At 40.9% G+C, this 57,671-nt stretch carries 57 protein-coding genes and 1 tRNA gene (2 of these 58 cut by a window edge); 50 read left to right on the top strand and 8 right to left on the bottom strand.

What is annotated here, in order from left to right; translation table 11 throughout:
- From QM810_RS06490 to pflA, 13 genes are all read left to right on the top strand, one after another.
- Window positions 1-383, top strand: partial view of a TatD family hydrolase gene (locus tag QM810_RS06490; protein ID WP_263394078.1) — the end only. 394 nt of this gene lie to the left of the window's left edge; the window shows 383 of its 777 coding nt (coding positions 395-777); the start codon falls outside the window, past its left edge; its stop codon occupies window positions 381-383.
- On the top strand, window positions 380-943 hold the full coding sequence (rnmV, locus tag QM810_RS06495) for a ribonuclease M5 (RefSeq protein WP_414254266.1): 564 nt from the start codon (window positions 380-382) through the stop codon (window positions 941-943). Before QM810_RS06490 ends, rnmV begins: the two co-directional genes overlap by 4 nt.
- Window positions 944-1,076: 133 nt before the next feature.
- Window positions 1,077-2,495 (top strand): SseB family protein, encoded by a 1,419-nt coding sequence (locus QM810_RS06500; protein WP_414254267.1) that lies wholly within the window; start codon window positions 1,077-1,079, stop codon window positions 2,493-2,495.
- Between the two features lie 89 nt (window positions 2,496-2,584).
- Complete coding sequence (locus tag QM810_RS06505) at window positions 2,585-3,301, top strand: dimethyladenosine transferase (RefSeq protein WP_414254268.1); 717 nt, start codon at window positions 2,585-2,587, stop codon at window positions 3,299-3,301.
- 12 nt (window positions 3,302-3,313) lie between these two features.
- Window positions 3,314-4,186 carry a 16S rRNA (adenine(1518)-N(6)/adenine(1519)-N(6))-dimethyltransferase RsmA gene (rsmA, locus tag QM810_RS06510; protein ID WP_414254269.1) on the top strand — a complete coding sequence of 291 codons (873 nt, stop codon included), beginning with the start codon at window positions 3,314-3,316 and terminating at the stop codon, window positions 4,184-4,186.
- A 1-nt stretch (window position 4,187) separates the two neighbouring features.
- Window positions 4,188-5,066 (top strand): ribosome small subunit-dependent GTPase A, encoded by an 879-nt coding sequence (rsgA, locus tag QM810_RS06515; protein WP_414254504.1) that lies wholly within the window; start codon window positions 4,188-4,190, stop codon window positions 5,064-5,066.
- A gap of 10 nt (window positions 5,067-5,076) precedes the next feature.
- Entirely contained in the window at window positions 5,077-5,733 is a 657-nt protein-coding gene (gene rpe / locus QM810_RS06520; protein ID WP_414254270.1) for a ribulose-phosphate 3-epimerase, read from the top strand.
- A complete protein-coding gene (locus QM810_RS06525; protein WP_414254271.1) occupies window positions 5,696-6,358 on the top strand; it encodes a thiamine diphosphokinase in 663 nt (220 codons plus the stop codon). Before rpe ends, QM810_RS06525 begins: the two co-directional genes overlap by 38 nt.
- Before the next feature lies 1 nt (window position 6,359).
- The gene (rmuC, locus tag QM810_RS06530) at window positions 6,360-7,616 is read left to right on the top strand and encodes a DNA recombination protein RmuC (RefSeq protein ID WP_414254272.1); all 1,257 of its coding nucleotides are present in this window, start codon (window positions 6,360-6,362) and stop codon (window positions 7,614-7,616) included.
- Window positions 7,606-8,547 carry a 3'-5' exoribonuclease YhaM family protein gene (locus QM810_RS06535; RefSeq protein WP_414254273.1) on the top strand — a complete coding sequence of 314 codons (942 nt, stop codon included), beginning with the start codon at window positions 7,606-7,608 and terminating at the stop codon, window positions 8,545-8,547. The genes rmuC and QM810_RS06535 overlap by 11 nt, the downstream gene beginning before the upstream one ends.
- Window positions 8,548-8,649: 102 nt before the next feature.
- A complete protein-coding gene (gene purR, locus QM810_RS06540) occupies window positions 8,650-9,474 on the top strand; it encodes a pur operon repressor (RefSeq protein WP_414254274.1) in 825 nt (274 codons plus the stop codon).
- Between the two features lie 72 nt (window positions 9,475-9,546).
- Window positions 9,547-10,800 (top strand): diaminopimelate decarboxylase, encoded by a 1,254-nt coding sequence (locus tag QM810_RS06545; protein WP_414254275.1) that lies wholly within the window; start codon window positions 9,547-9,549, stop codon window positions 10,798-10,800.
- 132 nt (window positions 10,801-10,932) lie between these two features.
- Window positions 10,933-11,727, top strand: coding sequence for a pyruvate formate-lyase-activating protein (gene pflA, locus QM810_RS06550; protein WP_303407238.1), 795 nt, complete (start codon window positions 10,933-10,935; stop codon window positions 11,725-11,727).
- 80 nt (window positions 11,728-11,807) lie between these two features.
- Here the strand turns inward: pflA and yidC are convergent, their stop codons facing one another.
- Window positions 11,808-12,731 (bottom strand): membrane protein insertase YidC, encoded by a 924-nt coding sequence (gene yidC, locus QM810_RS06555; protein WP_414254276.1) that lies wholly within the window; start codon window positions 12,729-12,731, stop codon window positions 11,808-11,810.
- A gap of 77 nt (window positions 12,732-12,808) precedes the next feature.
- Window positions 12,809-13,087: an acylphosphatase gene (locus QM810_RS06560; protein WP_001174501.1), complete on the bottom strand. Its 279-nt coding sequence runs from the start codon at window positions 13,085-13,087 to the stop codon at window positions 12,809-12,811.
- Between the two features lie 33 nt (window positions 13,088-13,120).
- Here QM810_RS06560 and QM810_RS06565 point away from each other — a divergent pair, with 33 nt between their 5' ends.
- From QM810_RS06565 to QM810_RS06615, 11 genes are all read left to right on the top strand, one after another.
- Window positions 13,121-13,861, top strand: coding sequence for a TrmH family RNA methyltransferase (locus QM810_RS06565; RefSeq protein WP_414254277.1), 741 nt, complete (start codon window positions 13,121-13,123; stop codon window positions 13,859-13,861).
- 53 nt (window positions 13,862-13,914) lie between these two features.
- Complete coding sequence (locus QM810_RS06570; protein ID WP_414254278.1) at window positions 13,915-14,598, top strand: Bax inhibitor-1 family protein; 684 nt, start codon at window positions 13,915-13,917, stop codon at window positions 14,596-14,598.
- A gap of 88 nt (window positions 14,599-14,686) precedes the next feature.
- Window positions 14,687-15,679, top strand: coding sequence for an aspartate--ammonia ligase (gene asnA, locus QM810_RS06575; protein ID WP_178895484.1), 993 nt, complete (start codon window positions 14,687-14,689; stop codon window positions 15,677-15,679).
- 59 nt (window positions 15,680-15,738) lie between these two features.
- On the top strand, window positions 15,739-16,278 hold the full coding sequence (gene rsmD / locus QM810_RS06580; RefSeq protein WP_178895483.1) for a 16S rRNA (guanine(966)-N(2))-methyltransferase RsmD: 540 nt from the start codon (window positions 15,739-15,741) through the stop codon (window positions 16,276-16,278).
- Window positions 16,268-16,756 (top strand): pantetheine-phosphate adenylyltransferase, encoded by a 489-nt coding sequence (gene coaD, locus QM810_RS06585; protein WP_414254279.1) that lies wholly within the window; start codon window positions 16,268-16,270, stop codon window positions 16,754-16,756. The genes rsmD and coaD overlap by 11 nt, the downstream gene beginning before the upstream one ends.
- Window positions 16,740-17,777 carry a SepM family pheromone-processing serine protease gene (locus tag QM810_RS06590; RefSeq protein ID WP_414254280.1) on the top strand — a complete coding sequence of 346 codons (1,038 nt, stop codon included), beginning with the start codon at window positions 16,740-16,742 and terminating at the stop codon, window positions 17,775-17,777. Before coaD ends, QM810_RS06590 begins: the two co-directional genes overlap by 17 nt.
- Window positions 17,778-17,834: 57 nt before the next feature.
- On the top strand, window positions 17,835-18,065 hold the full coding sequence (locus QM810_RS06595; RefSeq protein ID WP_282185014.1) for a DUF1146 family protein: 231 nt from the start codon (window positions 17,835-17,837) through the stop codon (window positions 18,063-18,065).
- A gap of 24 nt (window positions 18,066-18,089) precedes the next feature.
- Entirely contained in the window at window positions 18,090-19,376 is a 1,287-nt protein-coding gene (murA, locus tag QM810_RS06600; RefSeq protein WP_414254281.1) for a UDP-N-acetylglucosamine 1-carboxyvinyltransferase, read from the top strand.
- Window positions 19,363-19,557, top strand: a complete 195-nt coding sequence (locus QM810_RS06605) for a DNA-directed RNA polymerase subunit beta (protein ID WP_178895477.1) — start codon at window positions 19,363-19,365, stop codon at window positions 19,555-19,557. The genes murA and QM810_RS06605 overlap by 14 nt, the downstream gene beginning before the upstream one ends.
- A 46-nt stretch (window positions 19,558-19,603) precedes the next feature.
- Window positions 19,604-20,431, top strand: coding sequence for a DNA/RNA non-specific endonuclease (locus QM810_RS06610; RefSeq protein ID WP_414254282.1), 828 nt, complete (start codon window positions 19,604-19,606; stop codon window positions 20,429-20,431).
- 118 nt (window positions 20,432-20,549) lie between these two features.
- On the top strand, window positions 20,550-21,881 hold the full coding sequence (locus tag QM810_RS06615) for a hemolysin family protein (protein WP_414254283.1): 1,332 nt from the start codon (window positions 20,550-20,552) through the stop codon (window positions 21,879-21,881).
- Between the two features lie 126 nt (window positions 21,882-22,007).
- Here QM810_RS06615 and QM810_RS06620 read toward each other — a convergent pair whose 3' ends face one another.
- Entirely contained in the window at window positions 22,008-22,172 is a 165-nt protein-coding gene (locus QM810_RS06620) for a hypothetical protein (protein ID WP_414254284.1), read from the bottom strand.
- Window positions 22,173-22,187: 15 nt separating this feature from the next.
- Window positions 22,188-22,258, bottom strand: a tRNA-Cys gene (locus tag QM810_RS06625).
- Window positions 22,259-22,437: 179 nt separating this feature from the next.
- Between QM810_RS06625 and QM810_RS06630 the strand changes: the two genes are divergently transcribed.
- The 6 genes from QM810_RS06630 (at window position 22,438) to QM810_RS06655 (ending at window position 29,273) form a co-directional block, all read left to right on the top strand.
- Window positions 22,438-24,417 (top strand): peptide ABC transporter substrate-binding protein, encoded by a 1,980-nt coding sequence (locus tag QM810_RS06630; RefSeq protein ID WP_006150231.1) that lies wholly within the window; start codon window positions 22,438-22,440, stop codon window positions 24,415-24,417.
- Window positions 24,418-24,482: 65 nt separating this feature from the next.
- The gene (locus QM810_RS06635; RefSeq protein ID WP_414254285.1) at window positions 24,483-25,979 is read left to right on the top strand and encodes an ABC transporter permease; all 1,497 of its coding nucleotides are present in this window, start codon (window positions 24,483-24,485) and stop codon (window positions 25,977-25,979) included.
- Entirely contained in the window at window positions 25,979-26,905 is a 927-nt protein-coding gene (gene oppC / locus QM810_RS06640; protein ID WP_006150281.1) for an oligopeptide ABC transporter permease OppC, read from the top strand. The genes QM810_RS06635 and oppC overlap by 1 nt, the downstream gene beginning before the upstream one ends.
- 8 nt (window positions 26,906-26,913) lie before the next feature.
- A complete protein-coding gene (locus QM810_RS06645) occupies window positions 26,914-27,981 on the top strand; it encodes an ABC transporter ATP-binding protein (protein WP_006150205.1) in 1,068 nt (355 codons plus the stop codon).
- 10 nt (window positions 27,982-27,991) lie between these two features.
- Window positions 27,992-28,918 carry an ATP-binding cassette domain-containing protein gene (locus QM810_RS06650; protein ID WP_414254286.1) on the top strand — a complete coding sequence of 309 codons (927 nt, stop codon included), beginning with the start codon at window positions 27,992-27,994 and terminating at the stop codon, window positions 28,916-28,918.
- A gap of 154 nt (window positions 28,919-29,072) precedes the next feature.
- Window positions 29,073-29,273, top strand: a complete 201-nt coding sequence (locus tag QM810_RS06655) for a mechanosensitive ion channel protein MscL (RefSeq protein ID WP_263394060.1) — start codon at window positions 29,073-29,075, stop codon at window positions 29,271-29,273.
- A gap of 242 nt (window positions 29,274-29,515) precedes the next feature.
- On the opposite strand, the gene QM810_RS06660 is transcribed toward QM810_RS06655, so the two are convergent.
- Window positions 29,516-34,732, bottom strand: a complete 5,217-nt coding sequence (locus QM810_RS06660; protein ID WP_414254287.1) for an SIALI-17 repeat-containing surface protein — start codon at window positions 34,730-34,732, stop codon at window positions 29,516-29,518.
- 314 nt (window positions 34,733-35,046) lie between these two features.
- Here QM810_RS06660 and QM810_RS06665 point away from each other — a divergent pair, with 314 nt between their 5' ends.
- The 12 genes from QM810_RS06665 (at window position 35,047) to QM810_RS06720 (ending at window position 42,711) form a co-directional block, all read left to right on the top strand.
- Entirely contained in the window at window positions 35,047-35,292 is a 246-nt protein-coding gene (locus QM810_RS06665) for a YneF family protein (RefSeq protein WP_004251708.1), read from the top strand.
- A 207-nt stretch (window positions 35,293-35,499) separates the two neighbouring features.
- Window positions 35,500-36,294, top strand: a complete 795-nt coding sequence (gene racE / locus QM810_RS06670; RefSeq protein WP_414254288.1) for a glutamate racemase — start codon at window positions 35,500-35,502, stop codon at window positions 36,292-36,294.
- On the top strand, window positions 36,291-37,262 hold the full coding sequence (locus tag QM810_RS06675) for a nucleoside-triphosphate diphosphatase (RefSeq protein ID WP_414254289.1): 972 nt from the start codon (window positions 36,291-36,293) through the stop codon (window positions 37,260-37,262). The genes racE and QM810_RS06675 overlap by 4 nt, the downstream gene beginning before the upstream one ends.
- Complete coding sequence (locus QM810_RS06680) at window positions 37,238-37,759, top strand: metallophosphoesterase (protein WP_214262429.1); 522 nt, start codon at window positions 37,238-37,240, stop codon at window positions 37,757-37,759. The genes QM810_RS06675 and QM810_RS06680 overlap by 25 nt, the downstream gene beginning before the upstream one ends.
- Window positions 37,756-38,217, top strand: coding sequence for a cyclic-di-AMP-binding protein CbpB (cbpB, locus tag QM810_RS06685; protein ID WP_263394056.1), 462 nt, complete (start codon window positions 37,756-37,758; stop codon window positions 38,215-38,217). The genes QM810_RS06680 and cbpB overlap by 4 nt, the downstream gene beginning before the upstream one ends.
- Window positions 38,214-38,948 carry a site-specific tyrosine recombinase XerD gene (gene xerD / locus QM810_RS06690; RefSeq protein ID WP_414254290.1) on the top strand — a complete coding sequence of 245 codons (735 nt, stop codon included), beginning with the start codon at window positions 38,214-38,216 and terminating at the stop codon, window positions 38,946-38,948. Before cbpB ends, xerD begins: the two co-directional genes overlap by 4 nt.
- Window positions 38,948-39,682 (top strand): segregation/condensation protein A, encoded by a 735-nt coding sequence (locus QM810_RS06695; protein ID WP_414254291.1) that lies wholly within the window; start codon window positions 38,948-38,950, stop codon window positions 39,680-39,682. The genes xerD and QM810_RS06695 overlap by 1 nt, the downstream gene beginning before the upstream one ends.
- A 12-nt stretch (window positions 39,683-39,694) precedes the next feature.
- Window positions 39,695-40,264, top strand: coding sequence for an SMC-Scp complex subunit ScpB (gene scpB / locus QM810_RS06700; protein ID WP_414254292.1), 570 nt, complete (start codon window positions 39,695-39,697; stop codon window positions 40,262-40,264).
- Complete coding sequence (locus QM810_RS06705; protein WP_414254293.1) at window positions 40,251-40,976, top strand: pseudouridine synthase; 726 nt, start codon at window positions 40,251-40,253, stop codon at window positions 40,974-40,976. The genes scpB and QM810_RS06705 overlap by 14 nt, the downstream gene beginning before the upstream one ends.
- Window positions 40,976-41,212, top strand: coding sequence for a membrane protein insertion efficiency factor YidD (gene yidD, locus QM810_RS06710; RefSeq protein WP_414254294.1), 237 nt, complete (start codon window positions 40,976-40,978; stop codon window positions 41,210-41,212). Before QM810_RS06705 ends, yidD begins: the two co-directional genes overlap by 1 nt.
- A gap of 114 nt (window positions 41,213-41,326) precedes the next feature.
- Window positions 41,327-42,391, top strand: coding sequence for a glutamyl aminopeptidase (pepA, locus tag QM810_RS06715; RefSeq protein ID WP_414254295.1), 1,065 nt, complete (start codon window positions 41,327-41,329; stop codon window positions 42,389-42,391).
- Between the two features lie 23 nt (window positions 42,392-42,414).
- On the top strand, window positions 42,415-42,711 hold the full coding sequence (locus QM810_RS06720; RefSeq protein WP_414254296.1) for a bacteriocin immunity protein: 297 nt from the start codon (window positions 42,415-42,417) through the stop codon (window positions 42,709-42,711).
- 28 nt (window positions 42,712-42,739) lie between these two features.
- Here QM810_RS06720 and QM810_RS06725 read toward each other — a convergent pair whose 3' ends face one another.
- Window positions 42,740-44,371: a Na/Pi cotransporter family protein gene (locus QM810_RS06725; RefSeq protein ID WP_414254297.1), complete on the bottom strand. Its 1,632-nt coding sequence runs from the start codon at window positions 44,369-44,371 to the stop codon at window positions 42,740-42,742.
- A gap of 302 nt (window positions 44,372-44,673) precedes the next feature.
- Here QM810_RS06725 and QM810_RS06730 point away from each other — a divergent pair, with 302 nt between their 5' ends.
- The 7 genes from QM810_RS06730 (at window position 44,674) to QM810_RS06760 (ending at window position 56,022) form a co-directional block, all read left to right on the top strand.
- The gene (locus QM810_RS06730) at window positions 44,674-49,506 is read left to right on the top strand and encodes an endo-beta-N-acetylglucosaminidase (RefSeq protein ID WP_414254298.1); all 4,833 of its coding nucleotides are present in this window, start codon (window positions 44,674-44,676) and stop codon (window positions 49,504-49,506) included.
- 234 nt (window positions 49,507-49,740) lie between these two features.
- Window positions 49,741-50,940, top strand: coding sequence for a phosphoglycerate kinase (locus QM810_RS06735; protein WP_414254299.1), 1,200 nt, complete (start codon window positions 49,741-49,743; stop codon window positions 50,938-50,940).
- Between the two features lie 135 nt (window positions 50,941-51,075).
- Entirely contained in the window at window positions 51,076-52,026 is a 951-nt protein-coding gene (gene folP / locus QM810_RS06740) for a dihydropteroate synthase (RefSeq protein WP_414254300.1), read from the top strand.
- Window position 52,027: 1 nt separating this feature from the next.
- On the top strand, window positions 52,028-53,326 hold the full coding sequence (locus QM810_RS06745; protein ID WP_414254301.1) for a bifunctional folylpolyglutamate synthase/dihydrofolate synthase: 1,299 nt from the start codon (window positions 52,028-52,030) through the stop codon (window positions 53,324-53,326).
- Window positions 53,327-53,329: 3 nt separating this feature from the next.
- Window positions 53,330-53,884 (top strand): GTP cyclohydrolase I FolE, encoded by a 555-nt coding sequence (folE, locus tag QM810_RS06750; protein ID WP_070677029.1) that lies wholly within the window; start codon window positions 53,330-53,332, stop codon window positions 53,882-53,884.
- A gap of 40 nt (window positions 53,885-53,924) precedes the next feature.
- The gene (gene folK / locus QM810_RS06755; RefSeq protein WP_414254302.1) at window positions 53,925-54,755 is read left to right on the top strand and encodes a 2-amino-4-hydroxy-6-hydroxymethyldihydropteridine diphosphokinase; all 831 of its coding nucleotides are present in this window, start codon (window positions 53,925-53,927) and stop codon (window positions 54,753-54,755) included.
- Window positions 54,739-56,022 carry a DUF308 domain-containing protein gene (locus tag QM810_RS06760; protein WP_414254303.1) on the top strand — a complete coding sequence of 428 codons (1,284 nt, stop codon included), beginning with the start codon at window positions 54,739-54,741 and terminating at the stop codon, window positions 56,020-56,022. Before folK ends, QM810_RS06760 begins: the two co-directional genes overlap by 17 nt.
- A 34-nt stretch (window positions 56,023-56,056) precedes the next feature.
- Here the strand turns inward: QM810_RS06760 and QM810_RS06765 are convergent, their stop codons facing one another.
- Window positions 56,057-56,374 (bottom strand): DUF960 domain-containing protein, encoded by a 318-nt coding sequence (locus QM810_RS06765; RefSeq protein ID WP_004251754.1) that lies wholly within the window; start codon window positions 56,372-56,374, stop codon window positions 56,057-56,059.
- A gap of 204 nt (window positions 56,375-56,578) precedes the next feature.
- Here QM810_RS06765 and ccpA point away from each other — a divergent pair, with 204 nt between their 5' ends.
- Window positions 56,579-57,586 carry a catabolite control protein A gene (gene ccpA / locus QM810_RS06770; protein ID WP_178895456.1) on the top strand — a complete coding sequence of 336 codons (1,008 nt, stop codon included), beginning with the start codon at window positions 56,579-56,581 and terminating at the stop codon, window positions 57,584-57,586.
- Between the two features lie 40 nt (window positions 57,587-57,626).
- Here the strand turns inward: ccpA and QM810_RS06775 are convergent, their stop codons facing one another.
- Window positions 57,627-57,671 carry the 3' portion of an asparaginase gene (locus QM810_RS06775; protein WP_414254304.1) on the bottom strand. The gene runs 918 nt beyond the window's last position, so only the last 45 of its 963 coding nucleotides appear in the window; the start codon falls outside the window, past its right edge; it ends in the stop codon at window positions 57,627-57,629.

Consider the following 57,671-nt stretch of genomic DNA (forward strand, 5'->3'; position numbering starts at 1 on the left):
CGCTAGAAGATACTTATGAGATTATCAAGAGCCAAGGAGTCGGTCCCCGTGGCGGCATCATGCACTCTTTCTCAGGTTCTCTGGAGTGGGCTGAAAAGTTTGTGGAGCTAGGTATGACTATTTCCTTTTCTGGGGTGGTGACTTTCAAAAAGGCAACAGACATTCAGGAAGCAGCTAGAGAGTTACCTTTGGACAAGATTTTGGTAGAAACGGATGCCCCTTACCTGGCTCCTGTTCCTAAACGTGGCCGTGAAAACAAGACAGCTTACACGTGCTATGTAGTGGACTTTATTGCAGGCTTACGTGGTCTGACGACAGAAGAAATAGCTGCTGCGACAAGTGCAAATGCAGAACGAATCTTTGGATTGGAACGTAAATCATGAAAGAGAAAATTTCCCAAGTCATCGTAGTTGAAGGACGCGATGATACGGCCAATCTCAAACGTTATTTTGATGTGGAGACCTATGAGACTCGTGGCTCGGCTATCAATGAGCAGGATCTTGAAAGAATCCAACGTCTACATGAGCGTCATGGAGTGATTGTCTTTACTGATCCTGACTTTAATGGGGAGCGGATTCGTCGTATGATTATGACGGCCATTCCGACAGTTCAACATGCCTTTCTCAAACGTGATGAGGCAGTTCCTAAGTCTAAGACCAAGGGACATTCTCTAGGAATTGAGCATGCTAGCTACGAAGACTTAAAAACAGCACTAGAACAAGTCACAGAGCTGTTTGAAGTAGAAAGTGACTTTGATATTAGCCGTAGTGACTTGATTCGATTGGGATTCTTGGCTGGGGCGGATAGCAGAAAACGCAGAGAATATCTAGGAGAAAGCCTTCGTATTGGTTATTCCAATGGGAAACAACTCCTTAAACGTTTAGAGTTATTTGGGATAAGTCTAGCTGAAGTTGAAGATGTTATGAAATCGTATGAGAATTGAGAAACTCCTCCAAAATGTAGAGGGAATGTGATACAATAGAAGTAATCATATACGGTTTAATCAGGCTTGCTTGCAAGCATTAGAAAAGTGACTCCATAGGATTTTTGCTGAGTGGAGATAATGAGGAAAAGTTATGGGAATCTTTGATTTTTTAAAAAAGACAGAAGCAACTGAAACAACTGAATCCAATAAGGAAACAGTAGAAACAAAAGACAATGCTTGTGTGGGAGTTCTAGATTTTTTTCCTATGAAGGAAACGAATCAATTATTGATTGTTGGGAGTCTAGAAGGTAGTATCAAGGTTGGAGATCAGTTACAATTTTGCAATCCCGACCAAGGAATGGGAAGTCTTGGTACTGTAGAGGTTAAAAAACTCAGCTGTCAAAACAAAGATGCAGATAGTCTAACTGATGAAGTTCTTGCCCATCTAGTGGTTGATAGGATTCCTTCTTTGGATAAACTGAAAAAAGGAAGTGTTCTCTTTAGTTCAGGTATTGAGGAAGAGCAAAAATTATCTAGCTATTCAGATGCTCTTTACCGTGCATTTGTAGCCATCCAAGAGGGCCAGTTAACCAATGAGGATTATTTGGCAGCTAGTCTTGATGATAGCGTAGAAATTTTACGTCTCTTTTTATGGAAATGCCGTCAAAATCAGGAAACTGAAAGTGAAGAAAGCTATCAAATCAACACTCGTAAGTTGGAACGTCTCGCGGAAATCGTCAAGGACAAGTTGTTAGCGGCAGATTCTGTTTATGCAGTTTATTCGGAAAAAACAGGTGAACCCTATCTTTTCTCAACGACCTATGACAGGGGAGAAGAGGGCTATTTGTGCACAGATCCCATGATCATGCTTTTGACGCCATCTTGGTATCGCCAATTTAAAGAAACCATTGATAGTCGACCAAACTCAGTCGTAAAACTGATTGAAAATACGGAAGATAAAAAAGGGATTGAGAATTTCCTTGGGACAGCCTTTTACTTAAATGGTGCCTTGGGAGCAATCTTTAATTCCAAGGAAGTTAGCATCAGTGCCTCGGCCTTGGTTCAAAAACCAGATTTTTCTAATTTGCCAGAAATACAAGTTCCTGTGATGAACCCTGACCTAGTAAGATGGATGTTGCTGATGGGACAATTGGATAGCCCGACGACAGAAGATGAAGAAGTAATTTACAAACTCTATTATAAGTTCTTCTCTGAAGCTATGCTGAAAGCAAAATTCCTAATTCCTTTAGATGCTGCTTCGGAATTTAAGGACGATAGTCAGGAAGGAAGCTCCTTTGTCTTGGAAAAAGATTCTAGTTTCAACATTCCAGTCAAAGAAGGAAAAGATGGCAGAAATTCTGTGCCGGTATTTACCGATTGGAAACGTCTGCGAATGGTCTTTGACGAAAAATGGAATGGCATGATTGAAGAAGCGGGAGGCATGATTGAAGTTTTTGACTATGCCATTAATCCAACGGAGTATTATGAAGCGGGTGCTTATGTTAGCCTAACAGCTTTTAAAGAAATGCAAAAGTTTAGTGAGGAACTAGAAGGCAGAGCTAAAGATTAGAGAGTTTCTTTACATTGGGAAACTATACAGTTTTATCTACATCCTACTTGAACCACTAACCTTTTTCAAAAATGGTGAAAGGAAACCATATGGCAAATAGAAGTTATATTTACTTGAAAAACGGAGATGAAGCTCGTATCTTAACAGAAGGCATCTACACGATACCTTATTTTTGGCAATTGTTTTGGGATGAAGAAGATTTAAGAGCTCCTATTGCTCTCTGGAAAACAGCAGAAAAACTCGAAGAAGATGAAGAGCAAGCAGAAAAGTTTTATCAAGAGCAGAATGTAGATATCTTGCTTTCTATTGAAAAATTCCAGCAACATGCCCTCCAAAATCGCTCTTTTTTAGAAGAAAATGCCCCGCAAGCCTTGCAACTATATGATGCCTTTGTTCGCTATATTCTTGCAAACGTAAAAGATGGTGATGTGTTAGGATTTGATCTTTTGGATGTAGTTTTTATGGACCAAGTCTCTGTAGTCGCTGATAAACTGTTAAAAAATATCCGAGCTATTCGAGAAAATCAACCAAAAGACTTGGACTTTTCTCTAACGGATAAGAACCTAATTGGTCTTGCTATGGGCTTTCCTGACTATTATGCTTCAGAATTATTGCCAGAAGGCAATATTCTAGATTCGGTTGCCTATCAGGATGAACTAAATAAAATGAACCCTCAAGATGATAAGCAAGGGGGCGATATGACTGGAGCCGATACAAAAGCGAACAATTGGAGGAATGGTATAGTATATTTGCTTATACTTGCACTAGTAATTAGGTTGATTTTTTATATGATGGTTAAGAGATAGAAAAGAGAATAAATGAGAATTGCAGATTATAGCGTGACCAAGGCAGTGCTGGAGCGTCACGGTTTTACCTTTAAAAAATCTTTCGGGCAAAATTTCTTGACGGATACCAATATCCTTCAAAAAATCGTGGATACAGCTGAAATTGATGATCAGGTTAATGTTATCGAAATCGGGCCAGGGATTGGTGCCTTGACAGAATTTTTGGCTGAGCGTGCAGCTCAAGTCATGGCATTTGAGATCGACCACCGCTTGGTACCAATCCTAGCGGATACCCTGCGTGATTTTGACAATGTGACCGTAGTCAACGAAGACATACTAAAAGTTGATTTGGCACATCACATCCAGAATTTTAAAAATCCAGACTTACCAATCAAGGTAGTAGCCAACTTGCCTTACTATATCACGACGCCTATTCTCATGCACTTGATTGAAAGTGGCATTCCTTTTAGTGAGTTTGTGGTTATGATGCAAAAAGAAGTGGCAGATCGTATCTCTGCTAAGCCAAATACCAAGGCTTACGGCAGCTTGTCGATTGCAGTTCAGTATTACATGACCGCCAAGGTTGCCTTTATCGTACCTCGTACGGTCTTTGTGCCAGCACCAAATGTGGATTCAGCTATCCTGAAAATGGTACGTCGCCCAGAACCGGCTGTAGCAGTGGAAGACGAGAAATTCTTCTTTAAGGTTTCCAAGGCTAGTTTCACCCATCGTCGCAAAACTTTGTGGAACAACTTAACAGGATACTTTGGCAAAACTGATGAAATCAAGGATAAATTGACTAAGGCTTTGGACCAGGCAGGACTATCCCCAAGTGTACGCGGTGAAGCTCTTGGCTTAGAAGAATTTGCTAGTCTAGCAGATGCGCTTAAAGGACAAGGACTCTAAGATGCAAGGACAAATCATTAAAGCTTTGGCCGGCTTCTACTATGTAGAAAGTGATGGTCAGGTTTATCAAACACGCGCTCGTGGGAATTTCCGTAAAAAAGGTCACACACCCTATGTTGGAGATTGGGTAGACTTTTCTGCGGAGGAAAACTCCGAAGGTTATATTCTCAAGATTCACGAACGAAAAAATAGTCTGGTTCGCCCACCCATTGTCAATATTGACCAAGCTGTGGTTATCATGTCGGTCAAAGAGCCTGACTTTAATAGCAACTTATTGGATCGGTTCTTGGTTCTTTTGGAGCACAAGGGCATTCATCCTATCGTCTATATTTCTAAAATGGACTTACTAGAGGATAGGAGAGAACTGGATTTCTACGAGAAAACCTATCGTGCTATTGGTTACGATTTTGTGACGAGTAAAGAAGAACTTTTACCCTTGTTGACAGGCAAGATTACGGTCTTTATGGGGCAGACGGGTGTTGGAAAGTCAACTTTGCTCAATAAAATCGCACCTGATCTCAATTTAGAAACGGGAGAAATCTCAGACAGTCTGGGTCGTGGTCGTCACACCACTCGAGCGGTTAGTTTTTACAATCTCAATGGTGGGAAAATCGCGGACACACCAGGTTTTTCATCGCTGAATTACGAAGTAACAACAGCAGAAGACCTTAATCTAGCCTTTCCAGAAATTGCTAGTGTCAGTCGAGACTGCAAGTTCCGTACTTGTACGCATACCCACGAACCTTCTTGCGCGGTTAAACCTGCAGTAGAAGAAGGCATCATTGCCACCTTCCGTTTTGATAACTACCTACAATTCCTCAGTGAGATTGAAAATCGTAGAGAAACCTATAAAAAAGTCAGCAAAAAAATTCCAAAATAAGGAGAAACCTATGTCTCAATACAAGATTGCTCCGTCAATTCTGGCAGCAGATTATGCCAACTTTGAACGTGAAATTAAACGCCTAGAAGCAACTGGGGCAGAATACGCCCATATCGATATCATGGATGGTCACTTTGTACCTCAGATCAGCTTTGGTGCAGGTGTAGTCGAAAGTCTTCGTCCTCATAGCAAGATGGTCTTTGATTGCCATTTGATGGTATCAAATCCCGAACATCATTTAGAAGACTTTGCGCGTGCAGGTGCAGACATCATCAGCATCCACGTTGAAGCAACTCCTCATATCCATGGGGCACTTCAAAAGATTCGTTCTCTTGGAGTCAAACCTTCAGTCGTCATTAACCCTGGAACACCTGTTGAAGCCATTAAGCACGTGCTTCACCTAGTTGACCAAGTCTTAGTCATGACGGTTAACCCAGGTTTCGGCGGACAAGCATTTCTGCCTGAAACTATGGATAAGATTCGTGAGTTAGTGGCACTTCGTGAGGAGAAGGGCTTGAACTTTGAAATCGAAGTTGATGGTGGGATTGATGATAAAACCATTGCTCAAGCCAAAGAGGCTGGTGCAACAGTTTTTGTAGCAGGATCCTATGTTTTTAGGGGAGATGTCAATGAACGAGTGCAAGCTCTCAGAAATCAACTGGACTAAAGTTGCTGTTTTTGCAGGCGGGGACCGCGGTCACTACCGGACAAATTTTGACTGCTTTGTCGGTGTGGATCGAGGCTCACTTTGGGTACTGGGGGAAAAACTTCCTCTTGCTTTAGCCGTTGGGGATTTTGATTCTGTGACTGTAGAAGAACGCCAAGTGATTCAAAAACGTGCCCAGCACTTTGTCCAAGCCCAACCAGAAAAAGATGATACGGATCTGGAATTAGCACTCTTAACGATTTTTGAAAAGAATCCTCAAGCTCAGATCACTATTTTCGGTGCCCTAGGTGGTCGCATTGACCATATGTTGGCTAATGTGTTTCTACCTAGCAATCCTAAATTGGCGCCCTATATGCGCCAGATATCGATTGAGGATGGGCAAAACTTGATTCGTTACTGTCCAGAAGGGACCAGTCAACTTGAACCACGGTCGGACTACGATTATCTAGCCTTTATGCCGGTTCGGGATAGTCAGCTGACCATTATCGGAGCCAAGTACGAATTGACAGAGGAGAACTTTTTCTTTAAGAAAGTCTATGCTTCTAACGAATATATAGATAGGGAAGTTTCGGTAACATGCCCGGATGGCTATGTGGTCGTACTGCATAGTAAGGACAGGAGATAGGATGGAGATTGTATTACTACTGTTATTAATTGCTAACCTGGCTGGCCTCTTTCTCATTTGGCAAAGGCAGGACAAGCAGGAGCAATATTTGACCAAGAGTTTAGAAGACCAGGCAGATAATCTCTCAGACCAGTTAGACTATCGATTTGAACAAGCACGACAAGCTAGTCAGTTGGACCAAAAAAATCTAGAAGTGGCTGTTAGCGACCGTTTGCAGGAGGTGCGGATTGAATTGCACCAAGGTCTGACTCAGGTTCGGCAGGAGATGAATGAGAACCTCCTCCAAACCAGAGATAAGACTGACCAACGCCTCCAAGCCTTGCAGGAATCAAATGACCAACGCTTAGAACAAATGCGCCAAACGGTCGAGGAAAAGTTAGAAAAGACTTTGCAAACACGCTTGCAGGCCTCTTTTGAGACAGTTTCCAAGCAACTGGAGTCTGTCAATCGCGGCCTAGGTGAAATGCAGACGGTGGCGCGAGATGTCGGTGCGCTTAATAAGGTCTTATCTGGAACCAAGACCCGAGGAATTCTGGGTGAATTACAACTGGGACAGATTATTGAAGATATCATGACACCTGCCCAGTATGAACGAGAATTTGCAACGGTTGAAAATTCGAGTGAGCGAGTCGAGTATGCCATCAAGTTGCCTGGGCAAGGCGACCAAGAATATGTTTATCTACCGATTGACTCTAAGTTTCCACTGGCAGCTTATTACCGCCTTGAAGAAGCCTATGAAGCAGGTGATAAGGATGAAATCGAAAATTGTCGCAAATCTCTCCAAACAAGCGTTAAGCGTTTTGCCAAGGATATTAAGAACAAATACATAGCACCGCCAAGAACGACCAATTTTGGAGTATTGTTTGTCCCGACAGAAGGTCTCTATTCAGAGATTGTTCGCAATCCGATTTTCTTTGATGATTTGAGACGGGAGGAGCAGATTATCGTTGCAGGGCCAAGTACCTTATCAGCCCTTCTTAACTCTCTATCAGTTGGCTTCAAAACTCTCAATATCCAAAAGAGTGCCGACCATATCAGCAAGACTCTTGCCAGTGTCAAGACCGAGTTTGGCAAGTTTGGGGGGATTTTGGTCAAGGCACAAAAACATCTCCAACATGCCTCTGGCAATATTGATGATTTATTAAACCGTCGTACTACAGCTATCGAGCGAACGCTCCGTCACATTGAGTTATCAGAAGGTGAGCCTGCGCTTGATCTACTCCAGTTCCAAGAAGATGAGGAAGAATATGAAGATTAGTCACATGAAGAAAGATGAGCTTTTTGAGGGCTTTTACCTAATCAAGTCAGCTGACCTAAGACAGACACGTGCTGGGAAGAATTACCTGGCTTTCACTTTCCAAGATGACAGTGGGGAAATCGAAGGAAAACTCTGGGATGCCCAACCTCATAATGTTGAGGCCTTTACGGCAGGGAAGGTTGTTCACATGCAAGGTCGCCGTGAAGTGTACAACAATACGCCTCAGGTAAATCAAATCACTCTACGCTTACCTCAGCCTGGCGAACCGAATGACCCAGCAGTTTTTAAGGTAAAATCACCAGTTGATGTTAAGGAAATCCGTGAGTATATGGCGCAGATGATTTTCAAAATCGAAAATCCTATCTGGCAACGAATCGTTCGGGCCCTCTATACCAAATATGATAAAGAATTTTATTCTTATCCAGCTGCAAAAACCAACCACCATGCCTTTGAAACAGGGCTTGCTTATCATACAGCGACTATGGTGCGTTTAGCAGAGGCAATTGCAGATGTCTACCCACAGCTTAATAAGAGCTTGCTCTACGCGGGAATAATGCTTCATGACCTGGCTAAGGTTATCGAGTTGACAGGTCCCGACCAGACAGAGTACACAGTCAGAGGCAATCTTATCGGCCATATTGCCTTGATTGATAGCGAGATTACTAAAGCGGTTATGGAACTTGACATTGATGACACTCGAGAAGAAGTGGTGCTTCTGCGCCATGTGATTCTCAGCCACCATGGATTACTCGAGTATGGTAGTCCTGTTCGTCCTCGTGTGATGGAAGCTGAAATTATTCATATGATTGATAATTTAGATGCGAGTATGATGATGATGTCAACAGCTCTCGCTCTTGTTGATGAGGGTGAAATGACCAATAAAGTCTTTGCAATGGACAATCGTTCCTTCTACAAGCCAAAATTAGACTAGAAACTAAAAAAATGAGCTTTGTTTAGACAATAAAGTTCGTTTTTTTTGCTTTAGTGTGATATAATGAGAAAAAGACTAATTAAAAAGAATGGTGAATAACTAATGAAATTAAGAAGAAGTGATCGGATGGTTGTTATTTCCAATTATTTGATTAACAATCCATACAAATTAACCAGTCTCAATACCTTTGCGGAAAAGTATGAATCTGCCAAATCTTCTATTTCAGAAGATATTGTCATTATTAAGCGCGCCTTTGAAGAAATTGAAATCGGGCATATTCAAACGGTGACAGGTGCTGGTGGTGGAGTTATTTTCACACCATCTATCTCTACCCTTGAGTCCAAAACAATCATCCAAGAGCTTCGCGATAAACTTTCAGAAAGCGACCGCATTCTTCCAGGAGGCTACATTTATTTGTCTGATCTCCTTAGCACTCCAGCTATTTTGAAAAATATCGGCCGCATTATTGCCAAGAGCTTTATGAACCAAAAGATTGATGCTGTTATGACGGTAGCGACCAAAGGGGTTCCGCTTGCAAATGCAGTAGCCAATGTTCTCAACGTACCTTTTGTTATTGTCCGTCGTGACTTGAAAATCACTGAGGGTTCAACTGTTAGTGTCAACTACGTCTCAGGCTCTAGTGACCGTATTGAAAAAATGTTCCTTTCAAAACGTAGTCTTAAGGCAGGAAGTCGTGTCTTGATTGTTGATGACTTCTTGAAAGGCGGAGGGACTATTAATGGTATGATTAGCCTTTTAACAGAGTTTGATTCTGAGTTGGCTGGTGTAGCTGTCTTTGCTGATAATGCGCAGGAAGATCGTGAACAGCAGTTTGACTACAAATCACTCTTAAAAGTTACCAATATTGATGTGAAGAACCAACAAATTGAAGTTGAAGTCGGGAACATTTTCGAAACAGAAAAATAAGAGAGAATAAGATGCTTAAAGGTTGGAACTTTCGTCCCAGCCTTTCTTTGATAATGAATATGAAGGAGCCCTATGAAGACACCATTTATTAAACGTGAAGCCTTAGAAAAGATTGTTGAAGAGTTTCCAACTCCATTCCATCTCTACGATGAAAAAGGTATTCGCGAGAAAGCACGCGCAGTTAATGAAGCTTTCTCTTGGAATAAAGGCTTTAAAGAATACTTCGCAGTTAAGGCAACCCCAACTCCAGCTATCTTGAAGATTTTGCAAGAAGAAGGATGTGGAGTGGATTGTTCTAGTTATGTAGAACTCTTAATGAGCCATAAATTAGGTTTTTCTGGTCCAGACATGATGTTCTCATCTAACAATACTCCAGATAGAGAGTATGCTTATGCCCGTGAATTAGGTGCGACGATTAATTTAGATGCTTTTGAAGATATCGAACATTTAGAGCGTGCAGCAGGCATTCCTGAGATTATCTCTTGCCGTTACAATCCTGGTGGCGTATTTGAACTGGGTACGGACATTATGGATAATCCTGGCGAAGCTAAGTTCGGGATGACTAAGGAGCAGCTTTTTGAAGCCTTTGCTATCCTGAAAGAAAAGGGAGCTAAAACCTTTGGGATTCATTCCTTCCTAGCTTCCAATACAGTGACCCACCTCTATTATCCAGAATTAGCGCGTCAGCTCTTTGAATTAGCAGTAGAAATTAAGGAAAAGTTGGGTATTTCGCTGGACTTTATCAACCTTTCTGGTGGTATCGGGGTCAACTATCGTCCAGATCAAGAGCCTAATGACATTGCTTTGATCGGCGAGGGAGTTCGTCAGGTTTATGAAGAAGTTCTTACACCAGCAGGTCTTGGTCAAGTTAAAATTTTTACAGAACTAGGACGCTTTATGTTGGCACCCCATGGAATTCTAGTTACAAAAGTAACTCATAAAAAGAAAACCTACCGTACTTATCTAGGAGTAGATGCGTCAGCTGTCAATCTTATGAGACCTGCTATGTATGGAGCCTATCACCACATCACCAATATGATGCATCCTGATGGTCAGACTGAAGTGGTTGATGTTGTTGGTTCTCTTTGTGAAAACAACGACAAGTTTGCAGTAAATCGTGAGTTGCCTCAAACAGAAATTGGTGATTTGTTAGTGATTCATGATACAGGTGCGCATGGATTCTCTATGGGTTATCAGTACAATGCGAAACTTCGTTCGGCAGAGATTCTCTATACAGAGGATGGTGGTGCTCGATTAATCCGCAGAGCAGAGCGCCCTGAGGACTATTTTGCGACTCTCTATGGGTTTGACTTTGACAAGGATTAGAAGATTTTTTGAAAATTATGAAAGTTGAAAGTGAAAAACAGATTGTTTTCTAAAAAATAGACAAAATCTATTGTTTTTCCTTTCAAGCGTGATATAATAAAATTATAAAACGGTTTCAAGGAAGGTGACGTGATGTCAGAAGAAACAATAGACTACGGAAAAGTGACAGGAATGGTACATTCGACAGAGAGTTTTGGGGCGGTAGATGGTCCCGGAATTCGTTTCATTGTCTTTTTGCAGGGCTGTCAGATGCGTTGCCAGTATTGTCATAACCCGGACACATGGGCGATGGAAACCAATAAATCTCGTGTACGAACAGTAGACGATGTTCTAGAAGAAGCGCTTCGTTTTCGTGGTTTCTGGGGAGATAAGGGTGGAATTACGGTCAGTGGAGGGGAAGCTCTCTTACAGATTGATTTCCTAATTGCTCTCTTTACAAAAGCAAAAGAAAAAGGAATCCACTGTACCTTGGATACTTGTGCCCTTCCATTCCGTAATAAACCGCGTTATCTAGAGAAATTCAATAAACTAATGGCCGTGACAGACTTGGTTCTTCTTGATATTAAGGAAATCAACGAAGCACAGCACAGGATTGTAACCAGTCAAACCAATAAAAATATCTTGGCATGTGCTCAGTACTTGTCAGATATTGGGAAACCTGTTTGGATTCGTCACGTTCTTGTGCCTGGATTGACAGACCGTGATGAAGATTTGATTGAACTTGGGAAGTTCGTAAAAACTCTTAAAAACGTTGATAAGTTTGAAATCCTACCCTACCACACTATGGGAGAATTCAAATGGCGTGAACTTGGGATTCCGTATTCACTTGAAGGGGTTAAACCTCCAACAGCAGATCGTGTCAAGAACGCTAAGGAATTGATGGATACAGAAAGCTACCAAGATTACATGAAACGTGTTCATGGATAATATAAAAAATGAGGTCGAGTTTTCTCGGCCTCTTTTCGATTATAGAAAAGACTCAGCAATTTAGCCGAGCCTTTTATTTTTTATCTAGAATGTTGTTTTCCAGAATTGCGTTTTTTGTTCTTCTTAGCAGAAGTTGAGATAACTGCAGCTGATTCAGGGGTTACATCTTTACGAGCACCTGAAGTTTTACTTGCTTTTGGTGGGTTCTTGGCATATTCTTCACGTACTTTTTTACGAAGTTTTGGACGAATGATGTAGTTGACGATGAATTGTTGAAGAATCATCATGAAACCACCGACAACCCAGTAAAGCGTAACGCTGGCTGGTGAGAAAATTGAGAACATGACAATCATCATTGGACTCATGTAAATCATCTTCTTGAGTTGTTCTCTTTGAGTCTCGTCTTCAACTCCGTGTAGTGAAAGGAGTGATTGGACGTAGTAGAGAACACCTGCACAGGCGATAAGAATCCAACTTGGAGAACCAAGTGCGATGCCTAAGAAGCTAGCTTCAGAAACACCTTCTGTATGTTGAGCTGCAAAGTAGATGGCTGAGAAGAAAGGCATTTGAATGAGGATAGGGAAACATCCTACACCACCAAACATACTAATACCATGCTCTTTTTGAGCAGCAAAGAGAGCTTGTTGGGCTTCTAGTTTTTCTTCTTGAGTCGTTGCTTCTTTGAGACGAGTCTGATGTGGCTCAAGGACATGCTTGAGGGCGTTCATCTTCTCAGAGTGAAGAGTCGCTTTCCATGATTGGTAGATACCAAGTGGCAAAATAATCAAGCGGACGATAATGGTTACGATAATAATAGCGACCCCGAAGCCTAGCCCTTTATCAGTAGCAAAGTACTTGATAGCTTCAGCCATAGGTGCTCCAATTGTATTCCAAATAAATCCTGTTGGTTGTCCAGTCGTTTTATCAACCTGGACACAGCCTGTCAAGACTAATAGCATAGCCACTCCCATGACTGAGAGGGCGATTCGTTTAATTGATTTCACTGTTTTTATTCCTTCTTAAAAAATTATACCTTTCTATTCTACTGCTTTTTTTGAAAATATACAATAGTTCTAGAGACCTAATTTGCGACTTTGAAATCTGAATAGGATGGAAAGTTGCTTAATTGGACGTCGAGATAGGTTACTTTTGAGAAGGGAGTAGGCCCTTTTCGGATCTCTTGGATGAACTTAGCCATGATAGCTGAAGACTCTGCTTGGGCAAGAATTTCAACTGTTCCGTCATCGTTGTTCCAGACCCGACCGGTGATTCCACCTAGCTCGAGGGCAAGGGTATAGACGCCCCAGCGGAAACCAACGCCTTGGACGCGTCCCTGTGCGATCATTTTGACCTTTTGCATACTAAACCTCCTTGATTGTGTTATAATATTTCTATGACTATTATAACCTCTAAAGCAAATTCTGTGGTAAAAAATGCCAAGAAATTGCATCAAAAAAAATATCGAAAATCTTCTTATTTAATTGAAGGATGGCATTTGTTCGAAGAAGCTATTCAGGCTGGTGCAAAGATAGAGAAAATATTTGCTCTAGTAGAGTATGGAGATAAACTAGTAGATTATCCTCAGACTGTCTTTGTGACAGAGGAAATTTTATTCGATTTAGCAGATTCCCAGACGCCTCAGGGGATTGTTGCCATTGTTCAAAAGGAAGAGGAGCAGTTGCCGGATTTGAATTCAGGTAAATATCTTTTCTTAGAAGATGTGCAGGACCCCGGAAATGTAGGGACCATGATACGGACGGCAGATGCTGCAGGTTTTTCTGGAGTCATCGTTTCAAGCAAGTCGGCTGATATCTACAGCCTCAAAACACTTCGTTCTATGCAGGGTAGCCATTTTCATTTGCCGATTTATCGTATGCCTGTTGAAACATTTGTTGAAGAGGCTAAAAAGAATCACTTGCCCATTCTAGCCACCACCTTGTCTCAAAATTCTAAAGATTATCGTGAACTGGATCGGTTAGAGGATTTTGCTTTGGTTATGGGAAATGAAGGGCAAGGCATTAGTCCATTCATGACAGATCAGGCAGACCAACTGGTTCACATCAGCATGAAAGGGCAGGCAGAGAGTCTCAACGTCGCCATCGCGGCAGGGATACTCATGTTTTATTTGAGTTAAAATAGTTTATTTTTGTTATAATCAGTAAAAAGATTTCATAAGGAGAAAAAGATATGAATCAAACAATTATTCAAGAACATTCTGGTTTGAATCAATTTTATGCAAAAGTTTATGCTTTTGTAGGAATTGGGATTGCCTTATCTGCAGTTGTTTCAGCCTTGATGTTAACAACCTTCCAAGATCTTCTCGTACAGTTAATGTTAAATGCACGCATATGGCTAATCGTGACAGGAGTAGTTGAAGTTGCTCTTGTAATTGCAGCCAGCAATATGGCTTATAAAAATAGCCCAGCAGCTCTTCCGATGTTTCTCATCTATTCAGTAGTGAACGGTTTTTCGCTGAGTTTCATCGTATCGCTCTATCTTCCAGGAACAGTTTTGACTGCCTTTATTTCCAGTGCAGCCCTCTTCTTTGTCATGGCTATCATAGGAGTCGTCATCAAAAAGGATTTGAGTGGTATCGGACGTGCATTGATTGCAGCTTTATTTGGTCTAATACTGGCTATGGTTGTCAATATCTTCTTAAATAGTGGCCTAATGGACTACATTATTAGTATTGTTATGGTGCTTGTTTTTGCAGGTTTGATTGCTTGGGATAATCAAAAAATTCGTTATGTTTACGAAGAGTCAGATGGTCAAGTCGCTACAGGCTGGGCAATTTCTTTAGCACTTAGCCTCTACCTTGACTTTATCAACCTCTTCCTTAGCTTCCTACGTATCTTTGGACGTGACGATTAATGCTTTTAGAGCTCAAATGAGCTCTTTTTTCTTTTATTTTTACTGATAAAAAGGTATAATCTTTATTATTATTCTAAAGGAGGAATGTATGAAGAAAAGTTTTATCCATCAGCAAGAAGAGATTTCATTTGTGAAAAATACCTTTACCCAGTATTTAAAAGATAAGTTAGAAGTAGTAGAAGTACAAGGCCCAATCTTAAGTAAGGTTGGAGACGGGATGCAGGATAACCTTTCAGGGATTGAACATCCAGTATCTGTTAAGGTTCTGCAAATTCCAGACGAAACCTACGAGGTGGTACATTCACTTGCTAAGTGGAAACGCCATACTTTGGCCCGTTTTGGTTTCGGTGAAGGAGAAGGTCTCTTCGTTCATATGAAGGCTCTTCGTCCGGACGAAGATTCACTAGATGCGACTCATTCGGTTTATGTGGACCAGTGGGACTGGGAAAAGGTTATTCCTAATGGAAAACGCAATCTAGCCTATCTTAAAGAAACAGTTGAAAAGATTTATAAGGCTATTCGTTTGACTGAGCTAGCAGTTGAAGCACGATACGATATTGAGTCAATTTTGCCTAAGCAAATTACCTTTATCCATACAGAAGAGCTTGTTGAACGCTATCCAGACTTGACACCGAAAGAACGTGAAAATGCTATCTGTAAGGAATTCGGTGCTGTCTTCCTAATTGGTATCGGTGGTGTATTATCGGATGGGAAACCTCATGATGGCCGTGCACCAGACTATGATGACTGGACAACTGAATCTGAAAATGGTTATCATGGCTTGAATGGAGATATCCTTGTCTGGAATGATAACTTGGGTGCAGCCTTTGAATTATCTTCAATGGGAATTCGTGTCGATGAAGATACCCTCCGTCGACAAGTAGCTATTACAGGAGATGAAGATCGTCTTTCTTTGGAATGGCACAAAGCTCTCTTAAACGGTCTCTTCCCATTGACAATTGGTGGAGGAATTGGTCAATCACGTATGGCTATGTTCTTACTTCGTAAGAAACATATCGGTGAAGTTCAAACAAGTGTTTGGCCACAAGAAGTCAGAGATACTTACGACAATATTCTTTAATCAATCGAACCGAGAGGTTCGATTTTCTTATTTCATCAGAATTTGGTATAATATACCTTATGAAAATCGTATCAGGAATCTACGGAGGACGTCCCTTAAAGACGTTGGAGGGCAAAACAACGAGACCAACATCTGACAAGGTCCGAGGAGCTATTTTCAATATGATTGGTCCCTACTTTGAAGGAGGACGTGTACTAGATCTCTATGCTGGTAGTGGTGGTCTATCCATCGAAGCAGTTTCTAGGGGTATGTCAAGTGCTGTTCTGGTCGAGAGGGACAGACGGGCCCAGAACATTGTGGCAGAAAATATCCGGATGACCAAGGAAACCTCAAAGTTTCAATTGTTGAAAATGGAGTCTAGCCGTGCATTGGAACAGATTGATGGTGTCTTTGATCTTATTTTCTTGGACCCTCCCTATGCAAAAGAACAAATCGTGTCGGATATTGAAAAAATGGCGGAGAGAAATCTTTTTTCAGAAGATGTCATGGTGGTCTGCGAGACCGATAAATCAGTAGAACTTCCAGAAGAAATCGCCTGTTTGGGCATCTGGAAGGAAAAAATATATGGGATTAGTAAGGTGACGGTTTATGTCAGATAAGATTGGGTTATTTACAGGTTCATTTGATCCAATGACGAATGGGCATATGGATCTCATTGAGCGTGCAAGTAAGCTCTTTGATCGCTTGTATGTTGGAATTTTTTATAATCCACACAAAAATGGCTTCTTACCGATAGAGAGTCGGTTAAAAACTGTTGAAAAAGCAGTGGCACATCTAGAGAATGTCCAAGTCATCGCCTCTCATGATGAATTAGTAGTTGATGTTGCTAGAAGTATAGGTGCAGAGGTCTTGGTGCGCGGATTACGGAATGCTACGGATCTTCAGTATGAAGCTAGTTTTGATTTTTACAACCATCAATTAGCAGGAGAAATGGAGACAGTCTATCTCCACAGTCGCCCAGAACATATCTATATTAGTTCTTCAGCTGTGAGAGAATTGTTGAAATTTGGTCAAGATATCAGTGAGTATGTCCCAAATGCTGTCTTAGAGGAGTTAAAACATGAAGAAAAAAACTAGATGGCCCATATATTTAATCATTGGGCTTGTTATTACTTTTATAGCTTTTACGGTACCCCTGCCTTATTACATTGAGGTTCCAGGGACTTCAGAAGATATTCGAAAAGTCTTACAAGTCAATAACCAAGCTGACCAAGAGGAAGGTTCCTATCAATTTGTGACAGTTGGGGTTAAACATGCTAGACTGGTGGACTTGGTTTATGCTTGGCTGACGCCTTTTACGGATATTCGAAGTGCTAAAGAGATGACAGGTGGTTCTTCAGATGCAGAATTTATGCGAATCAACCAGTTTTACATGGAAACTTCGCAAAACATGGCCAAATATCAAGGTCTGAAATCTGCTGGTAAGGAAATAGAGCTCAAATACCTGGGGGTCTATGTTTTGACTGTGACGGATAACTCGACTTTCAAGGGGATTCTCAATATCGCTGACACCGTGACGGCTGTAAACGATAAGACTTTTGAAAGCTCCAAGGAGATGGTCGACTACGTTAACTCTCAAACTCTTGGAGACAAGGTTAAGGTTACCTACCAGGAAGACGGAAAAGTCAAAACTGCTGAAGGAAAAATCATTACTCTGGAAAATGGGAAAAACGGTATTGGAATCGGTTTGATTGACCGCACAGAAGTGTCAAGTGATGTGCCAATCAAGTTTTCAACTGCTGGCATTGGTGGTCCGAGTGCTGGAATGATGTTTAGTTTATCCATCTATACGCAAATTGCAGACCCTACTCTTCGAAATGGACGTATCATTGCTGGTACAGGAAGTATCGACAGAGATGGAAATGTTGGTGATATTGGTGGAATTGACAAAAAAGTTGTTGCTGCTGCCAAAAAAGGAGCTACTGTTTTCTTTGCTCCTAACAATCCAGTAACTGAAGAAGCTAAAAAGGCCAATCCTAATGCTAAAAGTAATTATGACACGGCTGTAGAAGCTGCTGAAATGATTAAAACAGACATGAAGATTGTTCCTGTAAAAACACTTCAGGATGCAATTGACTACTTGAAAAACAACCCATAAAATATAGTGCAAGTCCATAGACTAGCGTAGAAAAAGAGAAGATGGTATAATAGGCAGATGATTCAATTGTTTTTTACCCTCAGTAGTCATATGTTTTTTGTCTACCTAGTTTTTCAACTGTTGAAAGATTTGGTCAAATGGGATCAAATTTTGAAGGTAACTAAGGACAATGCGAGGAAGGTACGACTTTTAGTAGTATTGTGTAGTATCGGTTTAGGGTATCTGATTAGTTCTTTTTTCCTAAATCTCTATCAATTATGGCAAGAAGCCATACGGACATTATTTTAAACTCGAAAGTAAAGGAAAATATTTATGGAAAAAATTGTAGTTCGAGGTGGCGATAATCGCCTAGTCGGAAGTGTCACCATTGAGGGTGCGAAAAATGCAGTTTTGCCACTACTTGCGGCGACGATTTTAGCAAGCGAAGGAAAAACAGTTTTAAAAAATGTTCCTATCTTGTCAGATGTCTTTACCATGAATCAGGTAGTTCGTGGATTAAATGCGAAAGTTAATTTTGATCAAGATGCACACATTGTTGAAGTGGATGCGACAGATGATATCACAGAAGAAGCTCCGTATAAGTATGTCAGCAAGATGCGTGCTTCTATTGTAGTCTTGGGTCCAATCCTGGCTAGGGTTGGTCACGCTAAAGTTTCGATGCCAGGTGGATGTACGATTGGTAGTCGTCCGATTGACCTTCACCTTAAAGGTTTGGAAGCAATGGGGGCTAAGATCACCCAGACAGCTGGTTATATCGAAGCTAAGGCAGAACGCTTGCATGGAGCCCATATCTATATGGACTTTCCTAGTGTTGGGGCAACTCAAAACTTGATGATGGCTGCAACGCTAGCTGATGGCGTAACTGTTATCGAAAATGCCGCGCGTGAACCTGAAATTGTAGATTTAGCTGTTCTTTTAAACAAAATGGGGGCTAAGGTCAAAGGCGCGGGAACAGAGAGCATTACCATCACTGGTGTTGAAAACTTGCATGGTGCAACCCATAACGTTGTTCAAGACCGTATTGAAGCAGGGACATTCATGGTTGCTGCTGCAATGACAGGTGGAGATGTCCTGATTCAAGATGCTATCTGGGAACACAACCGTCCCTTGTTAGCTAAATTACAGGAAATGGGTGTTGAAGTCATCGATGAGGATGAAGGTATTCGCATCCGTTCTCAACGAGACAAACTAAAAGCAGTTCATGTCAAGACCTTACCACATCCAGGGTTTCCTACGGACATGCAGGCGCAGTTTACTGCTCTTATGACGGTTGCTCAAGGAGAATCGACTATGATTGAGACAGTCTTTGAGAATCGCTTCCAACATCTAGAAGAAATGCGTCGCATGGGCTTGCATTCTGAGATCATCCGTGACACTGCTCGTATCGTTGGCGGGCAACCTCTCCAAGGGGCAGAAGTGCTGTCTACGGACCTTCGTGCCAGTGCAGCCTTGATCCTGACAGGTTTAATAGCTGAAGGTGAGACTGTTGTTGGGAAACTTGTCCATTTGGATAGAGGTTATTATCGTTTCCATGAAAAATTAGCTCAGTTAGGGGCTAATATTGAACGGGTAAGTGTGGAAGCTGATGAAGATGAATAAAGAAGTATCTTATGTGCTACGTCGATTTCTATTGGTCATTATTGTTTTGCTTCTAGGGATTTTGGCGCTTGGAATTGGCTTGATGATTGGCTATGGTATCGTAGGAAAAGGTCAAGATCCGTGGGCAATTTTGACACCCGATAAATGGCATGAACTGATTGCAAAATTTACAGGGAAATAGGCTGGGGAACCGGCCTTTTTCTAAGGATAAAAAATAAGGAGGAAACATGAATAAAAAAACCAGACAGGCCCTCATAGGTCTCCTGATTTTTCTACTTTTGTCGGCAGGAAGTTACTACATAAGAGAAATGCAGGCTTCCAATAATACACCACAAACACAGGTACAGCAAAAGTCAGAGTCACCTGATACTCCTAGTCAAGAATTGGCTGAGAGTGTATTGACTGATTCGGTCAAAAAACAAATAAAGGGATCCCTTGAGTGGAATGGAGCAGGTGCCTTTATTGTAAATGGGAACAAAACCAATCTAGATGCTAAGGTATCAAGTAAACCCTATGCTGATAATAAAACTAAAACTGTAGGTGGTGAGACCGTTCCTACCGTAGCCAATGCGCTCATGTCAAAGGCAACTCGACAGTACAAAGACCGTGAAGAGACGGGGAATGGTTCAACTTCTTGGACACCAGCAGGATGGCATCAAGTTAAGAATCTAAAAGGAACCTACAATCACGCAGTAGATAGAGGGCATTTATTAGGCTATGCCTTGATTGGTGGTTTGGATGGTTTTGATGCATCTACTAGCAATCCAAAAAATATTGCTGTACAAACAGCCTGGGCCAACCAAGCACAAGCTGAAGATTCGACTGGACAAAACTACTATGAAGGTTTAGTGCGAAAAGCGCTAGATAAGAATAAACGAGTGCGTTACCGTGTTACGCTACTGTATGCGACAGAAGAGGACCTAGTACCTTCTGCCTCTCAAATTGAAGCAAAATCCTCTGACGGAGAATTGGAGTTTAATGTAGTAATTCCTAATGTTCAAAAGGGAATTCGGTTAGATTACCGAACAGGGGAAGTTACGGTTACAAAAGACTAATAAATAGATAATTCCTTATCGTTTCGATAGGGGATTTACTATAGAAATCGAAAATTAATGTGTAGAAGTTAAAAAATGTGGTATAATAGTCTCAATTATACTTTTTAGGAGAAGGAAAATGGAAGACCCGAGCAGTCAGGATTTGTTACTGCAGTTTGTATTATTAGTTGTTTTGACCTTTTTAAATGCTTTTTTCTCTGCTACAGAGATGGCTATGGTTTCTCTTAGTCGCTCACGTGTTGAACAAAAGGCTGAAGAGGGAGATAAACGTTATATCCGTTTGCTAAAGGTACTTGAAAACCCCAGTCACTTTTTATCAACCATTCAAGTTGGTATTACTTTAATTACGATCTTATCAGGGGCTAGGTTAGCAGATTCTCTTGGCGAATTGATTGCCTCTTGGATGGGAAATAGCGAGACTGCGTATGCAGTAGCTTCTTTCTTATCACTTGCTTTTTTGACCTATATTTCAATCGTTTTTGGTGAACTTTATCCTAAACGCATTGCTCTAAATCTTAAGGATGCCTTGGCAATCCGAACAGTACCATTTATTATTGCTCTCGGTAAGATTGTGAGTCCCTTTGTTTGGATGCTATCAGCATCAACCAATCTATTGAGTCGTTTGACACCAATGACATTTGACGATGCAGATGAAAAAATGACTCGGGATGAGATTGAGTATATGCTCACCAATAGTGAAGAAACCTTGGATGCTGATGAAATTGAAATGTTACAGGGTATTTTCTCTCTAGACGAACTTATGGCACGTGAAGTCATGGTTCCTCGAACAGATGCCTTCATGGTAGATATTCAAGATGATACTCAGACGATCATCGAAAGCATCTTAAAACAAAATTTTTCTCGAATCCCTGTCTATGATGATGACAAGGACAATGTCATTGGTTTGATACACACCAAGAGTCTGCTAAAAGCAGGATTTACTGATGGTTTTGACAACATCGTGTTGAGAAAGATATTACAGGAACCCCTCTTTGTACCTGAAACTATTTTTGTTGATGATTTGTTGAAAGAACTGAGAAATACACAAAGACAGATGGCTATTCTTCTTGATGAATATGGAGGAATGGCTGGTTTGGTAACACTTGAGGATCTCCTTGAAGAGATTGTTGGTGAGATCGATGATGAGACTGACCGTGCGGAAGTCTATGTTCATACTATCGGCGAGGACACTCATATTGTCCAAGGGACAATGAATTTGAATGATTTCAATGACTATTTTGATGTCGAACTTGAAAGTGACGATGTAGATACCATTGCTGGTTATTATTTGACAGGTGTGGGAACTATTCCAACATCAGAAAAACTTAGTTATGAGTTAGATAGTGGTAACAAGCATATCACCTTGACAAATGACAAGGTAAAAAATGGTCGTGTAACCAAGCTTAAGGTTCAAATTCAAGAACTTGAATCTGAAGAAGAAACTGAATAAAACAAAAGCTTTATCAGAGAAAACTGATAAAGCTTTTTTAAGCGTTAAAAAGAAAAGACTCCTTTAGGAGTCTTTGTTTAAATAGAGGTGGAGTATTCTTATTTGCTTGATTTTTGTCTGTTTTGTTTATTTCAATATTATACCACTAGCGGCAACTAGTCTTTTTTGTTTGCTCAAAAAACACCCCCCGCCCCAAACTTGCCCCAAAAGATTTTTAAAGTTATCCTTTTTTATCCTAAAGAAAAACCAAAAAAGTCCGTAAATACGGACTTTTTTCGGATAAATTGCCATAAACAAGCATAAAAAAGGCGGTAGACGGATTTGAACCGACGATCAAGCTTTTGCAGAGCCGTGCCTTACCACTTGGCTATACCGCCTTAACTTTTATTATTATACCTTGAAAATTGTTTCTCGTCAATAGTTTTCTTTTCTGAAAACATAAGATTCAAATGTTTAAAAAAACATGCGACAAAATATTCTGAAAATTCGTTTACTTTTTAAAAAAACTGTGGTATAATCTTCAATATCCACAATTTAAAACGAGGAGTTTAAAAATATGAAAAAAAGTCGGATTCTTGCGGTAGCGGGTGTTGCGCTACTTGCTACAGGTGTTCTTGCAGCTTGCGGTTCTTCAAAATCATCAAATGCTGAAGCACCAAAGGCTTATGGCTATACTTATACTGCTGACCCAGAAACATTGGACTACCTAATTTCTGGTAAACAAAGTACAAAAGTTGCTACTTCAAATGGTATCGATGGTCTCTTTACAAATGACCAATATGGAAATCTAACTCCTGCAGTCGCTGAAGACTGGTCAGTATCTCAAGATGGATTGACATATACATACAAGATTCGTAAAGGTGTAAAATGGTTCACATCTGATGGTGAAGAATATGCAGAAGTAACTGCAAATGACTTTGTTACAGGTTTAAAACACGCAGCTGACAATAAATCAGCCGCTCTTTACCTAGCACAAAATTCTGTTAAAGGATTGGCTGACTATATATCAGGGAACAATACAGACTTTTCTGCAGTAGGTATTAAAGCTGTTGATGATTACACTCTTCAATATACATTGAACAAACCTGAACCATACTGGAACTCTAAATTATCTTATGGAATCTTCTGGCCTTTGAATGCAGAGTTTGAAAAATCAAAAGGTAAAGACTTTGGTAAAGCGACAGATCCAACATCATTGCTTTACAATGGTCCATTCTTGCTTAAGGGATTGACAGCTAAGTCTTCTATCGAATTTGCAAAGAATGATCAGTATTGGGATAAAGACAATGTTCACATCGATACTGTAACACTTTCTTACTATGATGGTTCAGACCAAGAGTCACTTGAGCGTAACTTTACAAATGGTGCATATAGTTATGCACGTCTCTTCCCTACTAGCTCAAACTATTCTAAAGTAGCAGAAACATATAAAGATAATATCTACTATACCCCACAGGGAGCTGGTATTGCTGGTTTAGGTGTTAACATTGACCGTCAAAGTTATAAATATACATCAAAAACAACTGACGAGGAAAAGACTTCTACTAAGAAAGCTCTTCTTAACAAAGACTTCCGTCAAGCTTTGAACTTTGCTTTTGACCGTACTGCTTATTCAGCTCAGCTAAATGGTAAGGATGGAGCCGCCCTTGCTGTTCGTAACCTCTTTGTCAAACCTGACTTTGTTTCTGCTGGAGATAAGACATTTGGTGACTTGGTTACTGAGAAAGTTGTTTCTTATGGTGATGAATGGAAAGACGTAAACTTTGCGGATGCTCAAGATGGTCTTTACAATGCTGATAAGGCTAAAGCAGAACTAGCTAAAGCTAAAAAAGTCCTTGAAGCAGATGGTGTAAAATTCCCAATCCACTTGGATATTCCAGTTGACCAAACATCTAAAAACTATATCGCTCGTATCCAATCATTTAAACAATCTGTTGAGACGGCTTTGGGTACAGATAATGTAGTTATCGATATTCAACAAATCACTACAGATGAATTACAAAATGCCACATACTACGCAGCTAGTGCGGCAGCAGAAGATTGGGACCTTTCAGGTGCTGTTGGATGGAATCCAGACTATGATGATCCATCAACATACCTTGATATCTTGAAAACAACTAACAGTGAAACAACTAAGTCCTACATGGGCTATGATAATCCATCAAACCCAGCGGTTGCTCAAGTTGGTTTGAATGATTATGACAAATTAGTTGATGATGCAGCTAGTGAAACAACCGATCTTAATAAACGTTATGAGAAATATGCAGCAGCTCAAGCTTGGTTGACAGATAGCTCACTCTTCCTTCCAGCTATGTCTTCTTCAGGAGCAGCACCAATCATTTCTCGCGTAGTACCATTCTCAGCATCTTATACTCAATCTGGTGATAAAGGTTCAGATGTTTACTTCAAATATCTTAAATTGCAAGCGAACACTGTAACTGCTAAAGAGTACAAAGAAGCTCGTGAAAAATGGCTCAAAGAAAAAGCTGAATCAAACGAGAAAGCTCAAAAAGAATTAGCGAGCCACGTGAAATAAATAATGCTCATTAGAACTTTCTCTCCAAAAGGAGAAGGTTCTTTTGGGATTTTAAAGGAAATAATATGAAAAAATATGTTTTTATGCGTATCTTGCGGTCGTTAGTTTCTATCTTTTTAGTAACGACCTTGATTTACACAATCATCTATACGATGGTTCCACGGAAGTTGATCTTCAAACAAGATACTAACTACAATAAAATTGCAACTACAGCTGATAAACGCGATAACTATGAAAATACCGTTTATGAGCGTATGGGTTATATCGAATATTACGATACAAAAGAGTTGCAGGAAAAAGCTAGTAGCATTGACCCTTCTGTTACAGTAGATGCAAATGATACAAATAAAGCTATCTATGAAAAATACATCCAACAACTTGGGAACGGTTGGACTTTGGGTGAGTTTACAGAGAGCGGTCAATTCTATGCGACTCGTGAAATCCCTATTTTCGAGCGTGTGTTCAAATTCTATGCAAACTTGCTTGATATTGACTATACAAACAAGATTCAAGACCCAGAAAATCCTAACTTAGAGCGTTATTTGCGTTTTGAAAACGATCCAGCTATCGGATGGTCTTTAGTAGGTTCAGGGACTAAACATAAATACCTCTTGTACTTCAACAGTCAGTTCCCATTTGTTCATCAGAACTTTGTGAACTTAAATCTAGGAGATTCTTACCCAACTTATGCCAATACTCCTGTTCTTCAAGTTATCACACAAGGTCAAGGACAAACCAAGACTTCTGAAGTTCAATTCCCAACTGGGAAGAAAACTTCATCAGTCAATATCTACACAAGAACTTATAAATCACCAAGTCAGGCGGATGCACGTGAAGTAGCGAACTACGGTAAAGGTGATCCATATACAGCTACTGAAAGCAACTATCAGTATCCATCTATGATTACCAGTTCTGCTATTGCTGGTTTGATTGGCCTTGCAATTTCGTACGCGATTGCGGTTCCACTTGGTTCTGCAATGGCTCGTTACAAGAATACTTGGATTGATAGTTTCTCTACAGGAGCTTTAACATTCTTACTTGCTCTTCCAACTATCGCTCTTGTCTATATCATTCGTTTGATTGGTTCTTCAATTGGACTCCCTGATTCATTCCCTATCTTGGGTGCTGGAGACTGGCGTTCATATGTACTACCTGCAGTTATTCTTGGTTTACTTGGTGCTCCTGGTTTGGCTATCTGGATTCGTCGTTACATGATTGACTTACAATCACAAGACTTTGTTCGTTTTGCACGTGCAAAAGGTCTTTCTGAGAAAGAAATTTCAAACAAACACATCTTTAAAAATGCTATGGTACCGCTCGTTTCAGGTATTCCAGGTTCTATTATCGGTGTTATTGGTGGAGCTACTCTTACTGAAACAGTCTTCGCCTTCCCAGGTATGGGTAAAATGTTGATTGACTCTGTAAAAGCGTCAAATAATAACATGGTTGTTGGTCTAGTTTTCATCTTTACTTGCGTCTCAATCTTCTCTTACTTAATTGGGGATATTTGGATGACAATTATTGACCCACGTATTAAGTTGACAGAGAAAGGAGGCAAATAATGTCTACAATTAGTAATGATAAATTTCAGTTTGTAAAACGCGATGACTTTGCCTCTGAAGCAATTGATGCTCCTGCCTACTCATATTGGGGTTCTGTTTTTAGACAATTTTTGAAAAAGAAATCAACCATCATCATGCTTGGTATTTTGATTTCAATCGTTTTGATGAGTTTCATCTACCCAATGTTTTCTGATTTCGACTTCAATGATGTAAGTAAGGTAAATGATTTTAGCGCTCGCTACATTAAACCAAATGCGGAACATTGGTTCGGTACAGATAGTAATGGTAAGTCTCTTTTTGATGGTGTCTGGTTTGGAGCCCGTAACTCTATCTTGATTTCCGTTATTGCGACCTTTATCAATATTGTAATTGGTGTTATTGTCGGCGGTATCTGGGGTATTTCAAAATCAGTTGACCGCGTCATGATGGAAGTTTATAACGTTATTTCCAACATCCCACACTTATTGATTGTTATCGTCCTAACATACTCAATCGGAGCAGGTTTCTGGAATTTGATTTTTGCCATGAGTGTAACGACTTGGATTGGGATTGCCTACTCAATTCGTATCCAAATCATGCGTTACCGTGACTTAGAGTACAACCTTGCTTCACGCACACTCGGAACTCCAACATACAAAATTGTCATTAAAAATATCATGCCACAATTGGTATCTGTTATTGTTACGACTACATCACAAATGCTTCCAGCATTTATCTCATATGAAGCCTTTCTATCATTCTTTGGACTTGGATTGCCTATTACAGTACCAAGTTTAGGTCGATTGATTTCAGATTATTCACAGAACGTAACAACAAATGCATACCTCTTCTGGATTCCATTGACAACTTTGGTCTTGGTATCCTTGTCACTTTTCGTAGTTGGTCAAAACCTAGCGGATGCTAGTGATCCACGTACACATAGATAGGAGTAGACATGACAAAAGAAAAAAATGTAATTTTGACTGCTCAAGATATTGTCGTGGAATTTGATGTTCGTGACAAAATTTTGACAGCTATTCGTGGAGTATCTCTGGAGTTGATTGAGGGCGAAGTGCTTGCACTCGTTGGAGAATCTGGTTCAGGGAAATCTGTTTTAACAAAAACTTTTACAGGAATGTTGGAAGATAATGGTCGTATTGCGAACGGTAGTATTCTTTACCGTGACCAAGATTTGACTGAATTTTCTTCTCATAAAGATTGGGAGCAAATTCGTGGTGCGAAGATTGCAACGATCTTCCAGGACCCGATGACCAGTCTTGACCCAATCAAAACAATCGGAAGTCAAATCACAGAAGTTATTGTTAAACACCAAGGGAAAACGGCTCAAGAAGCAAAAGACTTGGCGATTGACTATATGAATAAGGTTGGTATCCCTGACGCTGAGAGACGTTTTAATGAATATCCATTCCAGTATTCTGGAGGAATGCGTCAACGTATTGTTATTGCGATTGCCCTTGCGTGTCGTCCAGATGTTTTGATTTGTGATGAACCAACAACAGCCCTTGATGTGACCATCCAAGCTCAGATTATTGACTTGTTGAAAACACTTCAACAAGAATACCACTTTACAACTATCTTTATCACACACGACCTTGGTGTTGTAGCAAGTATTGCTGATAAAGTTGCAGTTATGTATGCTGGTGAAATCGTTGAGTATGGTACAGTTGAAGAAATCTTCTACGATCCACGTCACCCATACACATGGAGCCTCTTATCAAGTTTGCCACAGCTGGCTGACGATAAAGGAGAATTGTATTCAATTCCGGGAACACCTCCATCACTGTATACTGAATTGAAGGGAGATGCTTTTGCTCTTCGTTCAGATTATGCGATGAAGATTGATTTCGAAGAAAAAGCTCCTCAGTTTGCAGTATCTGATACTCACTGGGCTAAAACATGGTTGCTTGATGAACAAGCTCCAAAAGTTGCAAAACCAGCAGTAATTGCAGATTTACACGATAAGATTCGTGAAAAGATGGGCTTTGCTCATCTTGAGGACTAGGAGGAAGGAAATGTCTGAAAAATTAGTAGAAGTTAAAGACTTAGAGATTTCCTTCGGTGAAGGAAGCAAAAAGTTTGTAGCCGTTAAGAATGCAAACTTCTTTATCAACAAAGGCGAAACATTCTCACTTGTTGGAGAATCTGGTAGTGGTAAGACAACAATTGGTCGTGCCATTATCGGTCTTAATGATACCAGCAAAGGTGATATCATCTTTGATGGTAAAAAAATTAATGGTAAAAAATCACGTGAACAAGCAGAGGAATTGATCCGTCGCATTCAAATGATTTTCCAAGACCCAGCCGCAAGTTTGAATGAACGTGCAACAGTTGACTATATCATCTCAGAAGGTCTTTACAACCACCATTTATTTAAAGACGAAGAAGAAAGAAAAGAAAAAGTTCAAAACATCATTCGTGAAGTAGGACTTTTGGCTGAACACTTGACACGTTACCCTCATGAGTTCTCAGGTGGACAACGTCAACGTATCGGGATTGCTCGTGCCTTGGTTATGCAACCTGACTTCGTGATCGCGGATGAGCCAATTTCAGCCTTGGACGTTTCAGTGCGTGCCCAAGTTTTGAACTTGCTCAAGAAATTTCAAAAAGAATTGGGCTTGACCTATCTCTTTATCGCCCACGATTTGTCAGTAGTTCGTTTCATCTCTGATCGTATCGCGGTAATTTATAAGGGTGTCATTGTTGAAGTGGCTGAAACTGAAGAATTGTTTAACAATCCAGTTCATCCATACACACAAGCACTTTTATCAGCTGTGCCGATTCCAGATCCAATCTTGGAACGTAAGAAAGTTTTGAAAGTCTATGATCCTAATCAACATGACTACGAAACTGATAAACCTTCTATGGTTGAAATTCGTCCAGGTCATTACGTTTGGGCTAACCAAGCAGAATTGGAACGCTATAAAAAAGAAATGAAATAATCAATAAAGTTTTATAATCTAGCTAGAAGTTTTCTAGTAAGATTATGAAACTTTTTTATTTTACAGATAAAAGCTTGATTATCTATAAGAATTTGATATACTGAATACAATAAAAATAGAATAGTAATAGTCGGAGTAATCAAGGGAGAATCACATGGACAACCAACCAAATTTTTTTACAGGAATGGCTAGAATTATTGGGACATGCCTCTGGGTAAAAGGAATGGAAGTACTGACTGAGAAGAAGGAATCTGAATCGGAAGTGGTAAAGGTTGCTAAATTTTTGACGGCTTATAAATTGCTATCTTCCTTACCTTGGATTGCGGGACTTCCTAGAAAGGAAGATAAAAAATGAAATTTATTTGGGATATTTTATTTTATATCCTAGTCAAGCCACTGATTACGATTGTAGAATTCATTTGGTATCACATTTGTTTATTTTTTTATGAATTCCTTTTAAATTTGTTATATTCGATTTTTAACTGGATTTATAACTGGCTTTTTAGTTTATTTTAAAAGACTCTGAAAGAAATCAAAAGGATGAGTAATTTACTCATCCTTTTTCTATTTATCTAAATCTTTATAGATTTATTGGGATCACTCTTTTTTACCTTTTAGCAAGAAGGCAGAAGTTAAAGCTAGACTGAGACTTGCCATGAAAAGGAGTGGACTGGACTCTTCTCCAGTGGCAGGAAGCTGTTTGTCATTTGTAGAATTTTCACCATTGAGCTGGTTTTTATTTGCTAATGGACTAGCTTCTTCTGCTTGAGTTGAACTTGGTTGTTGGACTTCTGTTTCAGTCTTGTAGACGATAGCATAAGTAGTCAAATCAATGGTGAGAAACTCAAGCATGCCATCACGAATTGTGAAATCTTGTGATTTCAAGTCTTTTTCTGAATTGAAACGATAGAATTCCTGGACTGTACCAGAAATTGGTAATCGAACCAGTACAGCACCTTTTGCTTGGATTGGTTGACCATTTTCATTCTTGAGTTGAATGTTGTAGGCATCATATTTCTTGCCCAAGAGTTCTTGCTTGTCTACTTTCTGGATTTCAAGATAACTTGCTTCACCTAGCTCAGTAGCTCCACTGATGACTTGAACTCCGGTAGCCTGGTCTTTTAAGGCTTTGAGTTTAAACTCAGGAAGAGAGATGATAGGAGCCGCTTGGTCGCTCGCAGTACCGATAGGGCCAGTGTATTCAGGAATATCCACGATAGGAGCCGCTTGGTCGCTCGCAGTACCGATAGGCCCAGTGTATTCAGGGATATCTACGCTAGGAGCTGCCTGATCGCTTGCAGTACCGATAGGCCCAGCATATTCAGGAATATCTACGACAGGCGCTTCCTGTTCCCCTGCAGCACCGATAGGCTTAGTATATTCAGGAATATCTACGATAGGAGCCGCTTGTTCCCCTGCAGTACCGATAGGCTTAGTATATTCAGGAATATCTACGACAGGCGCTTCCTGTTCCCCTACGGTTCCGATAGACTCAGTGTATTCAGGAATATCCACGATAGGAGGTTCCTGTTCTCCCGCAGTTCCAATTGGGTCAGTATATTCAGGAATGGTTACTACTGGAGCAGGCTCATCACCTTTGCTTGTAACAACTTTTTCTTCTACAGGGGCAGTTTCCCCTTTTGGAAAGACTGTTACAATAGTACTGCTTCGTGTTTCTCCTAGGATAGCATAAGCTTCTATTGGATTGCCGGATTTACGGTCCGTAGTTTCAGGGATGTCGATTTGAATCTTGTTATCCTTTATGCTTAATACAGTTTGTTCGCCAGAAGTGACAAGATGATTATCATCGACTTTTCTTAAGACTAGGGAATCCGTAATACCAGGGAATGTCACAGCTACAGCATCCCAGTTACCAGTTGGTAAAGTTAGTGTTACTTTCTTATCTTCTACCTTTATAGGTTCGAGGCTTGGTGTATCTAATGATACTGATGGAGCTTTTAGAATATCGAATGAGTCCAGGGAGATTTTCTTTCGACCGTCTGGAGAATCTGGATCCACTTTTAAAGTTAGAACGTGATCGCCATCTGCTAGATTAGTGAATTCACCAATCAAAGCTCCTTTTTCGGTAGCTCCGGCAGTGTAGAAGTCAAGGCTTGGCATTTCTTTTCCATCGAGTGTTACAAGTGCCTTGCCAAGAGCTGAAGTTTTCAGACCATAGATACGAATACCTGTTCCAGAGAATGGAATTCTTGCAGTTGCTTCAGGAGCAAGACTATCGTCTGCATTGATATCCGCATATTTCTCTGTAGAAGCATAGAGTTCCGCATCAGTCCAGTCTTTAAATGCTGAGCCGTATTGGATACGAGAATCACGATCATCTATTTTCTCAACTGTTTCTCCTTGTCCTGGGAAGACCTTGAAGTAATCTAAGGAAATTTTTGAGCGTTCACTTCCGCGTCCCTTATGTTCACGCTTAACAGTGATAGTCATAAGGTGAGGGCCTGAAGAAAGATTTGTATAACGACCGATTAGGACACCCTTTTCAGTAGCTCCAGCCGTATAGAAATCTAGCTCACCAACAGATTTGCCATCGATTGTAACCTCAGCAAGTCCTAATTGAGAAGACTTGAGTCCGTAAATTTCAATACCAGGTCCATTGAAAGGAATAGTTGCAGTCGCATCCTTATCGGAGTAATTTCCATTTGAGATATCGGCGTATTTTTCTGTTCCGCCAAAGAGTTCTGAATCAGCCCAGTTTCCATAAGCAGAGCCGTATTGGATGCGCTTGTCACGGTCATCCATCAACTCACTGAAGGCATCGATGGAAGTAACGTCTGAAACTGGTGTTGTACGATCCCCTAGCATAGCCTTAACGCTATAAGTATAGGCGTGACTAGAATCAATTGAGCGATCGATAAAGTGAGTTTGGTTGGTGATGAACTCACGAACGCTAGGGGTTTGGCTGTTTTCATCCTTGCTTTCTCGTCGGATGACATAATGAGTTGCCCCCTCAACTGTATTAAAGTCGAGTTCAGCTGTGACGGAATCTTTTCGAAGGGCTGATAAGCGAGTCACTCGTCCAGGGAAGTTTTCAAAGGTAATGACATCACCCTTTTGAGTCGCAAGTTGGATACGGTTATCTTTGAGGCGACTAGCTTGAACTTCCTTGCCATTAATCTTGACAATACTAGATTCGATATTTGGATAGTCTACGACTAAGTCTCCACCAACATTAGAAAGGAAGGACAGCGTTTCAAGATTTTTCTCTTTCCATTTCATGCTGACTTCAAAATTACCACGAGCTACGAGACCTGAGACCTGACCGTCTTTCCATGCATCTGGAAGAGCTGGTAATGGGGCAATGTAGCCTGTGTGAGATTGAAGGAGCATTTCTGCCATACCGCTGGTTGCACCAAAGTTTCCATCAATTTGGAAAGGCGCGTGCGTATCCCAGAGGTTTTCTAGAGTTGAAGACTTGAGCTGTTCAGCCAACAAACGGTGGGCACGATTTCCATCTAAGAGACGAGCCCAGAGGTTGATTTTATTGGCCTTAGACCAACCAGTTCCACCATCTCCACGGTGGTTTAGGGTTGCGCGTGCAGCTTCCAAATATTCAGGCTGATCCTTGCCAAATAGAGTACCTGGGAAGAGTCCAACCAGATGAGAAACGTGGCGGTGATGGTTTTCAATTCCTTCATTAGTGAATTGAGGGCTGTCTTCCTCGTACCATTCCTTGATACGACCGTCTTGGTTGATATGAAGTGGTTTGAGCTTGTCAAATTTAGCCTTCACTTCTGTCACCAAATCTTGGTCGACATTGAGATGATTGGCTGCTTCCATATAATCATGGAATAACTGCCAAACTAGAGATTGGTCAAAGGTATTCCCAATCGTAATGGTTCCATGCTCTGGCGAGTATGATGGAGAAGAAACCCAACGGTCACTGGCCTTGTCGTAGTGTAAGAAGGAGTTCCAGAACTTGGCTGTTTCCTTGAGCATTGGATAAATCTTTTCTTTGAGATAAGTTTCATCCTTGGTGAATTTGTAGTAGTCATAGACGTTCTGCATCATCCAAGCATTGGCAGCTGGAGACCAGCCCCAATAGTAGTTCCAGCCAGGAGTAGTCCAGCCAAATGGTGTCGCCTGAGTATGAACCAACCAACCGTTTTCTTGACCTTCTTTGGATTCGATACCTGCGTATTCTTTAGCAGCGATACGACCATAATAGCGCATGTCATCGATATAATTGATCATTGGCTTAGCTGTTTCTGCGAGATTACTCATGTAGGCAGGCCAATAGTTCATTTGTAGGTTGACATTGAGGTGGTAGTCTGAGTTCCAAGGTGGATTATCTACAGCATTCCAGACACCTTGCAAGTTGGCGGGGAGGGCATCTGTCCGGTTACGAGAAGAACTGATCAGTAGGTAACGTCCGTATTGGAAGAAGAGTTCTTCTAGTTTTTGCCCTTTTGTTGGATTATAGGTTTGGAGAGCTTCTTTTGTAGTTTGATTAGACTTGCTGCCGCCGAGGTTTAACTGAACACGATTGAAAAGACTTTGGTAATCCTTGATGTGGTCAATTTTCAGAGTCTCATAGTCTTTGGCTTTAGCAGCTTCGACGATAGATTTGACAGTCTTTTCTACATCAATATCCTTGCGGTAATTGGTTTTCGGATTTTGAGCAAAATTGGTCTTGGCACTGAGTAGCAGTGTTGCATAACTTGCTCCTGTAACTGTCAAATAGCCATCTTGAGCAGTGACTTGTCCATCTGTCTTGATACCAAGATAAGAGGCAAATTTCAGACCATTGTCTTTGACAGTTCCCTTGAGTAAAATACCATTAGAATCAACGCTAACAGTCCCTTGTTTGTATTTAGAATTCTCCCAAGAATAATCTCCATTAGCAATCAAATCTTCAGTCAAGCTATTCCAAAGTGTAAAATCAAGCGTCTTATCTCCCTTTTTAGTCAAATGGGTAACAGTGACGTCATCTGGGTAACTAGAGAAGGTTTCGCGCTTAAAGTTTGTACCGTCTTGGGTATATGAAGTGGTCGAGATGGCCTCAGAAATATCTAAGCCACGATGGTAGTCGGTAACATTCTCCAAGCCTTTCTTTTGGTTGTTAAAGACCATAAAGATATCACCAAAAGATAAGTAACGACCATACTGAGAATTGTTTGGTCCTACTAGGTTACGCTCTGCCAATTGTTTGGCTTTTTGGCGGTTTCCTTCTTCCAAAGCTTTACGAATTTCTGCCAAAACCTTATAGCGGTCCTGATAGTTCCCTCCATTGTAGTCAGTGCTATCAGGTTGTGGCCCACCAGACCAGAGAGTTTTTTCATTGTATTGGATTCTTTCTTCACCGATTAATCCAAAAACCTTAGCCCCCATTTCACCGTTTCCGACAGGCAAGGCTTGTTTTTCCCAGCCGTCATAAGAAGGAGCAGTTGGCTGGTCGTAATGAAGTTGATAGTTTTCTTGCTTAGTCATAGGAAGTTCTGGCTTTTCACTCTCCTTATTTTCAGAAGGTTCAACTACAGCGTTAGTCTCTGATTGATGATGTGTTTGAGGTAATTCCTTTTCAGGTTTTACCTCTTTGTCAGCTAATTCAGTAGAATGATGAGTGTCTGTGCTTGGCTGATTCTCCGTCTTTGCTTGACTTGGTTCCTCTACTTTGACATCTACTTTAACCGTCGTCTCACTAACATTCGTTTGATTGTCCTTCACTTCGAGGCTTTCAGCAGCTACATTCTGTGTTGCTAGAAAAACAGCTCCCAGTAGAACAGAAGCAGTTCCAACGGTCAACTTTCGGATGCTATACTTACAGGATTTTTCCCAATAGCTCTTCTCCATAAAAACTCCTTTCTCAAATCTGTAAGCGCATACATTTTTTGGTAAAAAAAATAAGCCTTGCAGAAAGATGTTTCCTTTGATTTGTATAATCTTAATATAGCAAATAAATCCAACCATTGCAAGGTTTTTTCGGAAAAACTGAATTATTTTACCAAATTTTAGTTCTTTTTTTTTATTTTATTGAATTAAAAAAGATTAGAGTAGAAAAAGAATTTGAGTAATGCCCTACCCTTTTGAAAGCGTAAATCAAACTAGTCAGGCGTGGGACTTTATGGTATAATATAGAAGATTCAAAAAGAAACAGGAGAAATATTATGGACCTTATTTTAGCAATTGTCTTGATTGTTTTAGCTTTTCTTGGTGGAGCACTTGGAGGAATGTACTTGGTGCGCAAGCAAATCGAAAAAGAATTTGCTGATAACCCACGTTTGAATGCAGAAGCAGTTCGTACTCTGTTGAGTGCAAATGGTCAAAAACCAAGCGAAGCTAAGGTACAACAAGTGTACCACCAAATCATTCGCCAACAAAAAGCAGCCCTTGCTAACAATAAAAAGAAATAAATAGGAAAAGTCTGGAATGAAAATTCCAGACTTCTCACTATGTTCAACTGATATTTAAGGATAAGACTTTTTCCTTGCATTCTATTGATATTTGATTATGATTAAGAGGGAGATAGTCTGAAGTTTACCAGTCTGTCAGAAATTTCAGCGAGAAATGTAATGATAATGAACTATCAATCAGAAAAATAAGACTAGAAAGAAGACTGTATGGATAATCGACCAATTGGTTTTTTGGACTCTGGTGTTGGAGGCTTGACCGTCGTACGGGAGCTCATGCGCCAGCTTCCTCATGAAGAAATCGTCTATATTGGAGATTCGGCACGGGCACCTTACGGGCCCCGTCCTGCTGAGCAAATTCGTGAATATACTTGGCAGTTGGTCAACTTTCTCTTGACCAAGGATGTCAAGATGATTGTCATTGCTTGTAATACAGCAACAGCAGTCGTCTGGGAAGAAATTAAAGCCCAGTTAGATATTCCTGTTCTTGGAGTGATTTTACCTGGCGCTTCAGCGGCTATCAAAGCAAGTCAGGATGGGAAAATCGGAGTGATTGGAACACCGATGACCGTACAATCAGATATCTATCGACAAAAAATCCATGATTTGGATCCAGATTTGCAGGTGGAAAGTTTGGCTTGTCCCAAGTTTGCTCCCTTGGTTGAATCTGGAGCTCTTTCAACCAGTGTGACCAAGAAAGTAGTTTATGAAACCTTGCGTCCATTAGTGGGCAAGGTAGACAGCTTGATTTTGGGTTGTACCCACTACCCACTCCTCAGACCTATTATCCAGAATGTGATGGGACCTGACGTAAAACTGATCGATAGTGGTGCAGAGTGCGTGCGGGATATCTCTGTCTTACTTAATTATTTCGAGATTAATCGTGGGCGTGACGCTGGTCCTCTACAACACCGTTTTTATACGACTGCAAATAGCCATAGTTTTGCTCAAATCGGAGCAGAATGGCTAGAAAAAGAGATTCATGTGGAGCATGTAACATTATGACAAACAAAATTTATGAATACAAGGATGACCAGGACTGGTATGTAGGTGTCTGGGACGTCTACGGTGGAATTTATAGTCTCATAAAAGATCCTCTTGATCTTGGTTTTATGGATTTTGCTCGCATTTTCCGTGATGAGGAAAATGGTTTTCCAATCACGATTACGGTAATGCGCTGGTCTTCCAACTTCCGCTTGCTATCTTTTATCGTTGAGATTTTAAATGCAGAAGCAGGTCGAAACTTGGAAGTCATTCAACGCCAAGGTGCCTTGCTCTTAGTTGAAAATGGACAACTCTTGCATGTTGAATTACCTAAAGAAGGAGTCGATGTGGAAGCCTTCTTTGAGACAAACAAGGTCAGAGAAACTTTGCTGATTGCGACTCGTAACGAGGGTAAAACCAAGGAATTTCGTGCTATCTTTGACAAACTTGGCTATGATGTGGAGAATCTCAATGATTATCCAGACCTGCCTGAAGTTGCTGAAACCGGTATGACCTTTGAAGAAAATGCTCGTCTTAAGGCTGAAACCATCTCCAAATTAACAGGCAAGATGGTTTTGGCAGACGACTCAGGTCTTAAAGTCGATGTCCTCGGTGGATTGCCAGGTGTCTGGTCAGCTCGTTTTGCAGGAGTGGGAGCCACTGACCAGGAAAACAATGCTAAGCTTTTGCATGAATTAGCCATGGTCTTTGAACTCAAGGACCGTTCGGCACAATTCCACACCACCTTGGTCGTGGCTAGCCCAGGTAAGGAAAGTTTGGTGGTCGAAGCTGACTGGCCAGGCTACATTAACTTTGAACCTAAGGGTGAAAATGGTTTTGGCTATGACCCTCTTTTCCTAGTAGGAGAAACTGGTAAATCATCAGCCGAATTAACCCTTGAAGAAAAAAATAGTCAATCCCACCGTGCCTTAGCCGTTAAGAAACTTTTGGAGGTATTTCCATCATGGCAAAGCAAACCATCATTGTAATGAGTGACTCCCACGGAGATAGCTTGATTGTAGAAGAAATACGTGATCGCTATCTGGGGAAAGTTGATGCCATTTTTCACGATGGTGACTCGGAGCTTCGCCCAGATTCACCACTCTGGGAAGGGATTCAGGTAGTTAGAGGAAACATGGATTTCTATTCAGATTACCCAGAACGTTTAGTAATCCAACTAGGTCCAACTAAGATTATCCAAACTCATGGCCACTTGTTTGATATTAACTTTAATTTTCAAAAATTGGATTTCTGGGCACAAGAAGAAGAGGCAGATATCTGTCTCTATGGTCACTTGCATGTTCCAAGTGCTTGGATGGCGGGTAAGACCCTCTTTCTAAATCCAGGTTCTATCAGCCAACCACGTGGAACCATCAGAGAATGTCTCTACGCTCGTGTGGAAATTGATGATAGCTATTTCAAAGTAGATTTTTTGACACGTAACCATGAGGTCTATCCAGGCTTGTCTAAGGAGTTTGCTCGATGATTGCCAAGGAATTTGAACTATTTTTACTGGAGCAAGAGGAAACCTTTTTGACTCCTGCTGAAAATTTGGCTGTGCTCATTGATACTCACAATGCAGATCATGCAATTCTCCTCCTTAGCCAGATGACCTATACCAGAGTACCAGTCGTGACTGCTGAGAAAAAATTTGTTGGAACCATTGGGCTTAGAGATATTTTTGCATATCAAATGGAGCAGGGTTTGAGTCAGGAAGTCATGGCGGATATGGATATTGTTCACATGACAAAGAAGGATGTTGCAGTGGTAGCTCCGGATTATACATTGACAGATGTTTTACATAAGCTAGTGGATGAGTCTTTCCTGCCAGTCGTCGATAAGGATGGTATTTTCCAAGGGATTATCACGCGGAAATCAATCCTTAAGGCTGTCAATGCCCTTCTGCATGATTTTAGTAAGGAATATGAGATTCGAAGCAAATGAGAGAATGGATTTCAGTATTTTTAGAAGAAAAGCAAAATCTATCTAGTAATTCTAAGCAGTCTTATAAGTATGATTTGGAGCAGTTTTTAGATCTTATTGGAGAACGAATTTCTGAGACAAGTTTAAAAATCTACCAAGCCCAGCTATCAAATTTTAAAATGAGTGCCCAAAAGCGTAAAGTTTCTGCCTGCAATCAATTTCTTTACTTTTTATACCAGAAAGGAAAGATTGGCACCTTTTATCGTTTGGAATTGCCGAAACAGGCTGAGAAAAAACAAGTCAAGTCAGAGCTTTTAGACTTGAGTTCTTTCTGGCAAGAAAGTACCTATCCAGAAGGGCGTTTAATAGCCTTATTGATAGTTGAATTGGGCCTCTTGCCGAGTGAAATTCTAGCCTTAAAAACAGGTGATGTGAACCTGGATTTTCAAGTTTTGAGAGTCAATAAAGCTTCTCAACAAAGAATCTTGAGCCTTCCCACAAATTTGCTTGCGGAGTTAGAGCCCTTGATGGGGCAGACCTATCTCTTTGAAAAAGCTGGGAAACCGTACTCCCGTCAATGGGCTTTTCGTCAGTTGGAAGCTTTTTTAAAGGAAAAAGGATTTTCAGATTTATCTGCCCAAGGATTGAGAGAACAGTTTATATTAAGACAAATCGAAGAAAAGGTTGACTTGTACGAAATCGCTAAAAAATTAGGATTAAAGACAGTCATGACCTTAGAAAAATATAGATAATGGATATTAAATTAAAAGATTTTGAAGGGCCTTTGGACTTGCTCCTACACTTGGTTTCAAAGTATCAGATGGATATCTATGATGTGCCGATCACAGAGGTTATCGAGCAATATCTAGCCTACATATCAACTTTACAAGCCATGCGTTTAGAAGTTGCAGGAGAGTATATGGTGATGGCTAGCCAACTGATGCTGATTAAGAGTCGCAAGCTCTTGCCAAAGGTTGCAGAAGTGACGGATTTAGAGGATGACCTAGAGCAGGATCTCCTTTCTCAGATTGAGGAATACCGTAAATTTAAACTTTTGGGAGAGCAGTTGGAAGTGAAGCACCAGGAACGAGCTCAATATTACTCAAAAGCACCTACAGAGTTGATCTATGAGGATGCAGAACTTGTGCATGATAAGACAACTATCGACCTTTTCTTAGCCTTTTCAACTTTATTGACCAAGAAAAAGGAAGAATTCTCGAAAAATCATACAACTATTTTACGAGATGAGTATAAGATTGAGGATATGATGGTTATCGTCCGAGAAGCCTTGGTTGAAGGTCAGCAATTATGCTTGCAGGATTTGTTTAAAGAAACAAAGGATTTACAAGAGGTCATTACACTCTTTTTAGCAACTTTGGAGTTGATTAAAACTCAAGAAATTCTCTTGATTCAAAAAGAGAGTTTTGGAGATATTTATCTCATGAAAAAGAATGAAGAAAATCAAGTAGAGCAGAGTCAAGCTTGATAGAGAGGAAATATGAGTACTTTAGCAGAAATAGAAGCACTCCTGTTTGTGTCGGGTGAAGATGGGATTAGGACTCGTCAGTTGGCAGAACTCCTATCGCTACCACCAACAGGAATTCAGCAAAGCTTAGAAAAATTAGCCAAAAAGTATGAAAAAGACCAGGATTCTAGTCTGGCACTGATTGAGACAGGAGGTGCCTACAAATTGGTAACCAAGCCTCAATTTGCTGATATTTTAAAAGAATATTCTAAGGCGCCCATCAACCAGAGTCTATCTCGGGCTGCGCTTGAAACCTTGTCCATCATTGCTTATAAGCAACCTATCACACGTATAGAAATTGATGCTATTCGTGGGGTTAATTCGAGTGGGGCCTTAGCTAAGTTACAGGCCTTTGACTTGATACGAGAAGATGGAAAGAAAGAAGTTCTTGGTCGCCCTAATCTCTATGTAACGACGGATTATTTTCTAGATTACATGGGTATTAACCATTTGGAAGAATTGCCTGTGATTGACGAGCTTGAAATTCAAGCGCAAGAAAGCCAATTATTTGGTGAAAGGATAGAAGAAGATGAGAATCAATAAATATATTGCCCACGCAGGAGTGGCCAGTAGGAGAAAAGCAGAAGAGTTGATCAGGCAAGGCTTGGTAACCGTCAATGGACAGGTAGTACGTGAACTAGCGACAACCATTAAGTCTGGTGACAAGGTCGAAGTTGAAGGTCAACCCATCTATAACGAAGAAAAAGTCTACTATCTGCTCAATAAACCACGTGGAGTGATTTCCAGTGTGACAGATGACAAGGGACGTAAAACTGTTGTTGATCTCTTGCCTAATGTGAAAGAACGGATTTACCCTGTAGGTCGCTTGGACTGGGATACATCTGGAGTCTTGATTTTGACCAACGATGGTGACTTTACAGATGAGATGATTCACCCTCGTAATGAGATTGACAAGGTTTATGTTGCGCGTGTGAAAGGAATTGCTAACAAAGAAAATCTCCGTCCCTTGACTCGTGGTCTTGAGATTGATGGTAAGAAAACGAAGCCAGCGGTTTATGAGATTCTTAAAGTAGATCCTGTTAAAAACCGTTCTGTTGTACAGTTGACCATCCATGAAGGACGTAACCACCAGGTTAAAAAGATGTTTGAAGCTGTGGGTCTCCCAGTGGACAAGTTGTCGCGGACACGTTTTGGCCTTCTAGACTTGACAGGGCTTCGTCCAGGCGAATCACGCCGTCTCAACAAAAAAGAAATCAGCCAGCTACACACCATGGCTGTAACAACTAACAAATAATGAAAAAAATCTTAATTGCGCCTGTGCGCTTTTACCAACGCTTTATATCCCCTGCATTCCCACCTTCTTGTAGATTTGAGCCTACTTGTTCAAACTACATGATTCAGGCTATTGAAAAGCATGGATTTAAGGGGGTTCTGATGGGATTGGCACGGATATTACGATGTCATCCTTGGTCTGAAATAGGTAAGGACCCCGTACCAGATCACTTTTCTTTAAAGAGAAATTCAAAATAAAAAGAATCACGACTGTGATTCTTTTTTGGTGTAGATAGATCTATAGATTGATGATTTTCGCTACCCTTCTCCTATAAAAAGTGGTAAAATGGTTGAAAGAAAGAAGGGATAGAAATGACAACATTATTTTCTAAAATCAAAGAAGTAACAGAACTTTCTGCTATCTCAGGTCATGAAGCGCCTGTACGCGCTTATCTTCGTGAAAAATTAACACCTCACGTGGATGAAGTAGTAACAGATGGCCTAGGTGGTATTTTTGGTATCAAACATTCAGAAGTTGCGAATGCACCTCGCGTCTTGGTAGCATCTCACATGGATGAAGTTGGTTTTATGGTGAGTGAAATCAAAGCAGACGGTACCTTCCGAGTAGTCAGCATTGGTGGTTGGAACCCTATGGTTGTCAGCAGCCAACGTTTTAAACTCTTTACACGCCAAGGACGTGAGATTCCAGTAATTTCGGGTTCAGTTCCTCCACATTTGACTCGTGGCACAGGTGGACCAACTATGCCAGCTATTTCAGATATCGTTTTTGACGGTGGTTTTGCGGATAAGGCTGAGGCTGAAAGTTTCGGTATCCGTCCTGGAGACACAATTGTTCCAGATAGTAGCGCAATCCTAACTGCTAATGAAAAAAATATCATCTCAAAAGCTTGGGATAACCGTTATGGTGTTCTCATGGTTAGCGAGTTGGCAGAAAACTTGTCAGGCCAAAAACTAGGAAATGAACTTTACCTTGGTGCTAACGTCCAAGAAGAAGTTGGACTTCGTGGTGCCCATGCCTCTACAACAAAATTTGATCCAGAAGTATTCCTTGCTGTAGACTGTTCACCAGCAGGTGATGTCTATGGTGGCCAAGGCAAGATTGGTGACGGAACCTTGATTCGTTTCTACGACCCAGGTCACTTGCTTCTCCCAGGCATGAAGGACTTCCTTTTGACAACTGCTGAAGAAGCTGGTATCAAATACCAATACTATTGTGGAAAAGGTGGTACAGATGCAGGAGCAGCTCATCTGAAAAATGCTGGTGTTCCATCTACAACAATCGGTGTCTGCGCTCGTTATATCCACTCTCACCAAACCCTTTATGCTATGGACGATTTCCTTGAAGCTCAAGCTTTCCTACAAGCCTTGGTTAAAAAATTAGATCGCTCTACTGTAGACTTGATTAAAAATTATTAAATATCAATATGGAGATGATGGGGATGGAAGAACCAAACCTAGAAACCTTGATACGGGACCTTTACAATCATGCCCGTCAAAACTTGAGTGAAGATTTAGTGGTTGCACTCCTAGAAACTGCTAAGCAGTTGCCCAGCACTAATGAGCGCTTGCTAGCAGTACGGCTATCAGGTCTGGTCACTCTTGAACTTCTCAAGAATCCCAAGACCCCAGCGCCTGAGTTAGTCAATTTGGCCCGCTTTATCCAAAAGGAAGAAGCTAGGTACAAGGGCGCAGCAGCATCTTCCATTATGATTGGAGAGCTATTTAAAATGCTTTGATTCTTTCGAATCAAAGCATTTTTTTATCTTAGATTTGTTCAGCCAAAACCTTTTCAGCAAGGTTCATAGCGTGGTCTGATACACGAGTGTAGTGTGAAATAATATCGATAAAGTTGACACCTGCTTGGGTAGAACATTCTCCGTTATTAAGACGTTTGATATGAGTCTTACGAAGGACACGTTCCATGTTGTTGATGTCTTCGTGTCGCTCGATAAGAGCTTGAGCTTTCTCGAGGTCGTTATTTTCTACACTTTCAAGAGCATCTTTGACGAATTCGCTAGTTTTAAGATAAATCTCTGCTAGTTCTTCTAATGCAGCCTCAGAGAACTGAACATTCTTGCGTTGCAAGTAATCATTAAGATTAAGCAGGGCTTCTGCGTGGTCTCCGATACGTTCCAAGTCTCGTGAAGAGTCAAGGATATTTGTTAAGACTTCACTCTCTTTTTGGCTCAAAGCTTCACCAGATAAACTAATGAGGTAACGAGTCAATTTTTCATCAATGGTATTGATAGCTTCTTCAGTCTTATGTCCCTTCTCTGCAACTTTTTCATTAGAGTTGATGATATAGTCGTAAGAGAGGTCAAAGGCTTTAGCAGCATAATTACCCAAGTGAAGAAGTTCTTTTTTAGCATTTCCAAGAGCGATAGATGGAGCTTGTTTGATCAGTTGCTCATCAAGGTAGAGAGGTTCGTATTTGACAACTTCGTCTTCTCCAGGGATAAGCTTGGTTACCAAGAAGGCAAGAGCTCCGATGAATGGAAACTGAATGATTGTATTGGTAATGTTGAAGGTTCCGTGGGCGAAGGCGATGGTCATTTCTGGAGCTAGATTTAAGAAGCTCTCAAACCATTGGATTAAGCCTGTAAATGGAACGAGGAAGATAATACAGATAACAGTTCCGATAACGTTAAAGGCTACATGGGCTGCGGCCACACGTTTGGCTGCGATATTAGCACCCAAGGAAGCGATAATAGCAGTGATAGTTGTTCCGATGTTATCTCCAAAGAGAACTGGTAGGGCCCCCTGAAGGTCAATCAGATTGCTAGCATAGAGATTTTGTAGGATCCCGATGGTTGCGGAGGAGGCTTGAATCAGAAGGGTTAGACCTGTTCCGACAAGAACACCCAAGATTGGATTTTTACTAAGTTCTACCATATAGTCTTTAAAGACTTGTAAATCCTTAAGGGGTTCCATAGCGCCACTCATAAGATTGAGGGCAAAGAAGATACCACCAACACCAAAGAGGATTCGTCCGATGTTATTGATGGTTCTATTTTTTGTGAAGAAGAGACAGACTGCTCCGAGAAAGAGCATCGGTAAAGCGTAGTCTCCCAGTTTAAAACCGATGATAAAGGATGTGACGGTTGTTCCAATATTGGCTCCCATAACAATCCCAATAGCCTGACGTAAAGTCAATAGTCCGGCACTAACCAGACCAACTGTAATAACCGTAACACCTGAACTCGATTGAATCAGGGCAGTCATCCCAATTCCAACTAAAATTCCAAAGAAAGGATTGCTAGTATATTTGTCAATGTAATATCGAAGACGATCTCCAGCTGCTTGTTGCAAACCGTCTCCCATGGTCTTGATACTATATAAGAATAGTCCCAGACCACCTAAAAAGTGAAATGCAATTTCCTGCCAATTAATGGACATTTTCTTTTTCCTCCGAAAACTAATCGCGGAACTTCTCCCATTCTATTTTAAAGGATTCTAAGCAATCTAACAAGTAGTAAATACAGTTTTTTTAGAAAAATATCATTAAAATGTAGAAAAAAGGCGGTTGATTGTCTAATTTATATCATTTATTCACCCCTTTATAGATATTTATGGGCAAGCGTTGACTCTTCCTTTAAATAACGTAAAATGAAAATGAACAGTTCTGCTATTTCAAGAGCAGTTACTTTTTTTAAAACAAAAAATAAAGCGCTTACTTTTGGAAGTAAAAGGAGAAAAAGATGAAGAATCCATTTTTTGAGCAACGTTGCCGCTATAGTATTCGAAAATTATCTGTGGGTGCCTGCTCCTTGATGATTGGATCGGTTTTGTTTGCTAACCAAGCTCTAGCAGAAGAAGTCGCCCTTCCAGCAAATGAACCAACAACTACTGCTGTAGCTGCAGAGCAACCGTCAAATAATACGACTGAACAACCAGCAACTGCTACAACAGAACAACCAACAACAACTTCACCTGAAGTCTTGAAGCAGTTAGAGGAAACTGAAAACAAGGTTAGTGAACAACCTATTTCAGAAGAAAAACCAACCTTGGACCAATTGACTACAGCTGATAAGGAAGCAACTAGCCCAGTTACTGAAACTCCTAAGGTTGAAGAAGCACCTGCAACTACAGAAAATAAGCCAGAAGAAAAAGCTACTGTTTCTGATGTTCCTAAGAAGGAAGAAAAAAGTCTTCGACCAAAAGAAATTAAGTTTGACACCTGGGAAGATTTGTTAAAATGGGAACCAGGTGCCCGTGAAGACGACGCTATTAACCGTTCTTCAGTTGAATTGGCTAAACGTTACCGTGGGCATGTAGTCAACGAAAAAGCCAATAAGGATGCCAAGGTTGAAGCTCTTGCCAATACCAACTCTAAGGCTAAAGACCATGCTTCTGTAGGTGGTGAAGAGTTTAAAGCCTATGCTTTTGACTACTGGCAATACTTGAATTCAATGGTCTTCTGGGAAGGGCTCGTTCCAACTCCGGACGTGATTGATGCTGGCCACCGTAATGGTGTCCCTGTATTGGGTACACTCTTCTTCAACTGGTCTAATAGTATTGCAGACCAAGAAAAATTTGCTGCAGCTCTTCAACAAGATGAGGATGGAACTTTCCCTATCGCTCGTAAGTTAGTTGATATGGCTAAATATTATGGGTTTGATGGCTACTTTATCAACCAAGAAACTACGGGTGATATCGTAACGCCTCTTGGTAAGAAAATGCGTGACTTCATGCTCTATACCAAGGAATATTCGGCTCAAGTCAATCATCCAGTGAAATATTCTTGGTATGATGCCATGACCTATGAATATGGTCGTTATCATGAAGATGGTTTGGGTGAGTACAATTACCAATTCATGGAAAAAGAAGGCGATAAAGTACCTGCAGATCACTTCTTTGCAAATTTTAACTGGACTAAAGAGAAAAATGATTACTCTGTAACGATGGCACAATGGCTAGGTCGCAGTCAGTATGATGTTTTTGCAGGTATGGAATTGCAACAAGGTGGTTCTTACAAGACAAAAGTGAAATGGGATGCTCTTTTTGATGAAAAAGGCAAGCTCCGCTTATCACTTGGACTCTTTGCACCTGATACTATCACTAGTCTTGGTAAGACAGGAGAAGACTATCACAAGAATGAAAATATCTTCTTTACAGGTTACCAAGGAGATCCAACTGGTCAAAAACCAGATGACAAGGACTGGTACGGGATTGCTAACCTAGTAGCTGATCGTACACCAGCAGTGGGACGTAGCTTCACAACATCCTTTAACACAGGACATGGTAAAAAATGGTTTGTAGACGGTAAAGTTTCTAAGGATTCGGAATGGAACTATCGTTCTGTATCAGGTATCTTGCCTACATGGCGCTGGTGGCAAACTTCATCAGGTGCTAAACTTCAAGCTGATTATGACTTTGAAGATGCCTACAATGGAGGGAATTCACTCAAATTTGCGGGTGATTTAGCTGAAAATACCAACCAAGATGTTCGCCTTTACTCTACAAAACTGGAAGTAACAGATAAAACAAAACTTCGTGTTGCTCATAAAGGTGGTAAGGGAAGCAAGGTCTATGTAGAGTTTGCAACTCAGAAAAACTATACCTATGGTGGCGAGAATGCTCGTAAAGAGCTGACTCTATCTGACAATTGGACAAAAGATGAATTTGATTTGAGTGCCTTGGCAGGTCAGACTATTTATGGTATCAAGCTCACTTTTGAAAATACTGCTGCCCTTAAGGGATATCAATTTAACTTGGGTGAGTTGACTGTAACAGATAATCAAGAGGCTCCTCAAGCACCAACAGCTCTTAAAGTAGCTAAACAATCCCTTAAAAATGCCCAAGAAGCAGAAGCCATTGTCCAATTTACTGGAAATAAAGATGCTGACTTCTATGAAGTTTACGAAAAGGATGGGGATGCTTGGCGTCTATTGACAGGATCATCAGCAACTACGATTTACCTACCAAAAGTTAGCCGTTCAGCTAGTGCAACTGGAACCAGTCAAGAGTTGAAGGTTGTCGCAGTTGGTAAGAATGGCCTTCGCTCTGAAGCTGCAACCACAAACTTTGACTGGGGAATGACGGTCCAAGACACCAGTCTTCCAAGACCTCTAGCAGAAAACATCGTTCCAGGAGCTACTGTTATCGGAAGTACCTTCCCAAATACAGAAGGTGGAGAAGGCATCGAAGGTATGTTGAATGGTACGATCACCAGCCTATCTGACAAATGGTCTTCTGCTCAGTTGAGTGGTAGCGTTGATATCCGTTTGACACAACCACGCCGTGTTGTTAGATGGGTCATGGACCATGCTGGTGCTGGTGGAGAATCCGTTAACGATGGTTTGATGAATACGAAGGACTTTGACCTTTACTACAAGGATGATGCTGGAGAATGGAAGCTAGCCAAGGCTGTTCGTGGCAATAGAGCTCATGTTTCAGATATCACTCTTGATAGCCCAATTACTGCGCAAGAATGGCGCTTGAACGTCATCACATCTGACAATGGAACACCATGGAAAGCCATTCGTATATATAACTGGAAGATGTATGAGACTCTTGATACGGAGAGCCAAAATATTCCAATGGCTAAAGTTGCAGCGCGTGTTCTAACTGACAATAAGGTTCAACTTGGTTTCTCAGAAGTTCCTGCTGGAGCAACAATTACAGTCTATGACAAGGCAGATTCACAAACTCCAATCGCTACCTTAAATACAGTAGTTGGAGGTGATTTGGCGACAGATTCATTGACCTTCGAAAAACGTCCGAGCCTTCTTTACTACCGTACACAATTGCCAGGTAAAGAAATCAGTAATACCCTTGCTGTAACAATTCCTCAGGATGAGAGAAAGATTAAGGCTGTTAGTCTAGAAGTTGCGCCTAAAAAGATGACTTATCAAGTTGGTGAAGAATTGAATCTTAAAGGTGGTCTTCTCCGTGTCAAATACGAAGGTGAAGAAGCAGACGAAGTCATCAACCTTAGTCATGCAGGTGTTACTGTTAATGGCTACGATGCTCACCACCATGGAGAACAAGAGTTAACAGTGACCTATCTTGGTTTACCGGTTGCAGGAAGCTTCAAGGTTCAAGTGACAGGTGAAGAAGCTGGTCCAAAAGAAATAGCAGCCTTGTATATTAGCAAGCAACCGAAAATTGACTACTTGGTAGGCGATGCTCTGGACTTATCAGAAGGCCGCTTTAAGGTCTTGTATGACGATGAAACTGAAACAGAACATAGCTTTACAGACGAGGGGATCGAAATTACAGGCTATGATTCTCAAAAAACAGGCCGTCAAAAACTTCAATTGCACTATCAAGGTCAAACTGTCGAGTTTGATGTTCTAGTGTCACCTAAGGCAGCGATAAACGACGAATATCTGAAACAAGAAATCACATCTGCTCAAGGACGCAAAGGAACAACAGCTTATACATTTGCGGATGCCGAAAAACAAGCGGCTCTAGTTGAGAAGATTGATGCAGCAAAAGCGATCTTAGAAAACCACGATGCTAGCCAAGAAGCAGTCAACCAAGCCTTGAATGACTTGAAACAAGCTGGTGCTGACTTGAATGGTGTACAGGTTTATCAAGCAGCTAAGGAAGAACTTGAAACTCTTCTAGGGAAAGTTCGTGAGAAAAATGCAGATGATCCAATCATCGCTCAAGCAGAAACTCTCATTGGCTCAACAAATCCAAGTCCAGAAGCATTTGCGGACATGAAAGAAAAGCTGAATAAGAAACTAACTCCTGCAGAAGAAAGCCATCATGTAGGTAGCTTAGAAGATGAAACTGCTCCAACAGTTAAAGATTTACCTGAGTTAGTGATTGAAACCGAAACTCAAGCCTTCGAGCGTCAAGAACGTCCGTCAGGAGACCTCTTGTTGGGTGAACGTCGAGTCGTTCAGGCAGGTGTAGAAGGTCAGACTCGTCGTCTGATTGAAGTTGATGCCAAAGGCAAACGCACTCTTCTTAAGACGGAAGTAGTCAAAGAAGCAGTGGCAGAGATTACTGAAGTTGGTACGAAGGTAGAAAGTCGTGTTCAGCCAGTGGATGGAGTCAAAGATTTGACCATTAGTAACCCAGCACTAGTGATTGAGGAAGAAACAGTTGCATACGGACATGAAGAACGAGTAAATCCTAGTCTTAAAGCAGGTGAGCGTCGTCTGGTTCAAGCAGGAGTTGAAGGGCTTCGTAGAAATCTTGTAGAAGTCGATGCAGAAGGCAACCGTAGTCTTAAGGGGACAGAAGTAGTTAAAGAAACCGTAACTGAGATTGTTGAGATTGGGCCAAAAGTAGCTAAAGCTCCAACTACCCAACCAGTTGTGTCTACTCCAGCGGCTCAGGACACTAAGAAGGAAATTACAAAAACAGAACCTAAGACTGAAACATCCGTTGCGCCAGTTCAAGCAAGCCAAGCAACGAAGCAAGAACCAGCAAAAGTAGAAATACAAGCTGAGAAACCTGAAGGAAAACAACTTCCAAATACAGGTGAAGAAGTCGATGCAAATCTTCTTGCCCTTGGCTTAGTTGGAGTTCTGGGTGGTTTCGGATTACTTGCCCAAAAGAAAAAAGAAGATTAAGTTAGATAGTGTATCTAACATTTACTTCATACAGTAAAAAGATTTGACTATTAGTAGTCAAATCTTTTTTTAGACTTGCTGAGGTGAAAAACGAGAAGTACCTATCGTTTCTTGAGGGATTCTCTATATTTACCAATGAGAAATGGTTCAGGGGAAAAGTTTAAGGTTTTGCTATCTCTTTTATTGATTTTGTGATATAATTAACACGTAAAAAAAAAGAAGGAGTCATATCTAATGGCAAAATTGACTGTTAAAGACGTTGACTTGAAAGGGAAAAAAGTTCTCGTTCGTGTTGACTTCAACGTACCTGTAAAAGATGGCGTGATCACTAACGACAACCGTATCACTGCAGCTCTTCCAACTATCAAGTATATCCTTGAACAAGGCGGACGTGCAATCCTCTTCTCTCACCTTGGACGTGTAAAAGAAGAAGCAGATAAAGAAGGTAAATCACTTGCTCCTGTAGCTGCTGACTTGGCTGCTAAATTGGGTCAAGAAGTTAAATTTATCCCAGGCGTTACTCGTGGTGCTGAATTGGAAGCAGCTGTTAACGCTCTTGAAGATGGACAAGTTCTCTTGGTTGAAAACACTCGTTACGAAGATGTTGACGGCAAGAAAGAATCTAAAAATGATCCTGAACTTGGTAAATACTGGGCATCACTTGGAGATGGTATCTTCGTAAACGATGCATTCGGTACAGCTCACCGTGCACACGCATCTAACGTTGGTATCTCAGCAAACGTTGAAAAAGCTGTTGCTGGTTTCCTTCTTGAAAACGAAATTGCTTACATCAAAGAAGCAGTTGAAGCTCCAGAACGTCCATTCGTAGCCATCCTTGGTGGTTCAAAAGTTTCAGACAAGATCGGTGTTATCGAAAACTTGCTTGAAAAAGCTGATAAAGTTCTTATCGGTGGTGGTATGACTTACACATTCTACAAAGCACAAGGTATCGAAATCGGTAACTCACTTGTAGAAGAAGACAAATTGGATGTTGCTAAATCTCTTCTTGAAAAATCAAACGGTAAATTGATCTTGCCAGTTGACTCAAAAGAAGCGAACGCATTTGCTGACTACACTGAAGTGAAAGATACTGAAGGTGAAGCAGTAGACCCAGGATTCCTTGGTCTTGATATCGGTCCTAAATCAATCGCTAAATTCGACCAAGAATTGACTGGTGCTAAAACAGTTGTATGGAACGGACCAATGGGTGTATTTGAAAACCCTGACTTCCAAGCTGGTACAATCGGTGTAATGGACGCTATCGTGAAACAACCAGGCGTTAAATCAATCATCGGTGGTGGTGACTCAGCTGCTGCTGCGATCAACCTTGGACGTGCAGACAAGTTCTCATGGATTTCTACTGGTGGTGGAGCTTCAATGGAGCTTCTTGAAGGTAAAGTTCTTCCAGGACTTGCGGCTTTGACTGAAAAATAAGAAAACCTAAAAAGGAGAACTCAGGTTCTCCTTTTTTTGCGCTCTTTTAAAGTTTAGGAGTGCCGAGGGATAATTGGACAGAATCCAAAAAAAACAGTAAAATAGAGGAATACCAATCTAAATGAAATTTGAGTGATGAACGTGGAAAAAAGAGGGAATCTTACTAAAACAGCTATTTGTGGTATTATCAATGTCACCCCAGATTCTTTTTCTGATGGGGGCCAATTTTTTGCTATTGAAGAAGCCTTAAAACAGGCTCGAAAATTGATAGCTGAAGGTGCTACTATCTTAGATATCGGTGGTGAATCTACTCGACCTGGAAGTAGCTACGTTGAGATAGAAGAGGAAATCCAACGTGTCGTTCCAGTCATTCAAGCTATCCGTCAAGAAAGTGATGTCCTGATTTCGATCGACACTTGGAAGAGTCAAGTGGCAGAAGCAGCCTTAAAGGCTGGTGCCAATATAGTCAATGACATTACTGGTCTTATGGGGGATAAGGTCATGGCGGAAGTGGTTGCTAAAGCAGGAGCTCAAGTGGTCATCATGTTTAATCCAGTTATGGCACGCCCTCAGCACCCTAGTTCGCTCATCTTCCCTCATTTTGGATTTGGTCAGACTTTTACAGATAAAGACCTGGAAGAGTTTGAACAACTTCCAGTAGAAGAATTGATGACAGCTTTCTTTGGCCGTTCTCTAGCAAGAGCGAAGGAAGCTGGTATTGCAAAAGAAAATATCATGCTGGATCCGGGGATTGGTTTTGGTTTGACAAAGAAGGAAAATCTCATTCTCCTACGTGACCTTGATAAGCTTCACGAGATGGGCTATCCAATCTTTTTGGGAGTCTCTCGTAAACGATTTGTCATCAATATTCTTGAAGAAAATGGATTTGAAGTCAATCCAGCTACAGAAGTAGGTTTCCGAAATCGTGATATTGCTTCGGCTCATGTAACCAGTATTGCTGCCAGACAGGGTGTGGAAGTGGTGCGTGTGCATGATGTAGTCAGTCACAAGATGGCAGTCGAAATTGCGTCTGCTATCCGCCTAGCAGATGATGCAGAAAATTTAAACTTGAAACAATATAAGTAAGATGAATAAAAACGAAACGAATCAGTGGATAACTAACTACCGGACAGACCAACCGCATTTTGGTTTGGAGAGAATGGTGATGCTATTAGCCCTACGTGGCAATCCCCATCTCAAGCTCAAGGTTATCCACATCGGTGGAACCAATGGCAAAGGCTCTACCATAGCTTTTTTGAAAAGTATGCTGGTAAAGATGGGGCTAAGAGTTGGTGTCTTTAGCTCTCCCTATCTGATTCATTATACCGACCAGATTGCCATTAATGGAGAGTCTATCCCAGAAGCTAAACTAGAAGTCTTAATGTCGGAATATCGCTCACTACTTGAAGGGGAGTACGCTCAAGCATTACAAGGAACGACAGAATTCGAGATTATCACTGCTATAGCCTATGATTATTTTGCTTCTGAACGAGTCGATGTGGCTATTATGGAAGTAGGTATGGGCGGACTTTTGGATAGCACCAATGTTTGCCAGCCTATCTTAACAGGTATTACGACTATTGGGTTGGACCATGTAGCTCTACTAGGGGATAGCTTGGAATCCATCGCAGAACAGAAGGCTGGGATTATCAAACAAGGAGTTCCCTTAGTAACAGGGAATATTGTCCCAGAAGCCCTAGCAGTTATCAACCAAATCGCGAAAGCGAAAGAGGCTTCTAGGCTTGTTTATGGAAGAGATTATCAAGTCAGTCATCAAGAGAGTGTGGGGACGGGAGAAGTCTTTGACTATACAAGTCCACAAAGACAAGGTCGTTTTCAGACAGGATTGCTGGGTTTGCACCAGGTAGAGAATGCTGGGATGGCTCTGGCCTTGTTAGATAGCTATTGCCAAGCGACTGGTCGAGAATTACCAGATAATGCTTTAGTGGCTCAAGCTTTAGAAGAAACAAGCTGGCCTGGACGCTTTGAAGTTGTTTCTAGAAGTCCCTTGATGATTTTGGATGGGGCCCACAATCCTCATGCCATCAAGGCTTTGTTGGCAGCTTTAGAAGAACGCTTTGTTGATTATCACAAGGAGATACTTTTTACATGTATAAAAACCAAGGCCTTGGAGGACATGTTAGATTTATTAGAGACTTTGCCAGATACTGAGCTTACACTAACGCACTTTGATGATGGACGAGCAACCGCCGAAGAGGTGCTCAGACAAGCAGCTCATTCTAGAAATCTCAATTATCAAAGTTGGCAGGCATTTCTAGATCAGAAAAAACCAGAAAATGAAGAGGAAAAAACAGTTAGGATCATCACGGGCTCCTTATATTTCTTGAGCCAGGTGCGAGCCTATCTAATGGAGAGGAAAAACTAGAGAATGGATACACAAAAGATTGAGACGGCTGTAAAAATGATTATCGAAGCAGTCGGTGAAGATATCAACCGCGAGGGATTGCAGGAGACACCTGCTCGTGTAGCTCGTATGTATCAAGAGATTTTTTCAGGACTTGGTCAAACTGCAGAGGAACACTTGTCAAAATCCTTTGAGATTATTGATGACAATATGGTAGTGGAAAAGGATATTTTTTTCCATACCATGTGTGAACACCACTTCTTGCCATTTTATGGGAAAGCTCATATCGCCTACATCCCAGATGGCCGTGTAGCAGGTTTGTCGAAGCTTGCACGTACAGTTGAAGTTTATGCTAAAAAGCCACAAATTCAAGAACGCTTGAATATCGAAGTAGCTGACGCCTTGATGGAATACCTAGGAGCTAAGGGAGCTTTTGTTGTGATTGAAGCAGAGCATATGTGTATGAGTATGCGAGGTGTCCGAAAACCAGGAACTGCAACCTTGACAACAGTAGCTCGTGGAGTCTTTGAAACGGATAAAGACCTCCGAGATCAAGCATACCGTTTGATGGGACTATAAGAAATCTGTTTTAAGTAGATTTTTCTAGAAAGGACTAGTTATGGATCAATTGCGCATTAAGGATCTGGAAGTTTTCGCCTTTCATGGACTCTTCCCTAGTGAGAAGGAATTAGGGCAAAAGTTTGTCATTTCAGCTAGCTTATCCTATGATATGACCAAGGCTGCGACGGAGTTGGACTTGGAGTCTTCTATCCATTATGGAGAACTTTGTCAGCAATGGACGACTTGGTTTCAGGAAGTAAGTGAAGACTTGATTGAAACAGTAGCTTACAAACTAGTAGAACGCACTTTTGAGACCTACCCTCTCGTTCAAGAAATTAAACTGGAACTAAAAAAACCTTGGGCGCCTATTCATCTACCGCTAAACACCTGTTCAGTGACCATCCATCGTCGCAAACAAAGAGCCTTTATTGCTCTAGGTAGCAATATGGGGGATAAGACGGCTAATCTCAAGCAAGCAATTGAAAAAATGCGAGCTAGAGATATTCGTATTCTCAAAGAGTCCAGTGTGATTACAACTGAGCCATGGGGCGGAGTCGAGCAAGATAGTTTTGCTAATCAAGTCATTGAGGTGGAAACTTGGTTGCCGGCGCCAATCTTGTTAAATACTTTGTTAAGTATTGAATCAGAGATGGGTCGGGTTAGAGAAGTGCATTGGGGACCTCGCTTGATTGACTTGGACTTGCTCTTTGTAGAGGATCAAGTTATCTATACAGATGACCTCATCTTACCTCATCCTTATATCGCTGAGCGCCTCTTTGTCCTAGAGCCACTTCAAGAAATAGCACCTCATTTTATCCATCCAGTGCTAGGGCAACCGATACGTCACTTATATCGTCAATTGGAGAAAGAAAATGGCCAAGGTTTCTGAAACTTATAGTAAATGGAAAAGTATAGGGGAAGGTCTTGTAGCTATTGTCTTAGGCCTTCTCTTGGTTTGTTTTGGGCAGGTAGTTCCAATACTGGGTTACCAACTCCTGATGGCCTACTTTTTCTTGTCGGCAGTTTGGCAACTATTGACGCGATGGTTTCAAGAAAAGTCCCGTAGAGAAAATATATTTGTAACTCTAGCCAAGCTCTTTCTTGCAGTCATTCTATTTGACTCAGTCATCTTGCAAGGGATAGCTCTCTATCTCTTGGTTGTTATCATTGGAAGTTATCAGCTTTTTACAGGTCTAATCAGTCTGATTACCTGGTTGCTATACCGGAAAAATCATATTCATCCGAGGATTAATTATTTATTTGATGCTTTGTGGATGATGGGATTTGGTCTCTATAGTATTTCCCCTTTTCATGATGCGACAAATTTTGAATTGCTCTTACTTGGTTTTTACTTGATCATGTTGGGGGCAAGCAGTGTCAGGGATGGATTCTTTTTTGAAAAAGGGAGAAGCAATCCTAAGCTCAAGCGTAGAATGAGAATGACCCTGCCTATATTTATGACAGCCTTGATTCCCATCAGTACCTTACGACGATGGAATGAAAGGTTATCTACTCATCAGGTAGAAGAAAACGAAGTGCATTTGGAGAGAAAAAATGAAAAATCTGTTGACTTAGAAATTTTCATCCATACTTCAGAATCATCCTTCTTCTTGGCCATGGGCCATGTAGATATTTGCTACCAAGGTCAGGTTATTTCCTACGGTTCTTATGACCCTCACTCAGAGCGCTTGTTTGGGACAATCGGTGACGGAGTATTATTTAAGGCTAATCGTGAAAAATATATTGAACTTTGTAAGAGAGAAAGCCAGAAAACCCTATTCGCCTATGGTTTAAGCCTGTCTGAACAACAGAAAAAAGCCATCGAAGAACGATTGAGAGAGATAGAAAGCCTCTTGATACCTTGGGAGCCAAGTTCACAACTGCTGAAAAGAAGGGAAGGAGAGGTCAAACATACCTACTCTTATCAGCTGAAACACGAGGCTGATGCGACACTCTATAAGTTCACATCATCTAAATTTAAAACCTACTTTGTTCTCAGTACCAACTGTGTTCTATTAGCCGACTCTATTGTTGGGGAGGCTGGAACAGATATCCTGAGTCCCCAAGGTTTTATCGTTCCTGGGACTTATCAGGACTATCTTGATTTAGAATTTAAAAAACCGAGTGGCATCGTAGTCAGTTGTTCTGTTTATTAAAAAAAATAAAACTCTAGTCAGAAGGCTAGAGTTTTTAAAATAGGTCATTTTCTTCAGGGAGGAGGATAGTTTCCTTGCCGTCCATATCCATAACAAGTACTTTCGGTGGATACAATGGGTCAAAGGGATGATTAAAATCGAAGTCAATCGTTGTAGGTAGATGCTCGCTTGAAAAACGGAAGGTGATGGAACCGTTACTGTTTAAAAGTTGAAATTCTAACTCATCTTCTAGTTCAAATACATGCTTTAAAAAATGATCGATAATATACCAGATTGAGTCGATGACATCGTCTGGGAGATTGGTTACCACACCAAAGCTGGCACAACGTCTATGTGAATCCGTAAAAGCCATTGATACCTCCTACTTAATTTTTTATTATCATACTGCAAACTGGCCTAAAAATCAAGAAAAGTAAACTGATTTACAAAAATATGATTTACAGTAAAATTTTTTCAAAGAAACTTTATATATTCCTTGAAAATGCTTACAATAAATGGTAAACTAGTAGTGGTGTAAACATGAAAACAAAATTTTCAACATTAGAAAGGAAACGGTATGAACACAGATGATACAGTAACAATTTATGATGTTGCCCGAGAAGCAGGAGTTTCAATGGCAACAGTCAGTCGTGTAGTCAATGGTAATAAGAATGTCAAAGAGAACACTCGTAAGAAAGTTCTAGAGGTTATTGAACGCCTAGACTATCGTCCCAATGCAGTAGCTCGTGGCTTGGCAAGCAAACGAACAACAACTGTTGGTGTTGTCATTCCAGATATCACAAATACTTATTTCGCTGCTCTGGCAAAAGGGATTGATGATATTGCCGAAATGTACAAATACAACATCGTCCTTGCTAATAGCGATGAGGATGATGAAAAAGAAGTAGCAGTAGTCAACACACTCTTTTCAAAACAAGTCGATGGTATTATTTTTATGGGCTATCATTTGACAGAGAAGATTCGTTCAGAGTTTTCACGTTCACGCACTCCTGTGGTTCTTGCAGGAACAGTGGATGTAGAACACCAGCTTCCAAGTGTCAATATTGACTATAAGAATGCTACTGCGGATGCTGTTCGCCATTTGTTGAAACGTAACAAAAAGATTGCTTTTGTGAGTGGTCCCTTAGTTGATGATATCAATGGTAAGGTTCGCTTGGTTGGATATAAGGAAGCTTTGAAAGAAGCTGGAGTCAACTATAGTGAAGGTCTTGTATTCGAATCAAAATATCGCTATGACGATGGTTATGCCTTGGCAGAACGCTTGATTTCTTCTAAAGCAACAGCAGCTATTGTGACGGGTGATGAATTAGCGGCAGGTCTCTTGAATGGTTTGGCTGACCATGGCATTTCAGTACCAGAAGACTTTGAAATCATTACAAGTGATGATTCTCAAATCGCACGCTATACTCGACCAAATTTGACAACTATCGCACAACCCTTGTATGACCTTGGTGCGATCAGTATGCGTATGTTGACGAAGATTATGCATAAGGAAGAATTGGAGGAACGTGAAGTTCTTCTCCCTCACGGTTTGACAGAACGCAAATCAACTCGCAAAAAGTAATAAAAATCCCCAGGAATCTAACTGATTTCCTGGGTTTTTCTTATCCTTCCATATATGCTCGGAGCTCGTCACCTTTAAGTCCTGC

Origin of the sequence: Streptococcus infantis, assembly GCF_047464155.1 — a bacterium.
GTDB classification, from domain to species: domain Bacteria; phylum Bacillota; class Bacilli; order Lactobacillales; family Streptococcaceae; genus Streptococcus; species Streptococcus infantis_U.

What these genes read in the sequence shown, in the direction of transcription:
- QM810_RS06505 (WP_414254268.1), top strand. Translation starts at nt 2,585, where the DNA reads ATGGCAAATAGAAGTTATATTTACTTGAAAAACGGAGATGAAGCTCGT.
- QM810_RS06590 (WP_414254280.1), top strand. Translation starts at nt 16,740, where the DNA reads ATGAAGAAAAAAACTAGATGGCCCATATATTTAATCATTGGGCTTGTT.
- QM810_RS06765 (WP_004251754.1), bottom strand. Translation starts at nt 56,374, where the DNA reads ATGGCTTTTACGGATTCACATAGACGTTGTGCCAGCTTTGGTGTGGTA.
- QM810_RS06645 (WP_006150205.1), top strand. Translation starts at nt 26,914, where the DNA reads ATGACAAAAGAAAAAAATGTAATTTTGACTGCTCAAGATATTGTCGTG.
- QM810_RS06720 (WP_414254296.1), top strand. Translation starts at nt 42,415, where the DNA reads ATGGAAGAACCAAACCTAGAAACCTTGATACGGGACCTTTACAATCAT.
- QM810_RS06760 (WP_414254303.1), top strand. Translation starts at nt 54,739, where the DNA reads ATGGCCAAGGTTTCTGAAACTTATAGTAAATGGAAAAGTATAGGGGAA.
- QM810_RS06695 (WP_414254291.1), top strand. Translation starts at nt 38,948, where the DNA reads ATGGATATTAAATTAAAAGATTTTGAAGGGCCTTTGGACTTGCTCCTA.
- folE (WP_070677029.1), top strand. Translation starts at nt 53,330, where the DNA reads ATGGATACACAAAAGATTGAGACGGCTGTAAAAATGATTATCGAAGCA.
- QM810_RS06535 (WP_414254273.1), top strand. Translation starts at nt 7,606, where the DNA reads ATGAAGATTAGTCACATGAAGAAAGATGAGCTTTTTGAGGGCTTTTAC.
- ccpA (WP_178895456.1), top strand. Translation starts at nt 56,579, where the DNA reads ATGAACACAGATGATACAGTAACAATTTATGATGTTGCCCGAGAAGCA.
- rsmD (WP_178895483.1), top strand. Translation starts at nt 15,739, where the DNA reads ATGAAAATCGTATCAGGAATCTACGGAGGACGTCCCTTAAAGACGTTG.
- QM810_RS06735 (WP_414254299.1), top strand. Translation starts at nt 49,741, where the DNA reads ATGGCAAAATTGACTGTTAAAGACGTTGACTTGAAAGGGAAAAAAGTT.
- murA (WP_414254281.1), top strand. Translation starts at nt 18,090, where the DNA reads ATGGAAAAAATTGTAGTTCGAGGTGGCGATAATCGCCTAGTCGGAAGT.
- rnmV (WP_414254266.1), top strand. Translation starts at nt 380, where the DNA reads ATGAAAGAGAAAATTTCCCAAGTCATCGTAGTTGAAGGACGCGATGAT.
- coaD (WP_414254279.1), top strand. Translation starts at nt 16,268, where the DNA reads ATGTCAGATAAGATTGGGTTATTTACAGGTTCATTTGATCCAATGACG.
- pflA (WP_303407238.1), top strand. Translation starts at nt 10,933, where the DNA reads ATGTCAGAAGAAACAATAGACTACGGAAAAGTGACAGGAATGGTACAT.
- QM810_RS06730 (WP_414254298.1), top strand. Translation starts at nt 44,674, where the DNA reads ATGAAGAATCCATTTTTTGAGCAACGTTGCCGCTATAGTATTCGAAAA.
- QM810_RS06595 (WP_282185014.1), top strand. Translation starts at nt 17,835, where the DNA reads ATGATTCAATTGTTTTTTACCCTCAGTAGTCATATGTTTTTTGTCTAC.
- asnA (WP_178895484.1), top strand. Translation starts at nt 14,687, where the DNA reads ATGAAGAAAAGTTTTATCCATCAGCAAGAAGAGATTTCATTTGTGAAA.
- QM810_RS06725 (WP_414254297.1), bottom strand. Translation starts at nt 44,371, where the DNA reads ATGTCCATTAATTGGCAGGAAATTGCATTTCACTTTTTAGGTGGTCTG.
- oppC (WP_006150281.1), top strand. Translation starts at nt 25,979, where the DNA reads ATGTCTACAATTAGTAATGATAAATTTCAGTTTGTAAAACGCGATGAC.
- QM810_RS06565 (WP_414254277.1), top strand. Translation starts at nt 13,121, where the DNA reads ATGACTATTATAACCTCTAAAGCAAATTCTGTGGTAAAAAATGCCAAG.
- rpe (WP_414254270.1), top strand. Translation starts at nt 5,077, where the DNA reads ATGTCTCAATACAAGATTGCTCCGTCAATTCTGGCAGCAGATTATGCC.
- QM810_RS06605 (WP_178895477.1), top strand. Translation starts at nt 19,363, where the DNA reads ATGAAGATGAATAAAGAAGTATCTTATGTGCTACGTCGATTTCTATTG.
- purR (WP_414254274.1), top strand. Translation starts at nt 8,650, where the DNA reads ATGAAATTAAGAAGAAGTGATCGGATGGTTGTTATTTCCAATTATTTG.
- scpB (WP_414254292.1), top strand. Translation starts at nt 39,695, where the DNA reads ATGAGTACTTTAGCAGAAATAGAAGCACTCCTGTTTGTGTCGGGTGAA.
- QM810_RS06745 (WP_414254301.1), top strand. Translation starts at nt 52,028, where the DNA reads ATGAATAAAAACGAAACGAATCAGTGGATAACTAACTACCGGACAGAC.
- racE (WP_414254288.1), top strand. Translation starts at nt 35,500, where the DNA reads ATGGATAATCGACCAATTGGTTTTTTGGACTCTGGTGTTGGAGGCTTG.
- QM810_RS06665 (WP_004251708.1), top strand. Translation starts at nt 35,047, where the DNA reads ATGGACCTTATTTTAGCAATTGTCTTGATTGTTTTAGCTTTTCTTGGT.
- xerD (WP_414254290.1), top strand. Translation starts at nt 38,214, where the DNA reads ATGAGAGAATGGATTTCAGTATTTTTAGAAGAAAAGCAAAATCTATCT.
- QM810_RS06675 (WP_414254289.1), top strand. Translation starts at nt 36,291, where the DNA reads ATGACAAACAAAATTTATGAATACAAGGATGACCAGGACTGGTATGTA.
- rsmA (WP_414254269.1), top strand. Translation starts at nt 3,314, where the DNA reads ATGAGAATTGCAGATTATAGCGTGACCAAGGCAGTGCTGGAGCGTCAC.
- folK (WP_414254302.1), top strand. Translation starts at nt 53,925, where the DNA reads ATGGATCAATTGCGCATTAAGGATCTGGAAGTTTTCGCCTTTCATGGA.
- QM810_RS06500 (WP_414254267.1), top strand. Translation starts at nt 1,077, where the DNA reads ATGGGAATCTTTGATTTTTTAAAAAAGACAGAAGCAACTGAAACAACT.
- QM810_RS06620 (WP_414254284.1), bottom strand. Translation starts at nt 22,172, where the DNA reads ATGGCAATTTATCCGAAAAAAGTCCGTATTTACGGACTTTTTTGGTTT.
- QM810_RS06705 (WP_414254293.1), top strand. Translation starts at nt 40,251, where the DNA reads ATGAGAATCAATAAATATATTGCCCACGCAGGAGTGGCCAGTAGGAGA.
- QM810_RS06560 (WP_001174501.1), bottom strand. Translation starts at nt 13,087, where the DNA reads ATGCAAAAGGTCAAAATGATCGCACAGGGACGCGTCCAAGGCGTTGGT.
- QM810_RS06660 (WP_414254287.1), bottom strand. Translation starts at nt 34,732, where the DNA reads ATGGAGAAGAGCTATTGGGAAAAATCCTGTAAGTATAGCATCCGAAAG.
- QM810_RS06570 (WP_414254278.1), top strand. Translation starts at nt 13,915, where the DNA reads ATGAATCAAACAATTATTCAAGAACATTCTGGTTTGAATCAATTTTAT.
- rmuC (WP_414254272.1), top strand. Translation starts at nt 6,360, where the DNA reads ATGGAGATTGTATTACTACTGTTATTAATTGCTAACCTGGCTGGCCTC.
- pepA (WP_414254295.1), top strand. Translation starts at nt 41,327, where the DNA reads ATGACAACATTATTTTCTAAAATCAAAGAAGTAACAGAACTTTCTGCT.
- QM810_RS06635 (WP_414254285.1), top strand. Translation starts at nt 24,483, where the DNA reads ATGAAAAAATATGTTTTTATGCGTATCTTGCGGTCGTTAGTTTCTATC.
- folP (WP_414254300.1), top strand. Translation starts at nt 51,076, where the DNA reads ATGAACGTGGAAAAAAGAGGGAATCTTACTAAAACAGCTATTTGTGGT.
- yidD (WP_414254294.1), top strand. Translation starts at nt 40,976, where the DNA reads ATGAAAAAAATCTTAATTGCGCCTGTGCGCTTTTACCAACGCTTTATA.
- QM810_RS06650 (WP_414254286.1), top strand. Translation starts at nt 27,992, where the DNA reads ATGTCTGAAAAATTAGTAGAAGTTAAAGACTTAGAGATTTCCTTCGGT.
- QM810_RS06545 (WP_414254275.1), top strand. Translation starts at nt 9,547, where the DNA reads ATGAAGACACCATTTATTAAACGTGAAGCCTTAGAAAAGATTGTTGAA.
- QM810_RS06615 (WP_414254283.1), top strand. Translation starts at nt 20,550, where the DNA reads ATGGAAGACCCGAGCAGTCAGGATTTGTTACTGCAGTTTGTATTATTA.
- QM810_RS06655 (WP_263394060.1), top strand. Translation starts at nt 29,073, where the DNA reads ATGGACAACCAACCAAATTTTTTTACAGGAATGGCTAGAATTATTGGG.
- QM810_RS06525 (WP_414254271.1), top strand. Translation starts at nt 5,696, where the DNA reads ATGAACGAGTGCAAGCTCTCAGAAATCAACTGGACTAAAGTTGCTGTT.
- QM810_RS06680 (WP_214262429.1), top strand. Translation starts at nt 37,238, where the DNA reads ATGGCAAAGCAAACCATCATTGTAATGAGTGACTCCCACGGAGATAGC.
- cbpB (WP_263394056.1), top strand. Translation starts at nt 37,756, where the DNA reads ATGATTGCCAAGGAATTTGAACTATTTTTACTGGAGCAAGAGGAAACC.
- rsgA (WP_414254504.1), top strand. Translation starts at nt 4,188, where the DNA reads ATGCAAGGACAAATCATTAAAGCTTTGGCCGGCTTCTACTATGTAGAA.
- QM810_RS06630 (WP_006150231.1), top strand. Translation starts at nt 22,438, where the DNA reads ATGAAAAAAAGTCGGATTCTTGCGGTAGCGGGTGTTGCGCTACTTGCT.
- QM810_RS06610 (WP_414254282.1), top strand. Translation starts at nt 19,604, where the DNA reads ATGAATAAAAAAACCAGACAGGCCCTCATAGGTCTCCTGATTTTTCTA.